At 43.8% G+C, this 54,492-nt stretch carries 50 protein-coding genes, 1 tRNA gene, 1 other RNA gene and 1 riboswitch; of the genes, 37 read left to right on the top strand and 15 right to left on the bottom strand.

Going from position 1 to position 54,492, the window contains the following annotated elements:
- Positions 1 to 330: 330 nt before the first annotated feature.
- The 9 genes from guaB (at position 331) to AC3WJJ_RS25265 (ending at position 8,743) form a co-directional block, all read left to right on the top strand.
- On the top strand, positions 331 to 1,788 hold the full coding sequence (gene guaB, locus AC3WJJ_RS25305; protein ID WP_422659049.1) for an IMP dehydrogenase: 1,458 nt from the start codon (positions 331 to 333) through the stop codon (positions 1,786 to 1,788).
- A gap of 219 nt (positions 1,789 to 2,007) precedes the next feature.
- The gene (locus AC3WJJ_RS25300; protein ID WP_492544877.1) at positions 2,008 to 3,423 is read left to right on the top strand and encodes a D-alanyl-D-alanine carboxypeptidase family protein; all 1,416 of its coding nucleotides are present in this window, start codon (positions 2,008 to 2,010) and stop codon (positions 3,421 to 3,423) included.
- Positions 3,424 to 3,544: 121 nt separating this feature from the next.
- Positions 3,545 to 4,426: a pyridoxal 5'-phosphate synthase lyase subunit PdxS gene (pdxS, locus tag AC3WJJ_RS25295; protein WP_422659051.1), complete on the top strand. Its 882-nt coding sequence runs from the start codon at positions 3,545 to 3,547 to the stop codon at positions 4,424 to 4,426.
- A 15-nt stretch (positions 4,427 to 4,441) separates the two neighbouring features.
- The gene (pdxT, locus tag AC3WJJ_RS25290; protein ID WP_492544874.1) at positions 4,442 to 5,029 is read left to right on the top strand and encodes a pyridoxal 5'-phosphate synthase glutaminase subunit PdxT; all 588 of its coding nucleotides are present in this window, start codon (positions 4,442 to 4,444) and stop codon (positions 5,027 to 5,029) included.
- Between the two features lie 137 nt (positions 5,030 to 5,166).
- On the top strand, positions 5,167 to 6,447 hold the full coding sequence (gene serS, locus AC3WJJ_RS25285; protein WP_492544872.1) for a serine--tRNA ligase: 1,281 nt from the start codon (positions 5,167 to 5,169) through the stop codon (positions 6,445 to 6,447).
- A 66-nt stretch (positions 6,448 to 6,513) separates the two neighbouring features.
- Positions 6,514 to 6,602 (top strand) — tRNA-Ser (locus AC3WJJ_RS25280).
- 144 nt (positions 6,603 to 6,746) lie between these two features.
- A complete protein-coding gene (locus tag AC3WJJ_RS25275; protein ID WP_422659064.1) occupies positions 6,747 to 7,088 on the top strand; it encodes a hypothetical protein in 342 nt (113 codons plus the stop codon).
- A 79-nt stretch (positions 7,089 to 7,167) separates the two neighbouring features.
- On the top strand, positions 7,168 to 7,317 hold the full coding sequence (locus AC3WJJ_RS25270) for a small acid-soluble spore protein P (protein WP_422659065.1): 150 nt from the start codon (positions 7,168 to 7,170) through the stop codon (positions 7,315 to 7,317).
- A gap of 334 nt (positions 7,318 to 7,651) precedes the next feature.
- Positions 7,652 to 8,743 carry a cupin domain-containing protein gene (locus AC3WJJ_RS25265; RefSeq protein WP_492544869.1) on the top strand — a complete coding sequence of 364 codons (1,092 nt, stop codon included), beginning with the start codon at positions 7,652 to 7,654 and terminating at the stop codon, positions 8,741 to 8,743.
- A gap of 94 nt (positions 8,744 to 8,837) precedes the next feature.
- On the opposite strand, the gene tadA is transcribed toward AC3WJJ_RS25265, so the two are convergent.
- Positions 8,838 to 9,329 carry a tRNA adenosine(34) deaminase TadA gene (gene tadA, locus AC3WJJ_RS25260; RefSeq protein WP_492544867.1) on the bottom strand — a complete coding sequence of 164 codons (492 nt, stop codon included), beginning with the start codon at positions 9,327 to 9,329 and terminating at the stop codon, positions 8,838 to 8,840.
- Between the two features lie 362 nt (positions 9,330 to 9,691).
- Here tadA and AC3WJJ_RS25255 point away from each other — a divergent pair, with 362 nt between their 5' ends.
- Together AC3WJJ_RS25255 and rluF are read left to right on the top strand one after the other, a co-directional pair.
- Positions 9,692 to 11,980: an ATP-binding protein gene (locus AC3WJJ_RS25255; RefSeq protein WP_492544865.1), complete on the top strand. Its 2,289-nt coding sequence runs from the start codon at positions 9,692 to 9,694 to the stop codon at positions 11,978 to 11,980.
- 36 nt (positions 11,981 to 12,016) lie between these two features.
- Positions 12,017 to 12,721, top strand: a complete 705-nt coding sequence (gene rluF / locus AC3WJJ_RS25250) for a 23S rRNA pseudouridine(2604) synthase RluF (protein WP_492544863.1) — start codon at positions 12,017 to 12,019, stop codon at positions 12,719 to 12,721.
- Between the two features lie 74 nt (positions 12,722 to 12,795).
- Here the strand turns inward: rluF and motB are convergent, their stop codons facing one another.
- Both motB and motA read right to left on the bottom strand, forming a co-directional pair.
- On the bottom strand, positions 12,796 to 13,623 hold the full coding sequence (gene motB / locus AC3WJJ_RS25245) for a flagellar motor protein MotB (protein WP_492544861.1): 828 nt from the start codon (positions 13,621 to 13,623) through the stop codon (positions 12,796 to 12,798).
- Complete coding sequence (gene motA / locus AC3WJJ_RS25240) at positions 13,607 to 14,407, bottom strand: flagellar motor stator protein MotA (protein WP_492544859.1); 801 nt, start codon at positions 14,405 to 14,407, stop codon at positions 13,607 to 13,609. Before motA ends, motB begins: the two co-directional genes overlap by 17 nt.
- Positions 14,408 to 14,599: 192 nt before the next feature.
- Here motA and AC3WJJ_RS25235 point away from each other — a divergent pair, with 192 nt between their 5' ends.
- Positions 14,600 to 14,893: a hypothetical protein gene (locus tag AC3WJJ_RS25235; protein ID WP_422659072.1), complete on the top strand. Its 294-nt coding sequence runs from the start codon at positions 14,600 to 14,602 to the stop codon at positions 14,891 to 14,893.
- A gap of 89 nt (positions 14,894 to 14,982) precedes the next feature.
- Entirely contained in the window at positions 14,983 to 15,297 is a 315-nt protein-coding gene (locus AC3WJJ_RS25230; protein WP_422659073.1) for a 4a-hydroxytetrahydrobiopterin dehydratase, read from the top strand.
- A 72-nt stretch (positions 15,298 to 15,369) separates the two neighbouring features.
- Here the strand turns inward: AC3WJJ_RS25230 and AC3WJJ_RS25225 are convergent, their stop codons facing one another.
- The 6 genes from AC3WJJ_RS25225 to AC3WJJ_RS25200 form a co-directional block, all read right to left on the bottom strand.
- Complete coding sequence (locus AC3WJJ_RS25225; RefSeq protein WP_422661331.1) at positions 15,370 to 15,726, bottom strand: c-type cytochrome; 357 nt, start codon at positions 15,724 to 15,726, stop codon at positions 15,370 to 15,372.
- 171 nt (positions 15,727 to 15,897) lie between these two features.
- Positions 15,898 to 16,392 (bottom strand): GNAT family N-acetyltransferase, encoded by a 495-nt coding sequence (locus AC3WJJ_RS25220; protein ID WP_492544856.1) that lies wholly within the window; start codon positions 16,390 to 16,392, stop codon positions 15,898 to 15,900.
- Between the two features lie 99 nt (positions 16,393 to 16,491).
- Positions 16,492 to 16,959, bottom strand: coding sequence for a C40 family peptidase (locus AC3WJJ_RS25215; protein WP_492544854.1), 468 nt, complete (start codon positions 16,957 to 16,959; stop codon positions 16,492 to 16,494).
- Between the two features lie 415 nt (positions 16,960 to 17,374).
- Positions 17,375 to 17,848: a C40 family peptidase gene (locus tag AC3WJJ_RS25210; protein ID WP_492544852.1), complete on the bottom strand. Its 474-nt coding sequence runs from the start codon at positions 17,846 to 17,848 to the stop codon at positions 17,375 to 17,377.
- Between the two features lie 2 nt (positions 17,849 to 17,850).
- A riboswitch (cyclic di-AMP (ydaO/yuaA leader) is annotated at positions 17,851 to 17,987 on the bottom strand.
- Positions 17,988 to 18,183: 196 nt separating this feature from the next.
- Positions 18,184 to 19,008 (bottom strand): hypothetical protein, encoded by an 825-nt coding sequence (locus AC3WJJ_RS25205; RefSeq protein WP_492544850.1) that lies wholly within the window; start codon positions 19,006 to 19,008, stop codon positions 18,184 to 18,186.
- An 11-nt stretch (positions 19,009 to 19,019) separates the two neighbouring features.
- Positions 19,020 to 21,008: a M1 family metallopeptidase gene (locus AC3WJJ_RS25200; RefSeq protein ID WP_492544848.1), complete on the bottom strand. Its 1,989-nt coding sequence runs from the start codon at positions 21,006 to 21,008 to the stop codon at positions 19,020 to 19,022.
- A gap of 150 nt (positions 21,009 to 21,158) precedes the next feature.
- Here AC3WJJ_RS25200 and AC3WJJ_RS25195 point away from each other — a divergent pair, with 150 nt between their 5' ends.
- The gene (locus tag AC3WJJ_RS25195) at positions 21,159 to 21,668 is read left to right on the top strand and encodes a YwhD family protein (protein ID WP_492544846.1); all 510 of its coding nucleotides are present in this window, start codon (positions 21,159 to 21,161) and stop codon (positions 21,666 to 21,668) included.
- A gap of 75 nt (positions 21,669 to 21,743) precedes the next feature.
- Here AC3WJJ_RS25195 and AC3WJJ_RS25190 read toward each other — a convergent pair whose 3' ends face one another.
- Positions 21,744 to 22,919, bottom strand: coding sequence for a stalk domain-containing protein (locus AC3WJJ_RS25190; RefSeq protein ID WP_492544844.1), 1,176 nt, complete (start codon positions 22,917 to 22,919; stop codon positions 21,744 to 21,746).
- A gap of 95 nt (positions 22,920 to 23,014) precedes the next feature.
- Here AC3WJJ_RS25190 and AC3WJJ_RS25185 point away from each other — a divergent pair, with 95 nt between their 5' ends.
- Positions 23,015 to 23,761 carry an endonuclease/exonuclease/phosphatase family protein gene (locus AC3WJJ_RS25185; protein WP_492544842.1) on the top strand — a complete coding sequence of 249 codons (747 nt, stop codon included), beginning with the start codon at positions 23,015 to 23,017 and terminating at the stop codon, positions 23,759 to 23,761.
- A gap of 61 nt (positions 23,762 to 23,822) precedes the next feature.
- Here AC3WJJ_RS25185 and AC3WJJ_RS25180 read toward each other — a convergent pair whose 3' ends face one another.
- The 3 genes from AC3WJJ_RS25180 to AC3WJJ_RS25170 form a co-directional block, all read right to left on the bottom strand.
- Entirely contained in the window at positions 23,823 to 26,069 is a 2,247-nt protein-coding gene (locus tag AC3WJJ_RS25180) for a heavy metal translocating P-type ATPase (protein ID WP_492544840.1), read from the bottom strand.
- Positions 26,066 to 26,461: an ArsR/SmtB family transcription factor gene (locus tag AC3WJJ_RS25175; protein WP_492544838.1), complete on the bottom strand. Its 396-nt coding sequence runs from the start codon at positions 26,459 to 26,461 to the stop codon at positions 26,066 to 26,068. The genes AC3WJJ_RS25180 and AC3WJJ_RS25175 overlap by 4 nt, the downstream gene beginning before the upstream one ends.
- 115 nt (positions 26,462 to 26,576) lie before the next feature.
- Positions 26,577 to 27,251: a DNA-3-methyladenine glycosylase gene (locus AC3WJJ_RS25170; protein WP_492544836.1), complete on the bottom strand. Its 675-nt coding sequence runs from the start codon at positions 27,249 to 27,251 to the stop codon at positions 26,577 to 26,579.
- Between the two features lie 261 nt (positions 27,252 to 27,512).
- On the opposite strand from AC3WJJ_RS25170, the gene AC3WJJ_RS25165 reads away from it, so the two are divergent.
- Both AC3WJJ_RS25165 and AC3WJJ_RS25160 read left to right on the top strand, forming a co-directional pair.
- Positions 27,513 to 28,415 (top strand): zinc ribbon domain-containing protein, encoded by a 903-nt coding sequence (locus AC3WJJ_RS25165; RefSeq protein ID WP_492544834.1) that lies wholly within the window; start codon positions 27,513 to 27,515, stop codon positions 28,413 to 28,415.
- Between the two features lie 23 nt (positions 28,416 to 28,438).
- Positions 28,439 to 29,968: a zinc ribbon domain-containing protein gene (locus AC3WJJ_RS25160; protein WP_492544832.1), complete on the top strand. Its 1,530-nt coding sequence runs from the start codon at positions 28,439 to 28,441 to the stop codon at positions 29,966 to 29,968.
- A gap of 88 nt (positions 29,969 to 30,056) precedes the next feature.
- Here AC3WJJ_RS25160 and AC3WJJ_RS25155 read toward each other — a convergent pair whose 3' ends face one another.
- Positions 30,057 to 32,114: a transglycosylase domain-containing protein gene (locus tag AC3WJJ_RS25155; RefSeq protein ID WP_492544830.1), complete on the bottom strand. Its 2,058-nt coding sequence runs from the start codon at positions 32,112 to 32,114 to the stop codon at positions 30,057 to 30,059.
- A 253-nt stretch (positions 32,115 to 32,367) separates the two neighbouring features.
- On the opposite strand from AC3WJJ_RS25155, the gene speE reads away from it, so the two are divergent.
- The 6 genes from speE (at position 32,368) to argS (ending at position 39,340) form a co-directional block, all read left to right on the top strand.
- A complete protein-coding gene (speE, locus tag AC3WJJ_RS25150; RefSeq protein WP_422659145.1) occupies positions 32,368 to 33,195 on the top strand; it encodes a polyamine aminopropyltransferase in 828 nt (275 codons plus the stop codon).
- Between the two features lie 17 nt (positions 33,196 to 33,212).
- Complete coding sequence (gene speB / locus AC3WJJ_RS25145) at positions 33,213 to 34,082, top strand: agmatinase (RefSeq protein ID WP_492544828.1); 870 nt, start codon at positions 33,213 to 33,215, stop codon at positions 34,080 to 34,082.
- Positions 34,083 to 34,542: 460 nt separating this feature from the next.
- The gene (locus AC3WJJ_RS25140; protein ID WP_492544826.1) at positions 34,543 to 36,351 is read left to right on the top strand and encodes a LamG-like jellyroll fold domain-containing protein; all 1,809 of its coding nucleotides are present in this window, start codon (positions 34,543 to 34,545) and stop codon (positions 36,349 to 36,351) included.
- A gap of 186 nt (positions 36,352 to 36,537) precedes the next feature.
- The gene (locus tag AC3WJJ_RS25135; protein WP_492544824.1) at positions 36,538 to 37,062 is read left to right on the top strand and encodes a hypothetical protein; all 525 of its coding nucleotides are present in this window, start codon (positions 36,538 to 36,540) and stop codon (positions 37,060 to 37,062) included.
- Between the two features lie 176 nt (positions 37,063 to 37,238).
- Positions 37,239 to 37,664 (top strand): YwiB family protein, encoded by a 426-nt coding sequence (locus tag AC3WJJ_RS25130; protein WP_492544822.1) that lies wholly within the window; start codon positions 37,239 to 37,241, stop codon positions 37,662 to 37,664.
- On the top strand, positions 37,661 to 39,340 hold the full coding sequence (argS, locus tag AC3WJJ_RS25125) for an arginine--tRNA ligase (protein ID WP_422659150.1): 1,680 nt from the start codon (positions 37,661 to 37,663) through the stop codon (positions 39,338 to 39,340). The genes AC3WJJ_RS25130 and argS overlap by 4 nt, the downstream gene beginning before the upstream one ends.
- Positions 39,341 to 39,507: 167 nt before the next feature.
- Here argS and AC3WJJ_RS25120 read toward each other — a convergent pair whose 3' ends face one another.
- Complete coding sequence (locus tag AC3WJJ_RS25120) at positions 39,508 to 40,656, bottom strand: S8 family peptidase (protein ID WP_492544819.1); 1,149 nt, start codon at positions 40,654 to 40,656, stop codon at positions 39,508 to 39,510.
- Between the two features lie 364 nt (positions 40,657 to 41,020).
- Here AC3WJJ_RS25120 and rpoE point away from each other — a divergent pair, with 364 nt between their 5' ends.
- From rpoE to AC3WJJ_RS25050, 14 genes are all read left to right on the top strand, one after another.
- Positions 41,021 to 41,581 carry a DNA-directed RNA polymerase subunit delta gene (rpoE, locus tag AC3WJJ_RS25115; protein ID WP_492544817.1) on the top strand — a complete coding sequence of 187 codons (561 nt, stop codon included), beginning with the start codon at positions 41,021 to 41,023 and terminating at the stop codon, positions 41,579 to 41,581.
- A gap of 460 nt (positions 41,582 to 42,041) precedes the next feature.
- Positions 42,042 to 43,643 (top strand): CTP synthase, encoded by a 1,602-nt coding sequence (pyrG, locus tag AC3WJJ_RS25110; RefSeq protein WP_492544815.1) that lies wholly within the window; start codon positions 42,042 to 42,044, stop codon positions 43,641 to 43,643.
- A 263-nt stretch (positions 43,644 to 43,906) separates the two neighbouring features.
- Positions 43,907 to 44,290 (top strand): response regulator, encoded by a 384-nt coding sequence (locus AC3WJJ_RS25105; protein ID WP_422659154.1) that lies wholly within the window; start codon positions 43,907 to 43,909, stop codon positions 44,288 to 44,290.
- A 167-nt stretch (positions 44,291 to 44,457) separates the two neighbouring features.
- Positions 44,458 to 45,312, top strand: a complete 855-nt coding sequence (fba, locus tag AC3WJJ_RS25100) for a class II fructose-1,6-bisphosphate aldolase (protein ID WP_492544813.1) — start codon at positions 44,458 to 44,460, stop codon at positions 45,310 to 45,312.
- 266 nt (positions 45,313 to 45,578) lie between these two features.
- Positions 45,579 to 46,838 carry a UDP-N-acetylglucosamine 1-carboxyvinyltransferase gene (murA, locus tag AC3WJJ_RS25095; RefSeq protein ID WP_492544811.1) on the top strand — a complete coding sequence of 420 codons (1,260 nt, stop codon included), beginning with the start codon at positions 45,579 to 45,581 and terminating at the stop codon, positions 46,836 to 46,838.
- Between the two features lie 185 nt (positions 46,839 to 47,023).
- On the top strand, positions 47,024 to 48,349 hold the full coding sequence (rho, locus tag AC3WJJ_RS25090) for a transcription termination factor Rho (protein WP_422659157.1): 1,326 nt from the start codon (positions 47,024 to 47,026) through the stop codon (positions 48,347 to 48,349).
- A 39-nt stretch (positions 48,350 to 48,388) separates the two neighbouring features.
- A complete protein-coding gene (locus AC3WJJ_RS25085; RefSeq protein ID WP_492544808.1) occupies positions 48,389 to 49,666 on the top strand; it encodes a radical SAM family protein in 1,278 nt (425 codons plus the stop codon).
- A gap of 263 nt (positions 49,667 to 49,929) precedes the next feature.
- Positions 49,930 to 50,127: a 50S ribosomal protein L31 gene (gene rpmE / locus AC3WJJ_RS25080; protein ID WP_054957827.1), complete on the top strand. Its 198-nt coding sequence runs from the start codon at positions 49,930 to 49,932 to the stop codon at positions 50,125 to 50,127.
- A gap of 126 nt (positions 50,128 to 50,253) precedes the next feature.
- An RNA gene (gene ffs / locus AC3WJJ_RS25075) (signal recognition particle sRNA large type) lies at positions 50,254 to 50,520 on the top strand.
- A gap of 348 nt (positions 50,521 to 50,868) precedes the next feature.
- The gene (gene dnaX / locus AC3WJJ_RS25070; RefSeq protein WP_492544806.1) at positions 50,869 to 52,596 is read left to right on the top strand and encodes a DNA polymerase III subunit gamma/tau; all 1,728 of its coding nucleotides are present in this window, start codon (positions 50,869 to 50,871) and stop codon (positions 52,594 to 52,596) included.
- Between the two features lie 39 nt (positions 52,597 to 52,635).
- Positions 52,636 to 52,947 carry a YbaB/EbfC family nucleoid-associated protein gene (locus AC3WJJ_RS25065; protein ID WP_492544804.1) on the top strand — a complete coding sequence of 104 codons (312 nt, stop codon included), beginning with the start codon at positions 52,636 to 52,638 and terminating at the stop codon, positions 52,945 to 52,947.
- A 27-nt stretch (positions 52,948 to 52,974) separates the two neighbouring features.
- A complete protein-coding gene (gene recR, locus AC3WJJ_RS25060) occupies positions 52,975 to 53,571 on the top strand; it encodes a recombination mediator RecR (protein ID WP_422659162.1) in 597 nt (198 codons plus the stop codon).
- A gap of 136 nt (positions 53,572 to 53,707) precedes the next feature.
- Positions 53,708 to 53,995 carry a DUF2508 family protein gene (locus tag AC3WJJ_RS25055; protein ID WP_492544801.1) on the top strand — a complete coding sequence of 96 codons (288 nt, stop codon included), beginning with the start codon at positions 53,708 to 53,710 and terminating at the stop codon, positions 53,993 to 53,995.
- A gap of 27 nt (positions 53,996 to 54,022) precedes the next feature.
- Positions 54,023 to 54,286 carry a pro-sigmaK processing inhibitor BofA family protein gene (locus AC3WJJ_RS25050; RefSeq protein ID WP_492544799.1) on the top strand — a complete coding sequence of 88 codons (264 nt, stop codon included), beginning with the start codon at positions 54,023 to 54,025 and terminating at the stop codon, positions 54,284 to 54,286.
- Positions 54,287 to 54,492: the final 206 nt, after the last annotated feature.

Here is a 54,492-nt window from a genome sequence, read left to right as displayed (position 1 = left end):
GTCCCGGGAGAGTAGGACGTCGCCAAGCGAACAACCGGAGAAACCACTATCGAGCAATCGATAGTGGTTTTTTTGTGGATTTATAATGGATGCTTTGGCTTTTTCCGGGGGAAAATATAAAGAGTGTCCATTCACGGGAGACGGATTCTCTTGCACAGAGCCGTTTTAGGCGCTCTGCATAAGGAGCTATTCTTTCCTTGACAGCCCATAGGGGCTTTGCTAAGATGGCAATAATATATTTTTGAAAATAATTATGAAAATGCCGTCCAGTCCAGCTCTGACCGTATTTTGAAGTCCGCCGGAAGACGACAAAAAGGAGGAATAACCCAGGTGTGGGAAGATAAGTTTAGTAAGGAAGGCTTCACTTTTGACGATGTATTGTTGGTTCCTAGAAAATCGGTGGTTCTTCCCAAAGAAGTGGATGTATCAACCAGATTGAGTGAGCATGTGAAACTGAATATTCCATTGATGAGCGCAGGAATGGATACAGTTACAGAGGCTCCTTTGGCAATTGCTATTGCTAGAGAAGGCGGAATCGGCATTATTCATAAAAATATGAGTTTAGAACAGCAAGCTGAGGAAGTGGATCGTGTTAAACGCTCTGAAAGCGGCGTAATTACGAACCCATTCTCATTAAAAGCTGATCATTTAGTATCCGATGCAGAGAATGTAATGTCCAAATTCCGGATCTCAGGCGTTCCGATTGTAGACGATCAGAACAAATTGATTGGTATTTTGACAAACCGTGATCTGCGTTTTGTTCATGATTACAGCATTGCGATCAGAGAAGTAATGACAAGCGAGAACCTGGTAACTGCACCAGTGGGAACTACGCTTGAAGAAGCGGAGACTCTGTTGCAAAAACATAAAATCGAGAAGCTTCCATTAGTAGATGAGAATAATGTCCTAAAAGGGCTTATTACCATTAAAGATATTGAGAAGGCAATTCAATTCCCGAATGCTGCTAAAGATGCCCAAGGTCGTCTGCTAGTCGGAGCAGCTATCGGTATCTCGAAGGATACATTTGATCGTGCTGAAGCGTTGGTAAAAGCAGGGGTTGACCTGATCACTGTCGACTCTGCTCATGGCCATCACATTAACATTATCGAAGCAGTACGTAAATTGCGTGAACTGTATCCAGAGTTGACTATTGTCGCTGGTAACGTAGCTACAGGCGATGCAACTAGAGAACTTATCGAGGCAGGGGCGTCGGTTGTAAAAGTTGGTATCGGTCCAGGATCGATTTGTACAACTCGCGTTATTGCAGGTATCGGTGTACCACAAGTTACGGCAATCTATGATTGCGCTAATGTAGCAAGAGAGTACAACATTCCAATTATCGCAGATGGCGGTATTAAATACTCTGGCGAAATCACTAAGGCAATTGCTGCAGGAGCAAGTGCAGTTATGCTCGGAAGCATGTTTGCTGGAACAGAAGAAAGCCCAGGTGAAGCCGAAATTTACCAAGGACGTCGCTTTAAAGCATACCGCGGTATGGGTTCCCTCGCAGCTATGAAGCAGGGTAGTAAAGACCGTTACTTCCAGGATGATGACAAGAAGCTTGTGCCAGAAGGAATTGAAGGCCGTGTGGCGTATAAAGGGCCTTTGGCAGATACGATTCACCAACTGATCGGTGGATTGCGTTCAGGTATGGGGTATTGCGGTACTGCGAATCTGAAGGAACTTGCTACAGATACACAATTCATCCGTATTTCTGGTGCAGGACTTCGTGAAAGTCATCCGCATGATATTCAGATTACAAAAGAAGCGCCTAACTATTCGCTGTAAGTTAGAATTTTTAACATGAATATCATTACGTCCTTTATATAGTAAGGAGATATTCATCAACCTAAAAAGTTACTATTAGAGAGGCATTCTCTATGATTTAGCCCTCTTGAAAAAGACAAGCCCACTTAAATGTGTCGGGCTTGTCTTTTTTTGATAACCCCCCTGTGATAGAATAGAACAAGCAATCGACTTATTGAGTAATGAGGGGAGCTATTTCATTTGAAATTCAAGTTAGCTAAATCTAAGAAACGTCCAATTGTACAAAGAACGATAGCATCAGTAATGCTTATGAATATATTATGTTTCTCTGCCGTGCCTGCGGTTATGGCATTCGCTGAATCATCAACTGTAGCTACTGCAGATAAACAAGAGGCAACAACAAAAACAACAACGTCAGCGAAAGATAAATCAGCTAAGAAGGATAAGGTCCCAGCGATGGATACGCTAGGATTGCAAGTTAGGTCGGCGGTACTTATGGAACCTACTACGGGGCAAGTGTTACTATCCCTTAATTCCGATAATGCACTACCACCTGCGAGTATGACAAAAATGATGACAGAGTACATCGTTCAGCATGAGATTAAGCAAGGAAACTTGAGCTGGGATACGGTCGTCACTGTAAAAGAAAATGCAGCTAGCAGTGGTGGTTCCAAGATATTTTTAGCGGAAGGCGATCAGCATACGGTAGAGGAGCTATACATAGCTATGGCGGTCGGTTCTGCTAATGATGCTGCTGTAGCATTGGCTGAACAAATTGCTGGCTCTGAGGAAGAATTCGTGAAGATTATGAACGATAACGCGAAGCGAATGGGCATGAAGACGGCTCATTTTATCAATGCAACTGGTTTACCGCGTTCGTTAATGCCAGAGAAGTACAGACCGGCTACGGAAGAAGAAACAGTGATGTCTGCAATGGATACAGCGAAATTAGTTAAATTTATCGTTGAAGAACATCCTGAATTTTCGAAATATACAACGATTCAATCTTATAAGTTCCGTGAGCGTGACAAAGATCCAATCGTAAACTTGAACTGGATGCTCGAAGCTAATAAGGATGTAACCAACTTTCGTTCTTTTGCATATGAAGGTCTGGATGGTATGAAAACAGGCTTTACAGAGGAAGCGCTCAACACCTTCGCTGGTACGGCTAAACGTGATGGTATGCGCCTCATCAGTGTAGTAATGGGAGCAGAGACGAAGGCTTCACGATTCACCGAGACTCGTAAACTATTAGACTATGGATTTAACAACTTTGAAATTAAGAAGGTTGTTGATGCGAATACTGTAGTTGAGGGTGTAGAGACAGTCGATGTTAAGAAAGGTAAAGATACAAAGGTTAAGCTCGTTACGAATAAAGACGTCAGCTTTATGTTGCCAAAGGGCTCGGACGGAAGCAATCTGAAGTTTGAGGCTAAACTGGATAACACAAGCTTGACGGCTCCAGTTAAAAAAGGTACAAAAGTGGGAACGGTAACTTACACCTACGAAATTGAAGGAATGAAGAACGTTCAGAAAGCAACAGTAGACCTTGTAACCTATGAGGACACAGAGAAAGCTGGCTGGTTCAAGCTCTTCTTACGGGCTATTCAGCAGTTTTTCGTGGATTTGTTCGAATCTATTAAGAATCTTTTCTAATATGAGTTAAATCCCGAGTAAATGGGTTGCCTATTTATTTCTTGTACGGTAGAATTACAAGTTAGATTGATAGTTTGTATTATAAATAAGATAATGCGACATTTTCGGGAGGCTAGGGGACATGGAAACGGGAACAGCTACTGTAAAAAGAGGTATGGCGGAAATGCAAAAGGGTGGCGTCATTATGGACGTCATGAACGCGGAGCAGGCAAAAATTGCTGAGGCAGCTGGAGCAACAGCAGTTATGGCACTTGAGCGTGTTCCTTCTGATATCCGTGCGGCTGGTGGGGTTGCTCGTATGGCAGATCCAACAATCGTTGAAGAAGTGATGAAAGTCGTATCTATTCCAGTTATGGCTAAAGCTCGTATTGGCCATTATGTGGAAGCTAAAGTCTTGGAATCGCTTGGTGTGGACTACCTTGATGAGAGCGAAGTTTTGACACCGGCTGATGAAGTATTCCATATTGATAAATGGAACTTCACCGTACCATTCGTATGTGGCGCTAAAGACTTGGGTGAAGCTCTCCGTCGTATCGGTGAAGGTGCATCCATGATCCGTACAAAAGGCGAACCAGGAACAGGTAACATTGTGGAAGCTGTTCGTCATATGCGTTTCATCAACAGTCAGATCCGCAAAGTACAAAACATGTCCAAGGACGAGCTGTTCGCAGAAGCGAAGAACCTAGGCGTATCCTACGACCTCCTGAAAGGTGTTCAAGCAGATGGGAAGCTTCCTGTTGTTAACTTCGCTGCAGGTGGAGTTGCAACTCCAGCAGATGCAGCTCTCATGATGCATTTAGGTGCAGATGGTGTATTTGTGGGTTCTGGTATTTTCAAATCGGACAACCCAGAGAAGTTTGCTCGCGCAATTGTAGAAGCTACCACTCATTATGATGATTATAAATTGATCGCTGAAGTATCCAAAAACTTGGGTGCGCCAATGAAAGGCATCGAAATCTCCAAGCTGTCACCATCCGAGCGTATGTCGGACCGCGGCTGGTAAGAGAGAAGGGTCAGCATGAGAATCGGAGTCCTGGCACTTCAAGGTGCAGTTGCTGAACATATCCGCAGCATTACCGCGGCTGGCGCAGAAGGCATCTCGATTAAACGGGTAGAGCAACTGGAATCAATCGATGGATTGATCATTCCGGGCGGTGAGAGCACGACGATCGGTAAGCTGATGCGTAAGTATGGTTTTATTGATGCGATTCGTGATTTCTCTGCAGGCGGTAAACCTTTATTCGGTACATGTGCGGGTCTTATTGTTCTGGCGAAAGAAATCGCTAGCGGGGAAGAGGCGCATTTGGGTCTGATGGATATCAAGGTTGCACGTAACGCCTTTGGTCGTCAGCGGGAGAGTTTTGAGACCAAGCTTGCTATTAAAGGAATTGAAGAGCCAATTCGCGCTGTATTTATTCGGGCTCCACTGATTCTGGAGGTCGGAAAGGGCGTTGACGTGCTTTCAACCTATAATGAAGAGATTGTGACTGCACGGCAGGGGAACCTGCTTGTTGCATCATATCATCCGGAGCTAACGGATGATTATCGGCTTCATCAGTATTTTGTTGAGATGGTGAAGGAAGCAGCCCTAACGGAAAAACTGTAAATTCACTTTGGAAAAAGCATCTTGACTCTTATTTTAAGGGTCAAGTTTGTTTTTTTCTCGATTTTTCAATAAAATATAAAGAATGAATAACTTTGAACTAGTTACACCGATGGATGTTTTACTTAGGAGGGTTTCCTGTGTTAGACGTAAAAATATTGCGCAGTGAGTATGATCGTGTAGAAGAAGCATTGAAAAATCGCGGAAAATCGCTTGATTTGATCGCGGACTTTCCGAAGCTTGATGCACGTCGTCGTGAGCTGTTGCAGGAGAGCGAAAGTCTGAAGAACCGACGCAACACAGTGTCGGCCGAAGTGGCTAAGCTGAAAAAAAATCGTGAGAATGCTGATGATCTGATCTTGGAGATGCGTGAGGTTTCTGACAAGATTAAAGGCATGGATGAAGAAGTGCGAGAGCTGGAGAGTCAAATATCCGAGCTCACTTTGGCGATTCCGAATATTCCTCACGAAAGTGTACCTATTGGGGCATCGGAAGAAGAAAATGTAGAGCTTCGTCGTTGGTCGGAACCTAGAAAGTTTGATTTTGAACCAAAAGCGCATTGGGATATCGCACAATCTCTCGATATTTTGGATTTTGAAGCTGGTGCGAAGGTAACTGGATCACGGTTTACGTTCTATAAAGGTTTAGGTGCTCGTCTTGAGCGTGCACTGATTAACTTTATGATGGATCTTCACAGTGAGCACGGTTATGAAGAAATGTTGCCTCCTTATATCGTCAACCGGGACAGCCTATATGGTACGGGCCAGCTTCCTAAGTTTGAAGAGGATCTCTTTAAGCTGAGTGACTCTGATTATTATCTGATCCCAACGGCTGAGGTCCCAGTGACGAATTATCATCGTGAAGAAATTTTGAATCCAGAGGATCTTCCGAAGAAATACGTAGCTTATAGCTCATGCTTCCGTTCAGAGGCTGGAGCTGCGGGACGCGATACACGTGGTCTGATTCGTCAGCACCAATTCAATAAGGTTGAAATGGTGAAGATTGTCCACCCTGACTCCTCTTTTGAAGAACTGGAGAAAATGACGATTGATGCAGAGCGTGTTCTTCAACTTTTAGAGCTTCCTTATCGCGTTCTTGTGCTGTGCACAGGCGACATGGGATTTGGCTCGATGAAGACGTACGATCTGGAAGTGTGGCTTCCTGAGAGTGGCGTGTACCGTGAAATTTCATCATGTTCCAACATTGGTGACTTCCAAGCTCGCCGGGCTAATATCCGTTACCGTCCAGAGCCGAAAGCGAAGCCAGAGTTTGTCCACACTTTGAATGGATCGGGTCTAGCTGTAGGTAGAACTGTAGCTGCAATTCTGGAGAATTATCAACAGGCTGACGGCAGTGTGGTCATTCCTGAAGTACTTCGTCCATATATGAGAAATGTAAGTGTAATTGAACAAAAGAAATAACTTGCTAATAATGTTTGTCCTGTGGTACAATAACTAATGCACACGATTGTTATTGTTTTACCACCTGGAGAGGTACCGAAGCGGTCATAACGGGGCGGTCTTGAAAACCGTTAGGGGGCAACTCCACATGGGTTCGAATCCCATCCTCTCCGCCATACATAAACATACAAACCGTTTTCCGATGAGGAAGACGGTTTTTTTGTATATTTTTTATTTTGTTACCAGCGTGCATTGTATTTTTTGTAAAGCATAAAAAGAAACACATCTCCACAATTTATAGACAAGGGGAGGTGTGATACATGAACTCAGAGCTAAATATTGACCAGGAAACATTGGTAAGTGCATGGCAGGAGCGTTTGCCTACGGTACTGAAGCCCGGTGATCATGCTGAAGTAGCAGCTGATATGGCCAATCCTCAAGCCGTTCGAATTCATATTGATGCTGCTGGAAGACAGGATTACTCCTTTGACTTTGAATGCTGCTACGTAGATTCCAGAGAAGTTAAGGTAAAGCTGGTGGACGTTGAACGAGCTGGCGTTGTTATTGATGAGCGCAATGAGAACATTCAGGGAATGGCGGGAGACTATACGCGTCATATTCATGAATGTGCACAAGCACTACAACAAATAACCAACCCGTAATCTCACGAGGCCAACTTTACTGTAAACTGCTCGAATTCAAGGTGATTGTGTTCTATGATGAAATGGAGGGGTGCAAAGTATGAGTAAGCCCAAGTCTATACCCGTACCAGAAGCTCAAGAACCTCAGAGAAAACGAAAAGAAAGCGGAGGCGGAATGCAGGAGCCAATGACCGGCTCGCACCGCGCGAAGACTCAGAAGCAATCAGGACATTTTAACCCTGAGGGATAGGGTTCTATTTGTACAGCGGTTTATTCGAAATGAAAGGCTTCCTGCCGTTAAGCAGGGAGCCTTTTCGCTGTCTATTTATGATACGTTAAAATTAGGGTCATAAATGAATGAAACGTAATTGTTAGATACAGCGTATTAAAAACACAAGACGCACCGGGGCCCTAGCGTTCGCTGATTATTATAACAACTCACTTTTTAGATCTGGAAAGAAAGGAAAATGAAAGGAAAATTTATTTTAGTAAATTTTCCATAAAGTGTTCCTCATTTGGTGGAAATAGTTTATGATTAGAAGGTCTTGTTATTTTTTATGGTCATGAGGGGAGAGTAATTTTAAATGAACAACAAGAAGTTTGCAGTTATCATGCTGTCATTGATGTTGATGTTGACAGTTGTGTTATCAGGCTGTGCAAAGAAGCAAGAACCTAAAGAGGCAATGAGCACTGCTGCGAAGAACGCCATGTCAATGACGTCTTATGAAATGAAGAGCAGCTTCGTTATCGAAGATCTTCAGATGAAAATGGCAGCAACTGAGGGCGATCCTACCGTTGATCAAGCGGTTACTATGTTGAAGAATGCTGAGCTTACATTGACTGGTATTCACCAGGCAGAACCTCAGCAGCAGACTGAAATGCAAATGGGTATTAATCTAAAAGGCGATATGGCAATGACCTTCAATATTGATATGGTCATGACTAAAGAGAAGATCTATGTGAAGATCCCAAGTATTCCAATGCTTCCATTCCCAGAGGATGTAGTAGGTAAGTATTTGGTCTTGGATATGAAAGAACTGGCTGAAGAAGCTGGAGAAACATTCAATCCAGAAACACTTGATGCTGAAAAGTCTCAGAAATTTGCAACAGAAGTTTTAGATGCTCTAATTTCAGAGTATGACCAGACTAAATACTTCAAAGAAGTTGCAACTAAAGATGCTAAGCTTCCAGAAGGTGTAGAAGCGAAGCAAGTCGTACAATTCTTCGTGACTAACGATAGCCTGAAAGAAGCACTGGATATCTTCGTAAACAAAGCAGCTCCGAAAATCGTAGATATTATGGCTAAAGATGAGTACCGCGAAATGCTTGGTTTGACGAAAGAAGATATTGAACAAGCAAAAGAAGAAGTTAAATCCGTTGATCAAGGTGAATTCAAACAAGATCTTGAAGAAATGCAGAAGTACCTAAAGATCAATACGTTTAACATTAATACTGCTATTGATAAAAAGGACTTCCCGGCTTACCAAGATCTCGTTATGAATGTGGACTTCAACGATCCGGACACAAAAGATACGGTGAAACTGGCAATCAAGGGAAGCACACAGTACAGTAAGATCAATGAGAAGCAAACATTCAAAATTGGAATTCCTAAAGATGCTGACGTGATTACAATGGAGCAGTTCCAGGAATCCATGGGTCAAATGGGCGCTTATTAATTAGTAGTTAACTATTTCACAAAAAAAACCCAGCCGTCCTCGGCCGGGTTTTTTTGTTTTTAAAAAATAACAATAGATTTTAGTGAGAGAGATTCTATTTTCCTCGCAAACGCCGAAAGAACTGGGTTAATAGGGTTGCACACTCTTCTTGTAGTATTCCTTCTACCACTTCGGTACGATGGTTAAAACGGGATTCCTGAAGTAGATTCATGAGTGTCCCAGCACAGCCTGCCTTAGGGTCTTGAGTGCCGTATATAAGCTGAGGAACTCTTGATTGGACAATAGCCCCTGCACACATGGGACACGGCTCTAAAGTCACGTATAGACGACAATCGAGAAGACGCCACGCACCAAGGTGACGACTGGCATCCCGGATGGCAACCATTTCGGCATGTGCAGTCCCATCGAAGGTGGTCTCACGTAAATTGTAGCCACGCCCGATTATTTTATTATCATGGACGATGACTGCTCCAATAGGAACTTCTCCAAGCTCTTCAGCTTTGAGGGCCTCAGCAATAGCTTCACGCATCCAATATTCATGATTTTGATTATCCACAGCGTTCGGATCGTTATAATTCAAACTCAAACCATGTTCTCCTCTCATTTGGGACTAAAGTAGTAGTTATACAACGAACATTCATTCGTTTGTTAACATGATGTGGATACTTTTGTGGAAAAACAAAAAGTTATACACAGACTTATGCACATAATCCACAGAAAACATGTGTATTTGTTAGCAAGCTGTGGACATATCTGTGGAAAAAGTACTACTTTTACTTTTTATTTTAGAGAAAGAATTGATCAATATCAATGAAAGCTGCTGTTTGGGTGCTTCCTATCGAAATAAAAGCCGAAATTTCTTTTCAATTAACCTGTAGCACGTTATCATAAAATATGACAGGCTATACCAGTTTATTGTCTATGAAGTGTCGAAAGGTGTAGATGCCTTTGTCTATCAAAACAAAATTATCATTGATCATGTCTATTTCTGTCCTTTTTATTTTACTGCTGAATATTGCGCTTAACTTTTATACGACGCAGGAGAACATAAGGCAGGACAGTGAGACCAAAATGGTCATGGCTGCAACTCAGATTGCGATTACCGTCGAGCAGGCAGAATACAGTTCTAAATATGTGGATGGAATATTTAGTGATCAGTTGCGAGTAGCGGCAATAAATGCTGCTAGGGTGCTCGATCCAGATTACAAGAATATTACGAATGAAGAGCTTGTAAAGCTTAGTGATGAGCTTGGGGTGGACCATATATCTCTACTCATTCAGACGAATGATGATATCGTAGTTGCTCGTTCTACTGAAGCTGAGGAGATAGGTCTGTCTACGAATACTTGGGGGTACTGGTACAGATCCTTTCAGGAGTTGTTCAAGTATTCGGAAGTGCGAACGGTTCAGGAAGGACATAAGGAGAGACATTTCTGGTCCGGTCCGTTTGAGTACTCAACATCTAAACCTGGATTAATTTTTAAATGGGGTTATTATTATGATGGCAAGCGAAATTATATTATTGATCCCTATATTCCCAGCACAAACATTACGGATTTCACTAAAATAACAAGCCCGGATGTTGTTGTAGAGCAGACCATTCAAGCAAACCCTCGTATTTTGGAAGTGACAGGCATTAATCCATCCACATTCGGCAACATTTATATGGAGAAGAACGGAACAGATAATATTCATTTTAAGTTCGGTAATCGACCCGTAAAATTCGGGACGTACAACTATGGTAGTTTGAAAGAAGACCAACAGGCAGTTGAAAAGTCGGTTACTACTGGAGAGAATGTCGTTTTTGTTAGCACGATAAACGGAAAGAAAGTAATGAAAAGTTTCATCCCAATAAAGATTGAAAATAAATCTCCCTACATTATTAGTGTAGTTATGGACTATGAGGCTGTTTCTTCAGTGATGCGTGAACAGATGATCAGCTTAGTAGCTATATCGCTTGTCCTTTTGGAAATCGTCATATTTGGTAGTTATATAGTAGCAGGCTATTTTACAAGGCCAATTCAGGCTATACTGAGAACGGTAAACGATGTAGCTGATGGAAACTTTGAGCCTCGTCTTGAAGTAACAAGCCGTGATGAACTTGGGCAATTATCGGGTCGGGTTAATGCGATGACTCGAAATTTAGGCCATTATACCAATCAGTTGAAGCAAATGGTTGATGAGAACCAATCGGTTAAAGAGTATTTAGAATCCGTTATTAATCAGACAGCGGATGCAATTCATACAACGGATACCGATGGAACCATTACTAGTGTGAATAAGGCATTCGAGCAATTATACGGCTGGAAGAGTCATGAAGTGATAGGGCAGAAGCTTGAAATGATTCCGCTAGAAATTCAGGTTGAGGAAATTGAACGACGTAAACGACTAAAGGCGGGAGAAAGGCTCTCTTCCATCGAAACGGTTCGTAAGCGTAAAGATGGTACGATGATTGAGGTTAGTATCAGCACCTCTCCGATTCTAGACGATATGGGTAACATTACATCAATGGTAAGTGTGTCACGAGATGTGACAGAACGTAATCGGATGGAAGAATTACTAAGGCGATCGGAGAAACTAACGACAGTTGGTCAACTTGCGGCTGGAGTAGCTCATGAGATTCGCAATCCACTTACCACACTTCGGGGATTCTTACAGCTACAACAGCAGACTCATAAAGTAAACCCTGATCATATTGGGCTCATGTTGTCGGAACTCGATCGAATTAACTTGATCGTCAGTGAATTTCTTATTTTGGCCAAGCCTCAGGCTGTACGTTTTCAATATAAGGATTTACGGATCATTATGAATGAGGTCATCTCCTTACTTGATAGTCAGGCGCATTTGTATGGTATCGAGTTTAGACTGCGTGATACGGATGAGAAAGCGATCGTACATTGTGAAGAGAATCAGCTTAAGCAGGTATTTATTAATGTTCTTAAAAATGCGGTAGAAGCTATGCCGGATGGCGGATATGTTACGATTGAGATCGACAAGGTAAAGCCAGAACAGATTGCAGTGAGAATAAATGATAAGGGAAAAGGAATACCAGCCGAACTGATGCCACATGTTGGGGAACCCTTCATCACGAATAAAGAAGCGGGTACGGGACTAGGTTTAATGGTGAGCCAGCGTATTATACAAGGGCATCAGGGGACATTTGAGATCGAAAGTGAAGAGGGCAAGGGCACTACGGTGACCATTCTGCTACCTTCTGCCGAGAATAATCAAGATTAGAACATAAATTTGTGCAGAGATGGAGAGGATGACATCTTGAGAATTAATAAATTCATCAGTGAGACAGGATTCTGTTCCCGCCGGGAAGCAGACAAGCTTGTAGAGAGTGGTCAGGTTACTATTAACGGAGTAAAAGCTGTTTTAGGTAGTCAGGCAGAGGAAGGTGATGACGTTCGTGTAAATGGGCGTCAGCTCGGCGAGAAGAAGAGTCAGCATGTCTACATCGCTCTTAACAAGCCTGTAGGCATCACAAGCACAACGGAGCTCCATGTTAAAGGGAACATTGTTGATTTTGTTGGTCATAAGGAGCGGATCTTTCCGATCGGGCGACTGGATAAAGACTCAGAGGGTCTCATCTTGCTCACGAGCGATGGGGATATTGTTAATAAAATCCTTCGTTCAGAAGGCAGACACGAGAAAGAGTATATTGTTACAGTTGATCGTCCGATAACGGAAGCATTTGTAAGAGGCATGTCGAGTGGTGTCAAAATACTTGGAGAGATGACGCTTCGTTGTACAATTACGCGCATGTCCGAGCGAGTGTTTCGTATCATCTTAACAGAAGGTAAGAATCGGCAGATTCGGCGTATGTGTAGTGCCTTTGGTTATGAGGTTCGAAAGCTGCAACGTATCCGCATTATGAATATCAAATTAGGTAACCAGAAGACTGGGGCTTGGCGTGATCTTACCGATCAAGAGAAACAGGAGCTTGGGAAGCTGCTGAATTACAAGTTGACCTAGTTGAACAAAAATACAAAATTTAAAATATAAACAAACAACCGGCCCTCTGGATGCTTGTCCGAGAACCGGTTGTTTTATTTATTATTCTTCGTTACGCTTGTGTACGTATTACTATCTTGGTATTTGCGAATAATAGATACTTCAACACGTCTGTTTTTAGCTTTACCTGCTGTCGTATTATTAGTAGCTATTGGACGATACTCCCCATATCCGGTTGACATAAACCGTTTGGGGTCAAGTGATGGATTCAATAGAAGAATCTTCATGAATTGGAGTGCCCGATCTGAACTGAGATCCCAGTTTGAAGGGTATTTTAAACTGTTCATGGGCACATTATCCGTATGACCGGATACAATAACGTCATAGTCTGAGAATTTTTGTAGCAAATTGGATATTTCTTTCGCGAGTATTCGGGCTTCAGGCTTCACGATAGCCTCACCTGGGGCGAAGAGAGCATTATCACGAATCGTGATCATTAGCTGGGATTGATTAAGTTTCGTGCTTAATTCCGTCGTTAATCCGTTACTCTTGATATATGTGTCCAGTTGCTTCTTCAGTTTCTCCAGATCTTCTTGTTCTTGCTTCATCAGCTCTTCACGTCTCTTCTCAGCATTACTCTTCTCAGTATTAGGAGCGGGAACGGTGTTATTTGCTTTATTATCACCATCATCAGCAGGATCTTTGCTGGGCTCCGTCTTACTGTAATCAAGTACGCCTGCACCACCGTTCAGAACAACATTAAATGCTTCGCTCATCTCTTGAAATTTCTTGGCATCCGTGGCGCTCATCGCGTAGAGGACAAGAAACAATGCGAGCAATAAGGTAAGTAAATCTGCATATGGAAGGAGCCAAGATTCGTCTGCGTGCTCCTCGTGGGGCTCGTGTCTAGTCTTTTTGCTCACTAGAACCAGCCTCCCTCTCGTTCATTTCAAGGCGTTCAGAAGGGGTTAAGAAGACGGATAATTTCTGGCTGATGGCAATCGTTGAAACACCGGATTGAATGGATAGAAGACCTTCTACCATCATCAGACGAATTTCCAATTCGCGCTTGGATAAACGTTTAAGTTTATTAGCAATAGGGTGACAGATAACATAACCCGTAAAGATACCTAGCAGTGTAGCAATAAAGGCAGCACCTATAGCATGCGCTAGAACAGACATGTCACTCATGTCTGCCAATGCTGCAATCAAACCAATTACAGCTCCTAATACCCCTAAAGAGGGTGCGTACATACCGGCTTGAGAGAAAATAAGTGCACCGGAGCGATGACGTTCTTCTGTGGCATGAATATCTTCCATTAACACATCACTTACAAATTCCTGCTCATTGCCGTCAATGATCATACGCATTCCGTTGCGTAGAAAAGCATCATCGATTTCTTCGACTTTTGACTCAAGTGCTAGCAATCCTTCACGGCGGGTAATGGAAGCATACTCCATGAAGAGAGTAATCAAATCTGTCTTATTCATAAGATTTTGCTTCACGAAGGTCATCTTAACAAGCTTGGGAAACTTTTTGAGTTCCGCTAGTGGAAAACCTATAAATAGTGTAGCTGCGGTTCCGCCGAGTATAATAAGATAAGCAGCGGGATTAACTAAAGCAGTAATGGACGCCCCTTTTAAAATCATTCCGACCAATACTGAAAAAAGACCAAGCACTAGACCAATAATCGTTGAAATTTCCATAATACACCTCATCCATGAGAAATAAATAACGAATCCATTCGTTTTGCCGCCCTTTAGAAAGGGTAGCATTGTGCAAATGAGCGCATTACCCTATTTATCGTCAAGTTAGCCTTTTTTTTTTAGCTGTAATTTCCGGTATAATAAGAGTAAGGAAAACTTAAAGGTATGAAGTAACAGAAAGGAGTGAGATCGGTGGGCGTAAAGCACGGTCGTGATTATGGAGATATCCTTAAAGATTTAACGGAGGCTGTCGGACGAATACCAGATAGCTACGTTTTTTTTGAGATGGATTCTGAGGATTGGGGCAACCTGAATGACTTGGATCGGAATGAAGTTCATGAGGCCTTGGCGGAGGACTTATTTTATGCGCTAGGTACAGAACCCGTTTTATCTGTAGGCAGTGGTGTTGTCATGCATGATCAAGGAAACCATCGGATACATATTCTTATCGGTGAAGAAGAATTGGCATTTGTAGCTCTCATCTAGATGGGGAATGAACCCTAGAGGTAGAGAATAGAATAGATGAATAATTAGTCCCACATGGGTGGGAGAGGTTTTCCGGGGAGGAAGATAGGATGCTGTATACACAGCAGGAAGTTGAAACACATCTTGAACGGCTTGAGGGCTGGGAATTAGAGCAGGGACGATGGATCATACGTAAATATGCTTTCGGTTCTTTTATGAAAGGGATAGCTTTCGTAGATGAAGTAGCAGCCATTTCGGAGGCTTTCGGGCACCATCCCTACATTACAATTGATTATAAAACCGTGACACTGCGTCTGACTTCATGGGATGATGGCGGGATTACCGCAGTGGATATCAAAGAAGCGCAGCAATTTAATGAAGTATATGAAAAAAGCCGTTCTAGTGAAAATACAGAGCAGCAATAAGAACTGGGTATTAAAAAACGCTTGAACAGGGAGAACCCTTATTCAAGCGTTTTTTGCTGTTTATAATAATAATTATTTCTTCTCAGCCAGATAAAGGGCAATATTTGCTATTTCTTCTGGCTTCAATTGTTCTTTAAAGGAAGGCATTGTCTTACGACCCTTAGTAATGACACTAAATATAGCTTCTGCGTCCATATGACCGCCTACTTTATCAAGAGCAGGTCCGGCTCCACCTTGGAGTTGGTCACCATGACAAGTAATACAACTAGCTTTCACGGTTGCTTCAGCTGCGGCAGCGTCTAATGTAACTTCAGGCATGGTTGGCTTGTTTTCTTGAGCAACCTGTTCTTTGCCTGGAAGCGTAAACATTAGCACAAGGGCCAACGTACATGCGACGAAGAACAATCCGCTCATAATCCATTTTTGCATCGTCATATCGTCCCTTCTTATGTATACTACAATAGCTTCTATTATAAACGAACATATAAAGACATCATAGCAGTTGTGACAAAAAAAGCAACAAAACTACGGATTTTAAATGAAAAATTACACAAAATTGTGCTATTTTTCATATTCGCATTCCTGTTGTTAGATGATTCTTTACTTCTCTAGCGGCTTATATACCATACAATGAAATAGAGCATTTCCTTCTTTAGTCATCCGCTCGTAAGTATCTGTGATCTGAAACCCAACTTGCTGATAAGTGCGAATTGCGCGCTTATTCCAAGTCAACACCTCTAAATCAATTTCATTCGAGGGTTGTCTTCGTATAGCTTCATCAACAATACATTTCACGAATCGTTTACCCATTCCAAGGCCACACCAATCAGGGCGCATACCAAGGCCAATTCGCGTGACACCCTCCATCGGGAACAACTGAGCGAAGCCCCACATTCGATCCTGTTCATCCATAATAGATATATATTGCTGACGACGGATATCCGGATCACCAAATTCAATACCAAGACCCTGCATTTGTTCAAAAGGTAGCCAGCCATATATATTATACGGAGTTGGATACGTCCATTCACAAACTTCAGCTGCTTGGTCGATCGTCATTGGAATGGCATATAGCTGTTCTGTCTGGTGATTCATAAGTTGTCTCCTTTTTAATTGAGTAAGGAAGAAAAAACCGCCAAAAGAAAGGAAGCTTCTCTTCGCGGATATGATTTAGTATGTTATAAAAAAATCGAGTTATTCTGCTGCAAGAGTTTCGAAAAAGATGTCATCCAGAATCCGTTTGGCGCCAATATATCGTTCTGCGTAGTAGCTATCACTCAAACGATTGGTAACAACACCTCTGGAAGTAGAGGCATGAGCAAACTTCCCATCCCCGATGTAGATACCTACATGGGATACCCCGCGGCCAGTCGTATTGAAAAATACGAGATCGCCAGGGCGCAAATCTTGGCGGGTTATCGTTGTACCCATCTCGAATTGGGAGCTCGATTGATGCGGGAGCTTTAATCCAATAGTAGAGAATATGTACATTGTGAACCCAGAACAATCGAATCCGCTTGTTGTTGTTCCGCCATAACTATATTTTGTTCCAAGAACCTGGTCAATTTCTTGATCTAGCTTGCTGTCTGCAAAAGCACTGTTGATCCCAGAAGTAAGTAGGAGAGTGAAGCCGATAACGGATACGCCTAATTTCTTTAGCATATAAAGACTCCTTCCATGCCTGCGAGGTTAGCTTAAGGGTTCGGTTGAAGGCTATTCGGAACAATGTTCTATGTATAAAAGCCCTTACAATAATGACGGAGTTATTACACTGATATTCTATCAGAGGGCTTGTCCTGTTGGCAATTGTTTCTTGCTGTCTTTTCGAGTAGTTTAAATGGTTATATGTGTCGAAGAAAAAAGACAAATAAAGATTCAAATTTACCTGAAACATGTTTAATCATCTGCAATAAGGGTAAATCACAAGTAAGACAGGATACCTAGGAAAATAATTAAAAATTATTTTATAAAAAGGTGAACTTTTTGCAAGGTCCATACGTTATATAAGTATAAAGAAAAAGCCACGAAGGAGATTTTAAAAATCTCATCCGGGCTTAGGTAACGGCTTATATGATAATTAATTATAATTGACAGCGACGGCTTTGTACTTACTCGAGCTCATGACACGTTTAGCACCTATGTAACGTTTTCCGAAGTAACTGGAATTGAGTGCAGTAATGGTAACACCTTTGGAAGTTGAGGAATGTGCAAATTTACCACCGCCTACATAAATCCCTACATGGGATACGCCTCTGCCGGAGGTATTAAAGAATACAAGATCACCAGCTTTTAGATTGCTCTTTGCTACGGCAGTCCCTACTTTATACTGGGATGTGGATGCACGAGGCAATGTAAGTCCGATTTTCTTGAATACATAACTTGTAAATCCAGAGCAATCGAATCCTTTAGTCGTTGTTCCACCCATTTTATAAGAGACACCAATGACTGGTTTGATTGCGTTATTAAGCTTGGAATCAGCGAAAGCGCTTCCGGCACTTAATGTAAGAGCGAGTGTAAGTCCGATCGATATGGCTGTTAACTTTTTTTTCAAGAGAAAGCTCCTTCCAATGCCTGCGAGGTTAGCTTAAGGGTTCGGCTGAAGGTTAGCCTATGATCACTCTGTTGCGAGATCAATGCACCCAAGACGGATCCCCCGCTTCCCATGTAAGGGAATTCGGCTTCTTAATGGTATAAAAAATCTAGTTCGAATATTCGACTGTTTATCCATATGAAAAAGTTACAATAAAGATGACAAAGTTGTTACTATCACATTCGTTATTTTAGCAGAGTATTAACAATTTGGCAAACGAGGAAATTATATTTTTATACGAAAAATCCCAATCCTTTGAGAAGGATTGGGATTTTTTTTTGGAACGAAAGTATTTTTTAACGTTGCTGTTCATGTGTAAGCCATAGCTGGTACTGTGTTGTGATACCCCAGAGCTGGAATAGACTACTTATAAAATAGCTAGCTTGGTGAATGATCAGCCCCATTAGTCCAGCCCATAGGAATGATAATCCACTGAGTAATAGAAGCAGGACCATTGCCGTTCCACCAATTATTACTGAGATCAGAGTAACCTTTCCGATATGGCGCAAGCAGATCCATAAAGCTGATATCATGCTGGTCCCACCTGTTTTTCCGAACTGCATGTAAAGCAGGCACATCCGAAGCAGATACGCGTAAATTAACCAACCAAGGATGTAAGGGGCTAGATGGAGCAAGGCAGAAGGCTCTCGAATAGCCGCGAATAGAGAAGGAAGCATTTTGGGTACCAGCCAATAAGCAGGCATAAAGGTCAATAGGGTCTCGACTATGTAAAACAGGGTTACTGGTTTCCATAATTGTCTCATTCCTTTAAAGAGGAACAATCCTCGCTCTCCCTTTGCCTCCTGATGAAGATTGTAGAGTATACCTGCTTGAATGAGTGGAGTTAGCACCATCCGAATCATTAGCATAAATATAAGTATCCAGGCATAGGTGTGAACGTCATTACTCTGTAATAAGGCCATTTCTCCCTCATAGAAATACAGCAGCTTACTAAGCTCACTTGGAGCGGGATCAGGAAATCGCATCAGAAGTGGAACAACGGCTGATTTTACGATCCGGTAAAGAAAATATCCCCACAAAAGCTTGTATAAAAACAACAGAATAATAACATAGAACTGATCTTTTACACTGGTCCAGCCTTTGCCTGTATAGCTTTTCATGTTCTCCCCCCTTACCATGACAGGCTGCCGAACAGTGCCTCTACCAGCTTATTAATGCTTAGGTTCCAGCGCGTGAGCACTTTCGGATCCATTCCCGCCTTCATATAGTTATTAATATGTTTGTTCTCAAGCACGATTGTAAATTTAGGATCAACCATGGCCCACAGTAATGGAGAGCGATGCTCAATTTTGTACTGCGTTGTTCCGTTCTTTCCATCCCATGTTTTTTCTACAGTCCTTCCATCTTCGAAGGCGAATGTAATCGGGATGTTCGTAACCGTACCACCCTTATTTACGACGGTGACAATAGATTCATATGCAGGCTCCTCGCGTGAACCGGTATTTTTGGTCTCAATTTGTTCAATCGCGACATCGGCCATCTTGTTCCCGTATACGTATTGGTCAAAATAGGACTGCCACGGTTGTTTTGTGAGCTCCTCTACTACCTGTTGAAAATCTTGAGTCGTTGGATGTTTGAAACGGAATTTTTTCGCATAGGCCATCATGATTTTGTCCATGGTCTGCGTACCGACTAAACGTTCAATATCTTGCAGCACCAGCTTGCCGCGTGTGTAAACATTAAGTGCATATTTCTGGTGAGAGCCGTATTTCCAGGATTCTTGTTGTAATGGCTCTGGTGAGGAGATGGCTGCAGCTTGGGCTGCCGTGTTAGAAGTTACCCCATATTCCTGTTCCATGACTCGCTCCTCAGCATATGAGGTGAAGCCTTCGTCAAGCCATGCTTCTTCAAACTCGTTGCTTGCAATCATACCGTAGAAATATTGGTGTCCAATCTCATGAATGATGGTGCGTTCCAGATCGTACCCGGGCGAATCGTTTTTGGCTCCGAAAGCCGTTACAAGTGTCGGATATTCCATTCCTCCTGCACCATTTCCCGCTTCTGGCGGTACAACAATGGATAAGGTCGAGTAAGGATAAGTACCATACCACTTACCGTAAGAGGATAGGGCTGCCTTAGCGGCGTCAAAATATCGATCTTTCAGGTCTTTATGTACCGGATCGAGGTATAGCTTTATTCGTACACCCGGTATGCCTGGAGCAGAGAATGCTTCTTCAGCGACGATAAAGTTTGGTGAAGCCGACCAAGCAAAATCATGTACATCATCGGCATAGAATTGATAGACCTTTTCACCATTCGCTTTTGTAGCTGGCTTGGTTGGGAAACCAGTGGCGGCAACAATATAGTTATCCGGTACGCGAATGCGGACGCTGTAAATGCCGAAATCAGAATAAAACTCTGAATTCCCGTGGTATTGATGGAGATTCCAGCCTTCCTCCTTACGCCCACGTGTTCCTGTAGGTTCATACACACTGATCTTTGGAAACCATTGCCCTGCCATTACAAAATCATCTGCCGTACCCATACGTGCAAAGATTTTAGGCATTTCCACCTCGAATTCCATGATCAATGTATAGCTCTCACCGCCTTTAACAGGGCGTGGAAGGCGTACTTTCACGAGACTCTGATCTTTGACGTTCCCATCGTCAGGCTGCACATATTGAAGACGGTGGAGCAAAGACAGCCCCTCCTCCGTCTTAATTCCCGTAATCTTCATTGAACCAAATCCATCATTAGGCATCTGGTCCGTGCGAAGTCTACCGCCGGATTCTTTCATAAATGTTGTGTCTTTAGAGGCGAATGCGTTGGGATAAAGATGAAAATATAGCTCGGTTACTGCTTTTTTACCGGGGTGAGTCCAGGTTAGTGTTTGTTTCCCTTTGAGTTTGTTCTCCTCAGGCTCGTACCTGACATCCATGTGATATTCAACAAGCCTGTTGCTCAGTGCAGGAGCAGGGACATCGTACTGAGCTTTAGGTGGAGAGAGTGGAGCCTTTTCAGCGACTGCAGGCTTGCCCGATTCCGGGGCGAGAATAGGCGTTGAAACACGGGTACCCTGCAGAAATAACAGCATTGATCCTCCAAGAAGACCGAGGGCAAGCAGGGATGAAAGAAAGACTTTAGCGCGTGATGGGACCATATCGAACAACCTCCCGTTGACAAGCATCTACAGCATGTATATGTTTGCTTTTGGGTGATTATTAGTTAAAATAAAATATATTGGACTGGTTATCTGAATCAGCGAGGCGGAAGGTCTCTTCCGTTCTTATATATAGGGAGGTTTGCCATAATGGAGAATCAGGAGCAAAACGGAAAGAAGCAGATTGCCCTCAACATTATAAGCAGCAAGAGCAAACATAAAGGGTTCGGTGCAGGCTCGATTGATCTGAATAGTGTATCACCAGTCATTATTGACGGTGGAGAAGCAAAGATTGAAATCGGTGCAATGCACGCGAAGAGTAAAGTGGAACGTGGCATTAAATTTTCTACGAACCGTGAGGATGTACCTAATGGACGTCAGGTCTGGATCGTATGGGTAGCTGTAGATCGTACGCCGGAAGGACAACATTACGGCGGTATGACTGCGTGTGAAATGTGGATCGATCAGGAAGCGAAGCGGGGCTGGAAGATCCTTGCGGATCATGTTAATAAACTCGATGCAGCTCTGAAACGTAAGATCATTGTCGATGGATTAGGTGATGTGGAGAAAAAGGCTTTGAAAGATCTACTCATCTCTAAGAACGAGGAATGGTGGAACGCTTCTTCTGATGAATTTAAGCAGGCGTTAGAAACAGAATAAATAAGGATAGAAGCCCGGATGCGTTAAGCTGCACCCGGGCTTCTTTGTTTCTTGAAGCGTATGGAATGTAATATGTTAGAAGGGCAGGGTGTACGAATACGTCTTATTACTACTTAATAAAGGATGATTGAACGTAAAAGTTAGCTTTTTGTTTTTATATCCTTTGTAAGTCAATGCATCCCCAACATAACCCACTTCATTCGGAGGATATTCAGCTATTAACTTTATTGCTTGTTCATCTAGTAGATCCGGGTAGATGAGGGCAGACTTGTTCCGTGTTGGATGGACTATGAATAAAGTTGATTCTATATAAGGGCGTACCAACAAAAAATCATTCTCAATTGCTTCAACAACGAAATCATCTTTAACGCCGGTTAGGGCTTCAAGATTATAAGTCTTTACAACCTTGCCTGTTGGATGGACCAGTTGTAGCGTGCTACCATTCATGATCGCAACATTTCCTTTAAAGCCGTTCACATTTGATTTTGTGTTCATACCTGCAAAATTGGAGAAGTTAGTAACGCCTTGCTTCACGATTTTACGGTCGTTAATGAGGACACGAATGCGAGTCTCGTGGATATGCGGTTCACCATGCCAATTGGTCGCATCTATAACGAAGGTAGATGGATTAATTTTACGAGGCTGAATACGGATCCAATCGATATTCTCGATTTCAACCTTTCCAGCACTTTTCGGGATACTTCCAGCTTGCCCCATTAATAATGTTCCATTATCACGGTTTAACCAGAACAGCATGCCTTCAAAAGAGTTGGAAACATACTGTTGATTTACTTGGAGTGATATGGAGGACTTTCCTTCCCACTTCAGCTTTATTCTAAAGCTTTTAGCGAGAAGCGAGGAAGGAACATAAGTGACACCTTGTTTTACGATAGGTGATCCATCCAAGGCAAAAGTAGTTCCTTCTGCATTTACAGCTTTGGACTGCTTCGGAGCAATTCGAACAGACTCCGAAGGACTATTGATATAAACGTATTTCTTATTAGGAGTTCGTGTGATGTGTAGATCTACATATTCTGATAATTCTGTAATCGGGACATATAGAACTCCGTTTTTCTTGAATGGGGAATTTTTTAATTCTATCTTTGAAGTTACAATAGGTGTTTCTTTTTGAGATTGGGCCGCAAAGACGGATGGATTCAAGTCTGGTAAAAGACCGGATATAGGCGTTAAACTTAGCGTTAGAGCAAGTGCTGTAGCCCCGACGATTTTGTATGATTTATTTACAATCATCTTCTACACCTCCATAAATGATATCTATTAGACGGATATAATTGGAAAATGTTTCGGGGGATTTCATGGTTTAACAACTGAAGGGAGAGATGTTCATGGAAGAGAAAAACAGTTTAGGGGTCATAAGTACAACGGTCATGTCTTATAACATTCAGCACGGAGTCGGTATGGATGGCCATTTGAACCTTCAAAGAATTGCCGCTGTTATTCTTGATTCAGGCGTGGATATTGTAGGGCTTCAAGAAGTGGATCGATTCTTTAGTGATCGGAGCGACTATAAAGATCAGGCGAAAGAGATAGCTAGCTTAACTGGATATCACTACGTATACGGAGCGAACTTGGATTTTGGACAGGTGGGAGGATTAGCTGAGAATAGTCAGTATGGGAATGCGATTGTAAGTAAGTACCCTATCCTTCATTCCGATAACATCTTACTTAGTAGCTTTGGAGAAGAGCAGCGGGGGATGTTGCATGCTGTGGTAGATCTGGATGGCATTCATGTGAATGTCTACAATACACATCTTGGGTTGGATGCGCGAAGTAGATTAGCGCAGGCGGAGGAAATTATAGATCTTGTTTCTCGTTCCAATCAACCCAGCGTATTAATGGGAGATTTTAATACGGAACCCGATAGTCCTGAGTTTCAACGATTGTTAGAAAGTGGCCTATTCGTGAACAGTTTTCAAGACATGGAGAATGTCTACACATTCCCATCTACATCTCCAACAGAACTGATCGATTATATATTGATTTCCCCTGGTATAAAGCATCAAAATCAGCATGTAGTCCAAACCGAGGCTTCGGATCATTTGCCGATTGTAGTCGATTTAGTATTCAAATGATAACATGAAAAATCCCCTTCTCTTATAAACGGAAGAGAAGAGGATTAGTTTTTTTATCTAACTATTTAGATGAAGCTGGAGATTTATCTTTGCCAAGCAGGATGGTTAATCCCAAGAGTGTCACGAGAATTGTCGCGCCCATATCGGAAATAATTGCGATCCATAGGGTGAGCAGACCCGGAATGGTCAATAGCAGAGCAATGGCTTTCAGCGATAGCGAGATCGCGATATTCCAACGGATGATGCGGTTTACCTTTCTCGCCGTACGGATCGCATTTGGCAGTTTACCCAAGTGATCCTGCATAAGTACGACATCTGCCGTCTCAATGGCACTGTCTGTTCCTTTACCCATGGCAATCCCGAGATCGGCTGCGGCAAGTGCAGGAGCATCATTGATGCCGTCTCCCACCATACCTGTCTTTTGCTTGCTAGCCAGTTCTTTTATCTTCGATACTTTCTCTTCAGGCAGGAGACTTGCGAAAAAGCTCGTTACACCCGATTGCTTAGCGATAGATTGAGCCGACTGTTCGTGGTCACCGGTTAGCATAACCGTATTTGTAATGCCAGCTTGATGCAATTGTCGAATGACCTCAGGCGTTTCCGGACGGATCTCGTCAGCCAAACCGAACAGGCCAAGCACAGAATGCTTATCGGCTGCGACTATAATGGTATATCCCTGTTCCTTCAGAAGCCGAATATCATTACGAACGGTAGTCATCACGGATTCCTGTTCACCTTCTACATGACGAAGAACCTCTTCACTACCAACCCAATAAAGGTTACCGTCAACTTCTGCACGGACACCTTCACCTGGTAATACGGTGGATTGCAGTGGCTCCGCAAAAGTCTTATTCGGTTTCTTGTCAGCTAAGTGTTTCATGACTGCTTTTGCCAGTGGGTGTAAGGATGACTGTTCCACAGATCCGGTAATCGCATAAAATTTATCTTTGTTATACACGGTTTCGGCATATACAGCAGGCTCACCACGTGTCAACGTACCCGTCTTATCAAAGGCAATAGCTTGAAGTCGTCCAAGCTGCTCCATGTGAACACCGCCCTTGACCAAAATTCCGTTGCGGGCTGCCCTTGTCATACCGCTGACGAGTGCAATTGGAGAGGACAGTACGAGCGAGCAGGGACAACCGACAATGAGAATGGAGAGACCTTGGTACACCCATGTCATCCACGGCTGACCGAATAGCAGCGGCGGAATGATGGTGACGAATAGAGCGATAATCATAATGGCTGGTGTATAGTATTTTGCGAATTTATCGATAAACAATTCCGTTGGTGTTTTGCTATCCTGCGCTTCTTGGACTAAATGCATAATTTTAGCCAAGGAAGAATCCTCGTAGGCTTTGGTTATTTCAACATTCAATAGGCCGTCAGTGCTGACGCTACCTCCGAATACCGTATCCCCTTCGCGCTTTGTAACGGGAACCGACTCACCGGTAATTGCAGCTTCGTTGACAGCCCCGGTACCTTGCGAAATGATGCCATCAGAAGGAATCTTCTCTCCTGGGCGGACACGAACAATGTCACCAGGGGAAAGACTTGAAATCGGTACACGCACAGCTTCGCCATCTCGAAGCAGCTCTGCCTCTTTAGGTGCGGCCGCCAGCAAAGCTTCCATCGACTTACGGGCACGGTTCATGCCGTAGCCCTCAAGCATTTCGTTCAGACCGAATAATATGGCTACTAGCGTCGCTTCGCGCCATTCGCCGATGATCACGGCACCAACAAGTGCAACCGTCATCAGCGTATCCATATTAAACTTGAACTTTGTTAAATTCCGAAGTCCCCGTAGAAAAGTGGTATATCCGCTCATAATCATAGCTGCAGCATACAAAGTGATAACAACAGGTGCTGGTACTTGGTCGGTAAGAACAAATGTTAGGAGATAAAAGACAGCTGAAATGGATAGCAGCCATTTCATCTTCTTACCTTCACTATGGCTATGATCATGTCCATGACTGTGGCCTTCACCATGGTCGTGACTATGGGCATGGTTGCTGTGATCGTGAGAATGCCCAGGCTGGCCAGCAGTTGAGTCTGTTAGATTAACAATGCGGGCACCGTCGCTTTTTAATATTCCCTCTACACGCTTTAAATCCACATTAGGGGAGAGGGTTAGCTTTCCACTGTTATAGCTCAGTTTGGCATTCTTGCCATGTTCAAGCTTCTGGATCTCTTCTTGCATTTCGCGAGTACAGTTAGGACAGGAAAGCCCTTGTACCCGGTACTCTGTGAGATCATCGCTACTATTGTTATTATTACGGCGTGTTGCAGAATCGTTATAAGTGCTCATGCTTCCACCTTCTCCTTCTGATGTTCCAGTGTCATATGAAGCAGGGTACGAATATGATCGTCTTTTAAGGAATAAAAAACATTTTTGCCTTCTTTGCGTGATTTAGCGATCGATTTATTCTTTAAAGTCCTGAGATGGTGAGATGCAGTCGCTGTTGAGCTCCCAAGCACTTCGGCTACATCACATACACAAAGTTCACCACCTCGATCGAGCATGTAAGCCACTTTAACGCGTGTAGGATCGGAGAGAGCTTTGAAAATTTCAGTCATTCCGATAATGTCATCTTCGGATATCGCTTGTTTCAGCTGTGATACCTTCTCAGCCGTTGGACAAAAGGCTTCGCATATATCTTGGTTTTCAACAATCGATAGTGATTCTTTATTTACCGTCACATGTATAACCTCCTCACGGTATCCATAACTCGATCTTATTTACGGATTATTATATTCAAACGCAGGTTTGATTGTTAATTCAAATATACGCCAAATCCGCTTAATATTCAAACGTTTATTTGATTGTTAATGCTTTTTTATCTACGACAGAAACATATGGATTGCCCTCAATATAAAAACGCCAAGGCTTACTTGCGTACTCCTCTGCATAGGGAATGTTGATGCGAGGTGCTTGGACAATGGGGAGATTCGATGAATTTTCACCAAGTTCAAGGTATAGAGGTCCATCCAAATGGTTCAACTGACAACCGTTCAGGCTCTTATCAATACGAAGTGCGCGACATAGTTTACCGGGACCGTTGCTTAGATTAGCAGGCTTTCCGCCAGGTATTTTACCACGATATAATTGCATGAGTTCTGCATCTCGGCTAGTTAAAGGCTCTACGGCTCTAATTAGTATTGCTTGCGGATCGTTCTCATAACTTGTGACGACATTGACGCAGTGATACATACCATAGATGAGATATACATAACATGTTCCGCCAGCTTGAAACATCGTTTCTGTACGAGCTGTTCGTCTGGCGCCATAGGCGTGAGAGCCTTTGTCTTCTTTGCCCCCGTAACTTTCTGTCTCTACAATTTTGCACCGAATCTCCCCGTCCTCTGTGCACCGAACCAATGTCTGTCCGAGAAGCCTTGGGGCTGATTCGAGAGCTGTACCGGTGTAGATAGAAGGAGGCAGTGGTTGGCCGTACGGATACGGATAAACCTGTTCTTTTTTATCTAACATTGTGGTGAGCACCTTTCTTAACTCTTAGTCACGTTCTATGTAGAAGCCTTATATATAGTATAAACAAATCCAGTCATACCTCTTCGCGATACAAGCAAACAGACACAAGAAAATACTTCCATTAGCATACTGCCGCATTTATACTATTACCAAATATAGTGCTAGGCTCACATACTGTGGGAATTAACATATTTATTGTGAAGCACATGAATCAGGTACATAGGTAATTGATCGGAGTGCGACTAACAGGGAGGAAAGATGATGCGTTGTGAGATTTGCGGGCACGAGAACGAACATGGAAAGTTTTGCGAGAAATGTGGAGCCAGGTTTGACACCCAACTAGAGGAGCCTGTTAAAATCCAGACGGTTGACCATCAGGAGGTGACAGGTGATCTTTCTAATTCATCATTTTCTGGTGTCAAAAGGACCGTGAATCAGGAAACGGCAGCTGGTAGCCCACCGCATCTGCATGTATTTACAACACAGCCGCCACCGAAGGCTGCATCTAACGGGACAGTAGGAGGAGAGAGTGCTCAGCCCAATCCGTATTTGGAGAGCGCTAAACAGAATTCTAAGGTCTATTTCGATTATTTTGTGAAAGGGCTGAAAAGTCCGCTTGCAGTGACCCACAAAACAGGAGGTGAGCAATTACTAAATGGCATCATATCGATGGTCATTTTTGCAATCCTGTTTCCGCTCATGATTTATTTGTCTGTTGGGTCAGAAGCCCGGAATTTCTTCAGTAGTAGTCCATTTGTTGATTTTGCATTAAAACCTGCATTTTGGCTGGCCGTCTTTATGCTTCTGATTGCGGTTTATACATTCGGAGCTGTAAAGATATCCACGAATCCGAAGGCCGATCTGAAAGAAATTATTGCCCGTTTTGGGACAATGCTCATTCCTTTTATCGTTATTTCTCTCATTGCCTTTCTTTTTATCCTAATGGGAAGCTCGATTGGAGGAGCATTCTTGAGTATCTCGCTCGTAGGTGGAATCTTTACGATTCCAGCTCTTATTACGATGAGTTACAAGCGTGAAGGGCCTGGGGGACTTGATACGCTGTATGCTATTCTGCTGATTTATGCAGCTATATTCCTGACGATGCTGATCATTGGTGACTCAATCGGGTCCATGTTTAGATCGGGTAATATGTTTGGCTTTTAAAAAAATGAAGGGAAACATGCGACATGAGAGTTTGCACTGAATGCGGTATACAAGTATCTGAGCAGGCGCAGTTTTGCAAAGAATGCGGGGCGTCCTTAGCGGATGCGCAGGCAGAAAGTGCTGCATCCATTTCTGTCGTATCATCCCCGGCATTTAACGGTTCTACAGCTGCTCGTGTAAGTATGAACCGGAAACAGAAAGTTTTTTTATTACTAGGTATGCTGTTGCTCGTTGTTCTGTTTGGAGGTTACAAAGCGGGACAATATTACACTTCAGAGGATCGGCTTATCGGGCGGTTTGAACAGGCACTGGACTCCCAAGACCCTAAGGCCATTGCAAAGTTTTTAACTTCTAAGGATAAGAACTTGGTCATTGATGAGAGATCGATTACTGGATTTGTAAGATACTTAGATCAGAACCCAGATGAGAAGCAGGGGATTCTCAATACGTTGAGAGAACAGGTGATTCTAGGGGAACAAGCAGCAAAGGATAACAGTCTGGATCAACTGCTCCCAGGGTTTGGATTAAGTGGAGTGGTTAATCTTGAAAAGAGTGGTAAGACGCTATTTTATGATACATACTCGCTTACAATGGACGCTGTATATATTTCTGTCGAAACAAACTTTGCGGGTACTGTTTTGTCTGTGAATGGTCAACAAGTTTCTGTAGCTGATAAACCAAACTTTGCGGCTAAGCTAGGTCCGTATGTACCCGGGTTATATCAGGTCGAGGCCAGATTCAAGAATGAGTTTATTGATCTAAAGAACACGGAGGATCTGGAACTTTTGGATGCCAAAACTTCCTATGCTGCATTCTTGGGGCTAGAGGGTGAGACGGTAAGGTGGGATAGCCGCTTTTCTGAACAGCCGGAACTGAACGGCCGATTGTACATTAATGGTAAGAAGGTTGAAGTCAATCCCTTTGATAACCCTGAGTTCGGACCGGTTACAACCGATGGATCGATGACACTGGCTGTGGAGGCAGACTTCCCTTTCGGGACGGTAAGAAGTTCGGAGGTTATCATCGATAAAAAATTTATTGTTCTTGATTTTACCAGGCAGGACAATATCCAGAAGTCGATTAAAGATACTTTGGTGAAGCATGCAAAAGAGAACTTAGCTGCTTTTGCTTCTGGAGATATGGACAAGCTTACATTATCAACGGATAAGTATATAAATGTACTCCAAAGTATCGTTTCTCAGTTTAAGGAGAGTGGTTATGCCTACAAGTCCAAGTACATAGGTACTGTGTTTGATATGGGATCGATGGATCTTGATTTCCGAAGTGGCGTATGGCAGATGACAGTGGTCACTCAGCCTTTGATCGAAGCCGCTACTTTTGTAGAAGGAGAATCACCGCCCTTAGAAATGCAGGAGGCATTTAGTTTGACTGGCCTTGTATATGATGAGGATCAGAAGATCTGGAGAGTTGATTTCATCTCCAATACGTGGGGCTTCAAGACCAATGAACTAGAGGAGTATAAGGAAGAGAACCCTGTAACATTCGAGTCGACTTGGAAGGAGATCGCAAAACTGGACTCCAAGGCGATATAATGCAGCTGGACAAAATGTGATTAATTGAATAAGCCCTGCATGGATAAGTCTCCAAGTGCAGGGCTTATATGTGTAAGGGATCTAGAAGCTATTCGGTCCACCAACGCTTGAAATCAGACCACCAGGAGCGTTCCTCTTGCTTAACCGTATCGGCAGCGGGTGGCGCTGTTTTTTGCTTACCTCCATGTGCATCACAGTATTCCGTTGGCTCCGTTCCCTTGACGAAAACTTCGAGTGACTTCTCCGGACAGTCCGCGTCAGCCAATTTACCAGTCTTTGAATCAATATAGGTACTAACAACATTCTCGGGAATAGGAAAAATTTTTGGCGGCACGTTTTCCAATGCTTTTTCCGTATACTCTGCAAAAATCGGCGCAGCCCGCCGCCCTTCTAATGAAGTTATCTCTCTTCCCTTGTCATACCCTACCCATACGGCTGTAGATAACTCAGGGGTATAGCCAACTAGCCAAGCATCGGTATCCGTTGTTCCAGTCTTACCGGCGACGGGGCGCTTCAGCAGCGCAGACACTCGTCTTCCTGTACCCCCTGTATCAAATACCCCCTCCATCATTCGGGTCATGACATAAGCAGCTGCTGGCTCGACGATCTGCTCGCCTTTAACCTCAGGGGCAGTATAAAGATTTCGTCCTGCTGCATCGGTAATGCGAAGTACAGCTACCGGGGGCATGCGCTGGCCGTTACTTGCAAGTACAGCGAAGGCAGATGCCATCTCAAGAGGACTGATTGGTGAGGTCCCAAGAGCGAGGGATGGAACGGGATCAAGAGAACTCGTTATCCCCATTTTTTTGGCCATATTCGTTACTTGGTCCGGCCCAATCTGCATAATCGTATTAACGGCATAAATATTATCTGATGCGGCAATGGCTTGACGCATATTGATCTCACCAAGGTATTTGTCACCAAAGTTATTCGGCTGATACGTCTTGCGGTTGTTATCATAATGGAATAGCGTTGGTTCGCTGTTGAACATTGTAATTCCCGTCATTTGATGAGAGGCAATAGCTGTCAGGTACATAATTGGTTTAAATGTGGAGCCAGGCTGTCTTGTTTTAGCAAGGGCGTGGTTATATTGGTTTGTCCGATAATTTTTGCCCCCAACCATCGCTTTGATATGACCATTTCGCGGATCTATAGAGACAAGTGCCGTTTCGAGCTCGCTTTTACTGTCCATTTCTTTAGCCACCGCTTCCTCCGCTGCCTTTTGAGCCTGTGGATCCAGAGTGGTGTAGATGTTTAGTCCGCCTTTTTCCAATTGTGCTTCAGTAATATCAAGCTTACTGGATATAAGTCCACGTACATAATCTCGAAAAAAAGAAGCAATGACCTTATCTTGCTGACGGTCCTTAGGCAGTATGGTTAGCTTAATGGCAGCCGCTTTGTCGGCTTCAGCTTGTGTGATTTCACCGGTTTCCACCATTGAATTAAGCACGATTTTCTGTCTATTCACTGCATGATCGAGATGGTTGTAGGGGGAATAATAGGTAGGTCCTTTCGGAATTCCTGCCAGTAGGGAACTTTCGGCTAGGTTAAGCTCTTTAGCTGATTTTCCAAAATACATTTGTGATGCCGATTCAATACCATGGGCACCATGTCCGTAATAAATTTCATTTAAATACATTTCTAATATTTCAGCTTTACTATATTTCATCTCGATTTGAGCTGTGAATTTGGCTTCTTTTAGTTTTCGGGTGAACGTCTTCTCATGGGATAAATACAAATTTCGGGCCAGCTGCTGGGTTAGTGTACTTGCACCTTGCTTGCTGTCCATGTGCTGCAAATTAACGAGAACAGCTCTGGCCATTCCTTTAAGGTCAAATCCGGGATGATCGTAAAATTTCCGGTCCTCGACCGCTAATGTAGCCTTCACCAGCATCGGAGAGATATCCGCTAGTGTGACTTTCTCAGATGTACTTCCTGTAGGTGAGAAGGTGGCGATTACTTCGCCGTGATTATCCAGCAGCCTTGACGAGCGCTCGGTTTCTGCCATAGGCAGAGGTGTAATGTACAAATAAACAAGCAGGATGCTGCCCGCAATGACGGAAAGTCCAAGGAATCCGAATAGAACAATGGCGAGTCGAACCCATCTTTTTTTACGTTTATGCGGCTTATGATCGTGCCCCGCCATATGAATGCTCCTCTCGATCGTAATGTTATTATTATGGTGCTGGATGTGAAAGGATATTCATAGATTTGGCAGGGGATTTTGCTATTATGTGTGCCTGCTAGATAATTTGGTTGCAATTTGGGCTTGATTTAATATAATACAATTTGTTTGGTACAATAGAAAAAGATGTGAAACTCGGCATCTGCCCGAATAAAGTTTTACGGATTGGATCTGGACGGCTGAACATTATTCTAGCGGAAAGAAGGTAGAGACGATGGAATTATGGTACACGGAGAAACAAACGCCGACTTTCGGCATTACGGCGAAAATACGGGAAACGTTTGTACATGAGAAGACGGAGTTTCAACAACTGGATATGATCGATACCGAAGAATTTGGACGCATGCTCGTCCTGGACGGAATGGTCATGACTACGATTAAAGACGAATTCGTCTATCATGAGATGGTCGCTCACCCCGCACTGAACACGCATCCAAATCCGAAGAAAGTGCTCGTTGTGGGCGGTGGAGACGGCGGTGTGATTCGTGAAGTCATCAAGCATCCTGGAGTGGAGAAGGCCGTTCTCGTTGAAATCGATGGCAAAGTTATTGAATATTCGAAACAGTACCTGCCTGAGATTGCTGGTAAACTGGATGATCCGAAGGTAGAAGTGCTGGTTAACGATGGATATATGCATATTATTGAACACAAGAATGAGTATGATGTTATTATGGTAGACTCCACCGAGCCTGTAGGCCCGGCTGCTCCTTTGTTTGAGCGCGGCTTCTATCAAGGCATTTTCGAAGCGTTGAAAGAGGACGGAATTTTCGTTGCACAGACAGATAATCCTTGGTTCAAAGCGGACTTGATCCAGCAGGTGAACAAGGACGTGAAGGAGATTTTCCCGATCGTACGTGTATATGGTGCGAACATTCCGACTTACCCAAGTGGTCTTTGGACTTTCACAATGGGTAGCAAAAAATATGATCCACTTGAAGTGGATGAGTCGACAATCGATGAAATGGATACGAAATACTATTCACCTCGCTTGCACAAAGCAGCTTTCGTATTGCCTAAATTCGTAGAAGACTTAGTGAAGTAAGGAGGAGCGATTAACGAATGAAACTGGATCAAGCTTATTCCGGCAACGTATTTATTTGTAGCTCCGACGATTACAAAAATTCCAAAGCCGTTATTTACGGAATGCCGATGGACTTTACAGTAAGCTTCCGTCCCGGCTCCCGTTTTGGACCTTCCCGGATTCGTCAAGCATCCGTAGGGCTTGAAGAGTACAGCCCTTACCTAGACAAGAGCATTGACGATATGACTTACTTCGATGCTGGTGATCTAATGTTGCCATTTGGTAACGCAGGCCGCAGCCTAGAAGTCATCGGAGAGTATGTAGGCAAGCTTTTGGATGATGATAAATTCCCAATCGGTCTTGGTGGCGAACATTTGGTTACTTGGCCGATTATCCAGAAGATGCACGAGAAATACCCAGATCTTTTACTGATTCATATTGATGCGCATGCTGACCTGCGTGAACATTATGAGGGAGAGCCTTTGTCTCACTCTACGCCGGTACGTAAAGCTGCTGAAATTATGGGTGGAAAGAACATTTATCAGTTCGGTATTCGTTCCGGCTCCCGTGAAGAGTTCCAGTTCGGAAAGCAGAACATTAACTTCTATCCATTCGAGGTAGCTGCTCCGCTTAAAGAGGCACTTCCTAAGATGGGCAATCGTCCGGTTTACGTAACGATTGATATCGATGTACTGGATCCTTCAGCTGCACCAGGTACGGGTACGGCTGAAGCCGGTGGTATTACATCGAAGGAGTTGTTAGAGGCTGTACATCTGATTGCAAACTCTGACGTGAACGTTGTTGGCTGTGATCTGGTGGAAGTGGCTCCTGTTTATGATCCGACCGAGCAGACACAAATCGTGGCAGCGAAGCTGATTCGTGAGATGTTGTTGGGGTTTGTAAAATAAAATGATTTCGACCCTCCCAAACCCTCCCTTGCCAGGGAGGGCCCCATAGGGCTCCGCCCTCTGGACTCCCGAAATTTTGGCGGTTGGCGTTCAGTTGGTGGAGAGAAGTATGGGAGTGCGTAGAATCGGTCATTCCTCGGCTTCCCGTTGGGATCGCCTTCGGTGACCTTCATGCGGAGAGGTTGCCTTACCAGCTATCGCTTGGTTCGGCTAATCTTTAAGATCGTACACGGCTCATCTCCCTGCTTCGCTGGGCGCTGAGCGTGAAACCTTTTAAAACCGTTAGCAACCTTAAAAAAACAAGCATCCCTTCTCTAAGCCTTTGGCTATCGGGGGATGCTTGTTTTTTGTTGCGCCCATCTGAAAACACAGTTAATGCAAACCTTCATTTCCCTTGATGTTCCGGTGACAATCCAATAATAAGATTATTCATATCATAATTTTTGGAGGGACAGCTAGAATGAAACAGCCTTTTAGAAAAGCGCTCGTGATCTTGATGTCAGCAATGATGATTACAGGAGTTCTGATAAGCGCTAGCCCAGCAACAGCACAATCCAATGCTTCAGAGGAGAGTAGCTTCAAAGTCGCTATTTTGCCAGACACACAGAAGTATGCGCGTTACAAGAACGAAATCTTCCTATCCCAAACGACGTGGCTCAAAGATAATGCTGAAGAAGAGAACATTAAATTCACCTCACAACTGGGTGATCTAGTCGATCGGGTTGATGAGGATTATGAGTGGAAGAATGCCGATGCAGCGATGAAGATTCTTGATCAAGCAAAGCTTCCTTACGGGTTCCTAGCTGGAAACCATGATGTTTTGAAGCCAAGTCAGTACGATAATGAACGTGATTTGTCCAAAGAACCGTTCCTGCAATACTTCTCAACGAATCGAATGAAATCTATCCCAGGCTTCGGTGGCAGCTCGGAGAATGGATTTAATTCTTATTACATATTTGAAGGAGCAGGTAAGAAGTACATCGCCATGTTCTTAGATTGGAGAGCGTCCGAAGAATCCTTGAAATGGGCTCAGCGTGTGATCGACAAGCATCCTACTTACCCCGTAATGCTATTTACACATCAGCTTCTTAATATCTCGGGAGATAAGAAAGAAGCAATCATGACAGATCACGGTCAGTACTTGTGGGATACGCTGATCAAGAAGAATGATCAGATTTTCCTTACTGTTAACGGGCATCATCATGGTTATGCGCATAAGGTAATGCAGAATGACTATGGACAAGATGTTGTGATGATGGTTGTAGATTATCAGAGTGCTTTTCACGGTGGTAATGGCCTTATGCGTACACTTGAACTGGATATGGCCAAGAACCGTATCCATGCTGAGTCATTTTCTCCGTGGGTGAAGGGGATGTCTGAGGAAGAGAGAACAATTTTTGATGAGGAAAAACTCGTCGACGACTTTAATGATTTTACGGTATCCATGGATTTTGAAGAACGCTTCTCTGGATTTCAACCGGTAAGTGAAATACAAAAAGAAATTCCAAATGTAAGTGGAACACAGGCTCACTGGCGCTTTGAAAATTCCGCAGCTTCCGATCTTCAAGCAGTTTCAAGTAGTGAAGCGAAGGTAGTACGTGATTTATCCAACCAAGGTAATGATTTGTACCGTAAGGATGAGGGCTCAGCCCGACCAAATGATATGGTGTGGACCAAAGGGAATGCTCAAAATCCGAAAAGCCGCTCAGGCATTCGCTTTATCGGCGATAAAACACAGGACAAAGGATCTTATTTGCAGACATCCGATAATGCACCGATCAACAAGAATACATTTGAGAACGGATATACTGTAGAAGCCATTATTAAGCTTAGCCCTGACTTCCAGAGTGAGAAGCACTCCTGGATGGGGATTTTGGGAAGACTTGGGACAGGTAAGGACGCGGGTAAATTAAATGGAGATCAAGATGCACCATTAGCAACGATGTCTGTTTCTAGTCTGCGTGAAATTCAGTGGGCAGCGTTTCCGGTAAATTATAACAGCGAGCATACCAATTGGTCATGGGAATTAGACGACAACTGGCACCATATTGCGATTGTAAATGATCGGGTTACAACGACCATGTATATCGATGGTGTTGAGGTGCTACGTAACCCTGATATTAGAGCTTATGGCCTTGCATCTGTAGATAAGCCATGGATCGTAGGTGCGAGCCAGTACGAGAATAAGCTTGATGGAGTATTTAATGGCTGGATCAGTGAGATTCGTCTGGTCGATCGCGCTTTAGATAAGAAGGATTTTCTGAAATAGGGGGTTATTTGGGATAGTCACAGACTCAAGTAAGATAAACGAAGAGCCTGAATACTAGCTTGGTCCATTAGGGATCAAGCTTTTTTTCTTCAATTGAGGAACTGAGTAATCATCTTCTTCGTAAACCGGCTTTGATCTGTAATTTTATGGTATGTTATGGATATTGAATATGTTGGAGGGAGCGGATTGGCTTGGAGAAGAATCGTACCCATCATGTGTTTGTTGATTCTGTTACTAGTATTCATGCTTAGTCGTTCAAATATCTCTCGAAATCTTCCGATGTCAGAGGACGAGAAGACTGCTGCTAATTATGTTCAGTCGCGTGGTTATACCATTGAGGAGCATCAAGGAGAAGTATCTACCTACATATTAGAAAAGTCTCGTCTGAATTCCTCGGGCGCATCTACTTCTGGCAATTTACCGTACATCAAAACATGGAGCTTACAGGAGAACGAACCTGCTAATTATTTTGGTAAAGAAATATCTTCGTATACTTTTATCGTTTCCGGTCACCCTTTGGATAAACAGTACAACACCCATACAAGAGTATCGATTATGATGGTCGATGGTAAAGTTGTTGGAGGCACCTCCTCACCAGATGTAGACGCAGATGGGGGACCATATGATCTGGACGGCCGAACTCTCGAAGAAGTAACCGGTATATCCTTGGTACAATGGAGAGAGCAATGGGATCAGAAATATAATAACTAAATGAAGTACCTGTCACGGACTCATTATTTTCATGTAAAATAAGATTTACAACATATTTTCTATCCATATATGGTTCTGTATAAGCAATTCTATAGAAATTTGCAGAAATCCTCATTTGAATTGCCGTGCCATACTGGATATAGTAATACAATAGGTAAGGAAAAGAGGAACGTATCATGTCAGACCGAAAACAAGCGACCATCCGTCTTCAAAGCCTTCATGAAGGAGAGAATACGGTGCAGCAACTTCCCGCCGAGGTTATTGCCAAGGGAAGTGCGTTGTATGTTCGCTATGAAGAACCAAAGATGGGGCCGTATCAAGGAGAGACCCGCACGACCGTGAAGTTGACCCATGATGATTTAAAGATTATCCGTCATGGCGAGGTGCAGTCGGAGCAGGCTTTCAAGCTGGGGCAAAAACTGCCAGGCTTTTATCGTTCCCCTTTCACCTCATTTAATTTGTCTACGCACACCAAAAGCCTGAGTATCGATCTCAGCGGCATGACCGGAAGCGCTTCGTGGGCGTATGATCTATATGTGTTCGATGAGTTTTCGGGACACTTTTCCATCAGTTTGACTATTCAGGAGGCCCATGAATCATGACATTAAATCCACTCGATCACATTAACCAGCTCGTTGCTGAAGCGGTAGCAGATGCTGCTGTCGCGGCAGGGCTTGTGTCCCGCGAAGAGCTCCCAGCGATTACGTTAGAGGTGCCTAAGGACAAATCGCACGGTGACCTTGCTACGAATGCTGCAATGCAATTAACCCGGATTGCGAAGAAGAATCCGCGCCAGATCGCGGAATCCATTCTAGAACATCTAGACACCGGTAAAGCTTCGATTGAAAAAGCAGAGATTGCTGGTCCTGGCTTTATTAACTTTACGCTGAACAAGAGCTACCTCTACCCAGTAGTTGAACTCATTCAGCAAGAAGGTGAGAACTACGGACGTGTAAATACAGGTCAAGGGCAACGTATCCAGATGGAGTTTGTTAGTGCCAACCCTACCGGTAGCTTACATTTAGGACATGCCCGTGGTGCAGCTGTCGGCGATGCTCTCTGTAATGTGCTTGATTTTGCAGGTTATGATGTTACACGTGAGTACTATATTAATGACGCTGGTAATCAGGTAGTGAACCTGTGCAAGTCGATTGAAGCACGTTATATGCAAGAGCTAGGTCAAGATGTTGAGATGCCAGAAGACGGGTATCATGGCGAAGACATTAAGGGATTTGCTAAAGAGCTAGTTGCAGAGAAAGGCGACTCTCTACTCTCCATGTCTCCTGAAGAGCGGACCGCATTTTTCCGTGAGTATGGACTAGAGAAGGAACTTGGCAAAATCAAGCGCGATTTAGGTCGTTTCCGGGTTCATTTTGACGAATGGTTTAGCGAAACCTCTCTGTATGAGAACGGACTTGTTGTAAAATCGCTTGAAGAGTTAAAGGCTAAAGGTGAAGCATATGACCAGGACGGCGCAACTTGGCTGCGTACAACGGACTATGGTGATGACAAGGACCGTGTACTTGTGAAGAATGACGGCACTTACACCTACCTGACACCGGATATTGCATACCACCGCAATAAGTATGAGCGCGGTTACGACCGTATGATCAACATCTGGGGTGCAGACCACCATGGTTATATCCCACGGATGAAAGCAGCTATGGAAGCTTTGGGTAACGACCCAGCGAAACTGACTGTGTTGATCGCTCAGATGGTAAGCCTGTTCCAGGATGGCGAGAAAGTGAAAATGTCCAAGCGTACCGGTAAAGCCGTTACCATGGAAGATCTGATGGACGAAGTAGGCGTGGATGCGATCCGTTACTTCTTCACGATGCGGAGTATGGATTCTCATCTTGATTTTGATATGGATTTGGCGGTTTCCACGTCTAACGAAAATCCAGTATTCTATGTACAATATGCTCATGCGCGGATTTGCAGTGTATTCCGTCAAGCAGAAGAGCAAGGTATTGAGCTATTGCCTCTAGATAAGGTGAACTTGGGTCTTCTTACGGCTGAGCATGAGTATGACATTTTGCGCAAAATTGGCGAGCTCCCTCAGGAAGTGTCGCTTGCTGCAGAGAACTATGCGCCACATCGTTTGATCCGCTATGTTTATGAACTGGCATCCTTGTTCCATAGCTACTACAGAGCAGAGCGTGTTATTACAGAAGATGCGGAGCAGACTCAAGCTAGATTTGCGCTTCTTGGGGCAATTCGTACCGTTATCGCCAATGTACTTGGTCTTGTAGGTGTATCTGCACCAGACCGGATGTAGTCATAGCCCTAGTGAATTGTCGGGTCACAGACCCTTCAAATTCCTGAGTATAACCCTAACAGCCGCTACCCCATAATGGGGCAGCGGCTGTTTATCTATGACAAGAAACGTCATGATCTGACCAAATGTGGAAAGTTTAATCTTTTGTAGAGTAGCTCAATCTAGGATTACAGCTTCAACCCTTCTCTTACAAACTTTAGTGTGTGTATCTCGCCACCATCGGTCAAAGATCGACCTTTACGAAGGCCGACAGGGACGGAGGTTCGCCGTAATAGAGCTTTGATTGTTGCTGGTTTGATATCAGGTTTCTGGGCAAGTAGCAAAGCGATCGTGCCGCTGACATGGGAGGTGGCCATGGAGGTGCCGCTCATCTCATGATATTTACCATGTAACCAGGCAGATACAATTTTGTCTCCTGGAGCATAGATATCTACATACTGTCCTCGATTACTGAAGGATGGAATCTTACGGTTTCGGTCTGTTGCACCTACGGAAATCGTTTGTGGGTAACGAGCGGGATAATCCACAGAGCGGCGTTTACCATCATTCCCTGAAGAAGCTACAATAATCACACCAGATTGATGGGCCTTGGTGACGACCTCTAGCAATGTGCGGCTACGAGTTTGCATACCGAAGCTCATATTGATTATGTCGACACCTGTTCGAACACACCAGTCAATCCCCATGACAATATCCGACACAAACGCAGAACCGTTGTAGTCGAATGCCTTTACTGGATAAACTGTTGACCTAGGTGCCACACCGATCATCCCATGGGTGCTATTAGCGGCTGCGATGGTACCTGAAATATGTGTACCGTGGCCGTTGTCATCATACGGGAGGTTTCCGCGATTGATCAGATTGATCCCTCTGGTCACTGAATTTTGAAGATCAGGGTGACTGAAATCTACCCCGGTATCAATAACCCCGATTTTGATACGGTGCCCGGTAGAGAGTGACCAGGCTTGAGGTGCTTTGATCTGTTTGACTCCCCAAGGCACTCCGGGTCCAGCTTCAACGTTACCTTGGACGGCATGGATGTGAACTTGGCTGTCTTCCTCTATTGTTATATCTTGTTTGAATTCAGCCTCTATCCGAGTTGTATGGGAGGAGGGTGCGATAATGGAGTGAGTTAGAGGAGAGTAACTTACATGCTGCCAATGGGAGGCGGATTCGGACAATTGTTTCCACTCTTGAACACACTCAATATAGAGCTTCGGATCATGAAATGTAAGGATCCTTCTTTCTTTATCCCAAGTGTGTTTTTGAGGGGCCGTCTCCATTAGAAGTGATTGCATGATCCGGGTGTAGTTCATGCCTGGCAATCCCCCTTCAAAGAACCGTTGCTGCAGTATTGTATGAATGCAGAAGGTTGCCCGAATGGGATGTTGCCCTTTTTCACGGAAATAGGCCTTGTTCGGCGTGTCAAATGGTTACGGCGAACATAATATAAACGGAGAGAACATAGGGGTTCTTTCATCTATCCCGTGAGGAGTCGATCCTTGGGGCGGATACAGTCAGAAGACGGGGAGAACCTCCCCGTCTTTTTCTCATGTTTCTAGGGAAATGATAAAAACTTGATTTTTGACTCTAAATAGGTTTTACTTAGTTTTGATAATGGATATGTTGAGATAATGATGATATGCAAGGTGAAGATTGCGTGAGAGGAAGTGTACGTCAGTGAGTAATCCGCTCAATTTAAAAATCGATCCAGACAAGATTCAGGAAATCCCAATGGTGGACCTGGCTTTTATGGTACTCAAAGCGGCTAATACGCCGTATTATTACCGTGACCTGATGAAAGAGGTAGCCAAGCTTCGTGGCTTTACGGAACAAGAAATTAACGAGACGATTGCCCAGTTATATACCGAGATCAATATAGACGGACGTTTTGCGTGCGTTGGTACTAACTTGTGGGGATTGAAGCGTTGGTATCCGCTTGAGCGTTCTGATGATCCGGTTGCGAATGCGAAGCGTCCGCGCATCATTAATGATGAGGACGATGACGATGATGATTTTGCAGAGGAAGAAGAAACGTATAGTGCGGACGATGCAGATGAAGATTATGATAGTGTCGATGAGGATTCGGACGATGATATCTATTCCGATGACGACGATGCTGATGAAGAGGTAGACGAAGAAGTCGTACTTGACGATGATGATTTGGAAGATGAGGATTCCGATGACGAGGACGATGAGAACTTAGAAGAAGACGTCGACCAAGAAGATCTGGACCGATAAATAATAGGTTTGTCACGCTGTAGAATTTCACCCAAGCATTGGGTTGGTTTGTGATGGGTTCTTCTCTTGACAAGGGGACAAGGCACAGAGTAAACTATTGCTTGGGCTTATGATTTGAGGACAAATATGTTTAATTATAAAAGTGCCCCGTTTCTTTTCGGGGTCACTTTTTTTGTTTTTAGGGAATTGTTGTAACTAATAACGCAGCATTATTTCCGGATATCAAGGATCCCCGCGGGTTTATGGCGCCTGAACGTAACTAGTTGCGCTATTAGCTGACAGGCCGGCGTGATTCACCGGAAAAGCTTGTCATATGTCAATCGGTAGGCTCGCTTCTGAAATATGAAGCGGGCACCGTTCGTTTTTATCACGGTTTAATGATGAATCAGATGTAAAAGGGTTACCATAAACATCATATGTCGCCTGATTTTTTTTGAATTTATTTAGGAGGGTTTTTACTGTGACAAAGTATATTTTCGTAACAGGTGGGGTTGTGTCTTCCTTGGGCAAAGGGATTACTGCGGCTTCACTCGGCAGATTGCTGAAGAACAGAGGGCTGAAAGTAACGATCCAGAAGTTTGATCCTTACATTAATATAGACCCGGGAACAATGAGTCCTTATCAACACGGTGAAGTGTTTGTAACAGATGACGGTGCAGAGACTGACTTGGATCTGGGACACTATGAGCGTTTTATTGATATTAATCTGTCGAAGAACAGCAACGTCACGACTGGTAAAGTATACTCTTCCGTTATTAGCAAAGAGCGTCGTGGTGAGTACTTGGGCGGTACCGTACAAGTTATTCCACACATTACAAATGAAATCAAAGAGCGTGTATTCCGTGCTGGTCGTGAGGCCGGATCTGATGTAGTTATTACGGAAATCGGTGGTACTGTAGGGGACATCGAAAGTCTTCCGTTCCTTGAAGCTATTCGCCAAATCAAGAGTGAGGTTGGCCGTGATAATGTGATGTACATTCACGTAACGCTAATTCCTTATATCAAAGCAGCTGGTGAAGTGAAGACGAAGCCGACCCAGCACAGCGTAAAAGAGCTACGTAGCATCGGTATTCAGCCAAACGTTATCGTATGTCGTACAGAATATGAGCTTTCCACCGAAATGAAAGCTAAGATTGCTTTGTTCTGTGACATTGATCCGAATGCAGTAGTAGAGTGCCGTGATGCCTCTTCCCTGTACGAAGTTCCTTTGAACTTGCGTGAAGAAGGACTCGATGAGATTGTAGTTAATCACTTGAAACTTGATACCCCAGAGCCAGACATGACAGAATGGGAAGCACTTGTTAACCGTGTATCCAAGCTGGAGAAGACTGTTGAAATTGCGATCGTTGGTAAATACGTTGCGCTTCACGATGCTTACCTCAGTGTAGTGGAATCCTTGTCTCATGCCGGATTTGATGCTAACGCAGAAGTGAAGATTCGCTGGGTTGATGCTGAAGAGATTACAGATAGCAATGTTGATCAAATGCTAGGTAATATCGGTGGTATTCTTGTGCCTGGTGGCTTCGGTGATCGTGGTATTGAAGGTAAAATTACAGCAATTCGTTATGCTCGTGAGCAAAATATTCCGTTCTTCGGTATTTGCCTCGGAATGCAGGTTTCCGTTATTGAATATGCTCGCTCGATGGTAGGTCTGGACGGCGCGAACAGTTCGGAGATCAACCCAGCTACTGAATATCCAGTCATTGACCTTCTTCCAGAACAGAAGGACATTGAGGATCTGGGTGGTACTATGCGTCTTGGGTTGTACCCTTGTAAGCTTCAACCGGGCTCCTTGGCTATGGCTTGTTATGACGATGAACTGGTATACGAGAGACACCGTCATCGGTATGAGTTTAACAATCAATACCGTGAAGAGATTGAAAAGGCAGGCTTGCGCATTTCCGGTACATCTCCAGATGGAAGATTGGTTGAAATCGTTGAGCTACCTGGACACCCTTGGTTCTTGGCTGTTCAGTTCCACCCAGAATTCACTTCTCGTCCGAACCGTCCACAGCCGTTGTTCCGCGAGTTCGTCAAAGCTTCGATTCAGCACCGCTCTTAATGTAGAGTGATGTGACAATAAATTTAAAGCCTTCCCCTTCTGGGGAAGGCTTTTTTTGATATTGTTCACATTTTAAAGCTTCATGTAACATCAGAGATTCTATTCTTTATTAGTGGATACTAATAAAAAATGCGTATTTTGGTAGTTATTAAGGAAGGATTTTGCTGTTAACGGGCGAATACAAGTAATGTTCAGTTAAAGTACACATAGGAACGATGACTCCGTTTGATATATAACGCTGATCAATGATGGGAGGTTGTGAAATGGACAATCATAAGGTGTTAATTGTAGATGACCAGAATGGGATTCGAATTTTGCTCATGGAGGTTTTTAGTAGCGAAGGCTATGAGACGTTTCAGGCTGCTAACGGCAAGATTGCATTGGACATTGTAAAGAAGAATGAGCCAGATCTGGTGCTGCTTGATATGAAGATACCGGGCATGGATGGTCTTGAGATCTTGAAGCACATTAAACAGATGAATCCGGACATTAAAGTGATTATGATGACGGCTTATGGCGAACTGGATATGATTAAGGAAGCTACAGATCTCGGGGCACTAATGCATTTTACTAAGCCTTTTGATATCGATGAAATGAGACTGGCTGTCAACATGCAACTCAAGAATAAAACGAATACATGCAGCTAAGTAAAGAATTCTGCATTCAAGCAGAATTCTTTTTTTTGCCGGTGTGAGAAACGAAGTAGCTTTTTCCTAATTGCTTGTTTAGTATTTATTATGCGATGTGGTATAATACTATCGTATTAGAACGTCGGCTATATACTTAGACATAAACGACTATAGGAGGATGGACCATGCCATTAGTATCTATGAAGGACATGTTGAACAAAGCTCTTGAAGGAAAGTATGCAGTAGGTCAATACAACATCAATAACCTTGAGTGGACGCATGCGATTCTTGAAGCGGCAGAACAAGAGAAGTCGCCAGTAATTCTTGGTGTATCTGAGGGTGCAGCACGTTACATGGGCGGTTTTAATACGGTTGTTAAAATGGTACAAGGCCTTATTGAAGACCTGAAAATCACTGTACCAGTAGCTATTCACCTCGACCATGGTTCAAGCGTTGAGAAATGTAAGGAAGCTATCGATGCAGGCTTTACTTCTGTTATGATCGACGATTCCCACAGCCCAATCGACACAAACATTGAAACGACTAAGCAAGTTGTTGAGTATGCACATGCTAAAGGCGTTTCTGTTGAAGCTGAAGTTGGAATGGTTGGCGGTCAAGAAGATGACGTTGTTGGTGATGTTATGTATGCGAAGCTTGAAGATTGCGTACGTATCGTTAACGAGACTGGCATCGACACACTTGCTCCTGCGCTTGGTTCTGTTCATGGACCATACAAAGGCGAGCCTAACCTCGGCTTCAAAGAAATGGAAGAAATCTGTAATGCTGTTAGCCTTCCACTCGTTCTTCATGGTGGTACAGGTATCCCAACACATGACATTAAGAAAGCCATTTCCCTTGGTACTTCCAAGATTAACGTGAATACTGAGAACCAGATTGAGTTCTCTAAAGTTGTTCGTGAAGTATTGGCTGAGAAGCCTGAAGCTTACGATCCACGTGTATTCTTGAAGCCAGGTCGTGAAGCAATTAAACAAACAGTTATCGGTAAAATGCGTGAGTTCGGTTCCAGTAACCAAGCTTAATATTTTTGCTATGCGCCTTATTGGTGCTGCAAATTAACATTGATTCAACATAAATGCGGACAGCCCTCTAGAGGGCTGTCCACTTCCATAGTTTTGGAATAGAGGACACACACCGCTAAGCCGGTGTTTTTCCATTTTTAAATGAAGGAACGAAAGATCAACTTTTTCTTATGAATTCATAATGACTTTACGCTTGTGATACACCCAAAATGCTGCCAGTAAGAATATTTTTGGCTGCGAAGTGATGTAGGGGGACCCTTAAGCTTATGGAAAAATTGATGATTAGCGGTGGACGTCAACTGCAGGGTACCGTGACAATCAGTGGTGCCAAAAACAGTGCAATTGCATTAATACCCGCAGCAATATTAGCGGAAACGGAAGTTGTATTAGATAATTTGCCGCTATTAAGTGATGTGGCTGTGTATGCAGAAATACTGGAAGAGCTAGGCGGGAAAGTTTCATGGGAAGGTTCTCAGATGAGAATTGATCCTTCCGAAATTAAATCTATTCCAATGCCTAATGGATCTGTCAAGAAATTACGTGCTTCCTATTATATGATGGGTGCTATGCTCGGAAGATTTAAAGAAGCTGTGATTGGATTACCGGGTGGATGTAACTTTGAACCACGTCCCATTGACCAACATATTAAGGGTTTTGAAGCGCTTGGAGCTACCGTGACCAATGAACATGGCGCGATTCACCTGCATGCGAAAGAACTGCGGGGAGCGAAGATATATCTTGATGTGAGCAGTGTAGGGGCGACAATTAACATTATGCTGGCGGCTGCCAAGGCCAAAGGCTCTACAATTATAGAAAATGCGGCGAAAGAGCCTGAAATCATAGATGTTGCTACTTTGTTAAATTCCATGGGTGCAGTCATTAAGGGCGCAGGTACGGAAACGATTCGTATCGAAGGTGTTACCTCAATGCATGGCTGTCGCCATTCTATTATTCCTGACCGGATTCAGGCTGGAACTTATATGATCGCTGCTGCGGCTACCCGCGGTGATGTTGTCATTGATAATGTAATTCCGAAACACCTAGAAGCTCTTACGGCCAAGCTCATTGAGATGGGTGTAGGAATTGAAGAGCTAGATGAGAGTATCCGGGTTATCGGTAAAGAGCGTTACGAGCATGTTGATGTAAAGGCGCTGATCTATCCTGGGTTTGCGACCGATCTTCAATCACCGATGACGAGTTTGCTTACACAGGCGGAAGGCGTTAGTGTACTTAGTGACTTTGTATATAGTAATCGATTCAAGCATGTACCTGAATTGGTACGCATGGGTGCCAAAATTCGTGTTGAGGGTCGATCAGCCATTATTGAAGGTGGCAAGCTAAATGCAGCTAAAGTAAAAGCTACTGATCTTCGTGCAGGTGCAGCGCTAGTTATAGCTGGATTGACCGTCTCAGAGGGTGTTACCGAAGTTAGCGGTGTGGAATTCATTGACCGCGGTTATGATCATTTAGTGACCAATCTACGGCTTCTAGGCGCTGATGTCTGGCGCGAAACGGTAGAAGAATAGAATAGGATATCCATCAGAGGGAGAGAGCCGAACTTTTTTGTGAGTAGTTTAAATAAAGTTCCTTAATTTGCATATCTCCCTTTGAATTGGGTAATCCTATCCTAGTAAAGCAATCATAGATTTATAGACTTAAAATGGCTGTGAAAGCCTTACTCAGAATTAAAAATTGAATAGGTGGTTATTGAATGGATTTACAAATTTCCGATTTGGAAGGTATGAAGCTAACAGATCTGTATAAATTGGCTAAAAAGTATCAGATACCTTACTACGGTCAGTTGAAGAAGAAGGAGCTTATTTTTGCTATTCTTCGCGCTCAAGCTGAACAAAGCGGCCTGATGTTTATGGAAGGTGTGCTTGAAGTTTTATCAGAAGGATACGGCTTTTTAAGGCCGATCAACTATCTTCCTAGTACCGAGGATATTTATATTTCTGCATCCCAGATTCGTAAATTCGATCTGAGAACAGGAGACTTAGTATCCGGTAAATGTAGAACGCCAAAAGAGAATGAACGTTATTTTGGTCTATTGCAAGTCAATGCCGTCAATGGTGAGAACCCTGCTGTTGCAGCGGAACGTTTGCACTTTCCGGCGCTGACTCCTCTTTATCCGCAAGATAAACTAGTGTTAGAAACATCCCCTAATCAGTTGTCTACTCGTATTATGGATCTTCTTGCTCCTGTGGGTTTAGGACAACGCGGTTTGATCGTAGCTCCGCCGAAAGCGGGGAAGACGCTCCTCCTAAAAGAAATTGCCAACAGTATCTCAACAAATCATCCCGAAATTGAACTATTTGTTCTACTCATCGACGAACGTCCGGAAGAAGTAACGGATATGCAGCGCTCTGTAAAGGGTGAGGTGGTTGCATCTACATTTGATGAGTTGCCTGAGAACCATATTAAGGTTGCTGAACTGGTTCTGGAACGCGCGCTTCGATTGGTAGAGCATAAGAAGGATGTTGTTATATTGCTGGACAGCATTACACGATTGGCACGTGCATATAACCTAGTTATTCCTCCTTCCGGTAGAACACTTAGTGGTGGTATCGACCCGGCAGCATTCCACCGTCCTAAGCGTTTTTTTGGAGCAGCGCGTAACGTGGAAGAAGGCGGAAGTCTGACGATTTTAGCAACCGCACTGGTTGATACGGGTTCACGTATGGACGATATCATTTACGAAGAGTTCAAGGGAACTGGCAATATGGAATTACATCTGGATCGTAGATTTGCAGAACGTCGTATCTTCCCAGCGATTGATATTCGTCGTTCAGGAACTCGCCGCGAAGAAGTGCTTCTTAATAAAGAAGAGCTTGATACCATTTGGGCTATCCGTAAAAATATGAATGACTCCGCTGATTTTGTAGAAGGTTTCCTCAAAAAAATGCGCGATAGCAAGACAAATGCTGAATTCCTCGCATCATTTGATGTCAATGGAAGCAATAACACATCGACACCGAGCCAACCTGCAAGACGCACCTCGCGTTCTTCTTCGACGGCTCCGGCGACACAAGCCTGAGTACCAGGTTAAGAATCAAGCTTAGAATAGGAGAACGACATGTATTTGGTTTATGCAGATGAGCAAGGAAATGTATATGATCATTCTGAACTGTACGGGCTTGCCCGCAGTGGTGATATGATTGTTGAGATATTAGAAGATGAATTGATCCCTCTACCGGAAGGCGCTACTCTTGTGGGATTGCCGAACACCCGGGCGATCGGAATGGATCCGGAAACGGGCGAAATGAAGGCACTACCAGGGAATGAGACGGCTGTCGGTGCTCTTTTGCCCCAAGGATATACACGTCTTTGTCTTCCTGGGTATGTAAAAACAGATAAAGAGTACAAACTACCGCTGTTTGGATACTCTGCTGTTGTGTGGAAGGACGGAGCCTTTTATACTGCTGCGCGTTTAACGGATGATCCTGAGAAATGGAATCCAGTCAATTGCGACCTGACTGAACTCGAGTTGGGTGTGAAGAAACTGACTGAGAAATATCCAGAGAACCGGCTGTATGAACACCTTTCTAACTGTGCGTTGGGTTATGAATGCTTGACGGCATCCAATACGTTCTTGAATCGTTGGGAAGGTGCTGTACCGGTATCTTATTCTTGTAATGCAGGCTGTTTTGGATGTATTTCAGAGCAACCGGATGATAGTGGGTTTGTAGCTCCTCAGACTCGGATGAACTTCCGTCCTCGCACGGATGAGTTGGTACAGATTATGCTTGAGCATCTGAAGACTCCTGAATCGATTATTAGTTTTGGACAGGGCTGTGAAGGAGAACCCTCCACACAAGCGAAGATTATAATTGAGGCTATGCGCGAAGTTCGATCGATTACCGACATGGGGTACATTAATATCAATACTAACGCGGGTCTAACGGATCATATTCGGGGAATCGTGGATGCTGGTCTTGATTTGATGCGCGTAAGTACCATTAGTGCGCTCGACGATCATTATAATGCGTACTACAAGCCGCGTGGATATAATCTGGCTAACGTGGAGAAATCACTTCGGTATGCGACCGATCAAGGGGTTTATACATCCATTAACTATCTGATCTTCCCAGGTGTAACAGATCGTGAAGAAGAGCTAGAGGCAATGATAGAGTTCGCACGTCGTACGGGGCTTCGTCTGATTCAGCTTCGGAATTTGAATATTGATCCTGAAAGTTATTTCGACCTTATTCCACCAGCCCGAGGGGAAATTCTTGGCATGAAACAAGCCATTGAGATTATGCAAGAAGAGCTGCCAGATGTAGTTATTGGCTCTTATACGCATGTACCACCTGCAGGGATGGCTCGTCCGAAGAAAAAGCCGACCGTTTTATAAATAAATAGTAGTATGTGAAGAATAACTAAGAACTTATTAAGGAATCTTAGGGTTAAGCTTAATACTAAGTTGTGATGTGCTGATTAGTGCGATATCATATAGAGCTTCGTAAAGAACTTCGGTGAGGTTAGGAGCATTCTGCGCTTCAGTCGTTGTTTTCAGCTGGGCTATTGCACAAATAAAATGCACATGATATACTTTTTTTATGTGTCCAATTACTCTGAGTCCGCATGAGGCTCAGGGCGGAAAGAGGTGAAAGTCTAATGAGACAAGATATTCAACCGAAATATCACGTTACTACGGTAACTTGCGCTTGCGGTAACACGTTCGAAACAGGTTCTGTAAAGCCAGACCTTCGCGTGGAGATCTGCTCCAACTGCCATCCATTCTTCACAGGTAAACAGAAGTTCCTGGATGCTGGCGGTCGTGTTGATAGATTTAAAAAGAAATACGGTATCTAATAATCAGACCCTTCGCCTTGTGCGAAGGGTTTTTGATTTATATTTTATAAATAAAATCGTTTTGCTTGATCGCCAACTTCTTCCGCTGGTTGCAATTTGGACATGCATACGATATACTTAATTTTACCGTGCTAGACGGGGAGGTAGCGGTGCCCTGTAACTCGCAATCCGCTGTAGCGAGGTTGAATTCCTATTAGAGGTGTTGTCGATGTGAGGCTGGTCCCTGCGCTCGATGTTGACGGTTGGGTCTTCCGCAATGAGCACTTGTGAACCTGGTCAGGTCCGGAAGGAAGCAGCCATAAGCAAGTTCGCTTTTGTGCCGGAAGGTAGCCTAGCCCGAGTTGTTGCTCAGGATTGCCGCTCGGATCGCAATTATCAATAATAGGTGCACGGTAACATATACCGAACACTCAAGCATCTCTGTCGACCGACAGGGGTGCTTTTTTAATGAATTAAGCCATGTGCAAGTCAAACCTTGTGCTTGGCTTAATTTTTTCTTACACGTTTACCTCGAGAATTATTATCTTATTATTTTCACAGCAAACGTTTTGCTGGGCTGGGGAAATTAGTATAGAATGTAGTATAATGAGTAAGTCGTTAATTGACGTAGTTGTATTGATTAAAAACCGCTTTTTTGTACAAAGTTTTATATTGTGATATGAGTAAGCAAATACTTTCTTATATCCTAAACTATGCGGCCTGAAAGCCGTGGAAGTGGAAGTTGAAAGAGGGTAAAGCAGAGTGGAACATATTGCGTTATATCGTGCCTGGAGACCCCAGTCGTTCCGCGACATGGTGGGTCAGCAGCATATTATCCAGACCCTGCAGAACGCGATACGCGAGCAGCGAGTCTCCCATGCCTACCTGTTCAGTGGTCCCCGGGGTACAGGTAAGACAAGTGCCGCTAAGATTTTAGCCAAAGCCGTGAACTGCGAAAATGGTCCGACAGATGAACCCTGCAACGAATGTGAGGCGTGTCGCCGGATTACATCCGGTGCGGTTATGGACGTTCAGGAGATTGACGCAGCATCGAACCGTGGTGTTGAGGAAATCCGGGACCTGCGGGAAAAGGTTAAATATGCGCCTACTGAGGTTCGTCGCAAGGTTTACATTATTGATGAAGTACACATGCTCACAACGGAGGCCTTCAACGCGCTGTTGAAGACGTTAGAGGAGCCACCAGCGCATGTCATGTTTATATTGGCAACAACCGAGCCGCATAAACTACCGGCTACCATCATCTCACGCTGTCAGCGATTCGATTTCAGACGTGTATCTCTAGAGGAACAGAGTGAACGCCTAGAACGAATATGTTCAGAAGAAGGAATTAGCGCTGAACATGAAGCCTTGCAGTATATCGCTCGGCTATCAGATGGCGGAATGCGTGATGCACTCAGTATTTTAGATCAGATCGCATCCTTTACCGGAGGCAAGGTGTCCTATCAACAGGTTATGGATATGACCGGAGGCATCCCCTCGGAGCAGTTTAGTCGTCTGGCAGCAGCTTTAAAGCAGGGTGATGCAGGACTTGTGCTGCAGATGGTAGAACAATTTATGCAGGAAGGCAAGAGTGCCGACAAATGCATGGAGAACCTTTTGTATTATTTCCGAGATCTACTCATGATCAAAATGGTTCCTAATGCTGACAAGTTGACGGAGCGTGTATTAAATTCTGCTGATTTCACAGAGATGGCTGAGGCCTTCTCCAGGGAAGATCTTTTTAAGATGATTGATACCCTGAACCGCTATCAAAGCGAGATGAAATACGCTTCCCAACCCCAGACATTGTTTGAGGTAGCCTTACTTAAATTGTGTGGAATACCACAAGGTAACGGCGGAGTGACATCATATGGTGCAGTTGCAGGTGCCGCGGATGAGGGAGAATTGACCCGACTTAAGCAGCAAGTGGCTACACTAGAGAAAAAACTCGAGCGTATAATGCAAAAGGGTGTACCTGCAGCAGATGGACGAGATACTTCCAAACCAGCACCTCGTGCCCCTGCGCCAAAAATGGCCTCAACGGCCAAAAAACCGCAGCATATGGAACAGTATGTAGCGGCGAGAACAGGAGAAGCATTCCAGAACGTGCAGCGTCAATGGGCTCAGATCCTTCAGAATGTGAAGGAAGAGAAGGTTACAGTGCACGCTTGGTTTATGGATGGGGAACCTGTTTCCGTCTGGGAAGATAACGTCCTTGTTGCATTTAAGAATAATATTCACCGAGAAACGACTGAGAAGCCTGCTAATAAACAGGTGATCGAGGGAGTGCTAGAGTCTCAGCTTGGTAGTCCGTATCATCTGGTCACGATGATGCTGCGTGATTGGAGTGACGCCGTTGAAGGCGCCGGTAAGCCACCCGCAGAGGAATTAAAGCTGGAGCATGAAGAGGCCGATGCCGGTGGAGAGAAGCCATGGATTGATGAGGCAATCCAATTGTTTGGAGAAGACCTCGTTGTCATAAAAGATTAGCACGTATTTCCGTGCATTCCACAAAGGAGAGATGAACCCATGAATAATATGAACCAAATGATGAAGCAAGTTAAAAAGATGCAGGAGCAAATGCTGAAAGCTCAAGAAGAACTCGCAACCAAATCAGTAGAAGGTACTTCTGGTGGTGGTGTAGTTACTGTACAAGTTAGTGGTCATAAGCAAGTTATGTCCATCAACATCAAGCCTGAAGCTGTAGATCCGGATGATGTTGAAATGCTACAGGATCTCGTTATGACAGCAGTGAATGATGCGCTTGCCAAAGCTGAAGAACTTGCTAACTCCGATATGGGTAAATTTACGGGCGGTATGAAAATTCCGGGCTTGTTCTAATATATAGGCAGAAGGAGTAGTTTGCATTTGTACTATCCCGAACCGATCGCGAAGCTGATCGATGCATTTACAAGGTTGCCGGGTGTGGGGCCAAAAACGGCTGCCCGCCTGGCTTTTCATGTCCTTAATATGAAAGAAGACGATGTTATTGATTTTGCCAAAGCACTAGTAAGTGTCAAACGCAATCTTCATTTTTGTTCAATCTGTTGTAACATCACCGATACAGATCCTTGCCGAGTTTGTCAGGATAAGACCCGTGATCCATCCGTTATATGTGTAGTACAGGATGCTAAGGATCTAGTGGCGATGGAGCGTACCAAGGAATTTGATGGGTACTACCATGTGCTGCATGGAGCAATCTCTCCAATGGAGGGGATTGGACCTGAAGAGATTAGGCTAAAGGAGCTGTTGACAAGACTCAGCGATGAAAGGGTAAAAGAGCTGATTTTGGCAACGAACCCGAACATTGAGGGGGAAGCGACAGCGATGTACATTTCGCGGCTGGTTCGCCCGTTCGAGATTAAGGTGACACGTATTGCCCATGGCTTGCCGGTAGGCGGGGATTTGGAGTATGCGGATGAAGTGACGCTATCTAAGGCGCTTGAAGGCCGAAGAGAGCTTTGAGCTTTTATTAATATTGATAATATTTATGAAGGGGCCTATGAGGGCTCCTTTTTTTTGTAGTTCTAAGTTTGTCCCTCTATCGATATGTATGGTACAGGCGATTATTTTTCTATACATATATGGGAGGTAGATGAATGTGTTGTGGTGGAACAGATCTTCGAAATCTAATCAAGAGAAAATAATTACAGCTGATGAACAAGACAAGTTGTGGAGTGTCTTTATGGATGTGCGTAAGTCTCAGATGGAGTGGGAGAGAGCGCATATGATGTTTCAAGAGGCGATGGGACAAGATCAGATCGATTACGCTATCTATATGCTAGAAGCAGCAGAACGCAAGTATCAGATAAATCTAAAGCAAGCCAAAGAGCTAAATATGAATGGTATTCATATGCACAAAGAGGAACTCAAGCGAGAAAATGGTTGATAAGAAATCATATTAGAGGTGATCCAAGTGAAATTGTTAGTAGCAGGAGTTCTATGTATCTCGTTGTTACTCTTAATTATTGTTGTTTTTAAAAAGAAGTTGGGATTTGGATGGTTAACGGTATTTGGGTCCCATCTGGCTTTATCAGCAATTGCTATTTATGTGTTTAATTTCTCAGGATTATTTACCGAAACCTACATCCCTCTAAACCCGATGACCATAGGGACCGTTATGGTACTTGGCTTACCTGGGGTGGCATTATTGCTGGGTCTAAAAATAAGTTTGATTTAATAGTTGACGCTGAATAACTATGTATGGTATATTAAATCTCGCCCGTTTGATTGGGCAAAAGAGAAACACAAGGTTGAGAAACTTAATCGAAAAAAGATTAAAAAACTTCTTGACTAACAGATACACAGTATGATATATTATAAAAGTCGCCGCTGACAATGAGATGCGGACGACAAACGAAGAATTGACCTTTGAAAACTGAACAA

The organism is Paenibacillus sp. FW507-14B1B, from assembly GCF_058781425.1.
Note: the sequence above shows the minus strand (reverse complement) of the source record. Positions and strands in the feature narration are given on the sequence as shown.

Bases quoted from the DNA above. Each gene is read 5' to 3' on its own strand.
- pdxS (WP_422659051.1), top strand. From the start codon at position 3,545: ATGGAAACGGGAACAGCTACTGTAAAAAGAGGTATGGCGGAAATGCAA.
- pdxT (WP_492544874.1), top strand. From the start codon at position 4,442: ATGAGAATCGGAGTCCTGGCACTTCAAGGTGCAGTTGCTGAACATATC.
- AC3WJJ_RS25275 (WP_422659064.1), top strand. From the start codon at position 6,747: ATGAACTCAGAGCTAAATATTGACCAGGAAACATTGGTAAGTGCATGG.
- AC3WJJ_RS25270 (WP_422659065.1), top strand. From the start codon at position 7,168: ATGAGTAAGCCCAAGTCTATACCCGTACCAGAAGCTCAAGAACCTCAG.
- AC3WJJ_RS25265 (WP_492544869.1), top strand. From the start codon at position 7,652: ATGAACAACAAGAAGTTTGCAGTTATCATGCTGTCATTGATGTTGATG.
- motA (WP_492544859.1), bottom strand. From the start codon at position 14,407: ATGGAAATTTCAACGATTATTGGTCTAGTGCTTGGTCTTTTTTCAGTA.
- AC3WJJ_RS25230 (WP_422659073.1), top strand. From the start codon at position 14,983: ATGCTGTATACACAGCAGGAAGTTGAAACACATCTTGAACGGCTTGAG.
- AC3WJJ_RS25225 (WP_422661331.1), bottom strand. From the start codon at position 15,726: ATGCAAAAATGGATTATGAGCGGATTGTTCTTCGTCGCATGTACGTTG.
- AC3WJJ_RS25220 (WP_492544856.1), bottom strand. From the start codon at position 16,392: ATGAATCACCAGACAGAACAGCTATATGCCATTCCAATGACGATCGAC.
- AC3WJJ_RS25215 (WP_492544854.1), bottom strand. From the start codon at position 16,959: ATGCTAAAGAAATTAGGCGTATCCGTTATCGGCTTCACTCTCCTACTT.
- AC3WJJ_RS25205 (WP_492544850.1), bottom strand. From the start codon at position 19,008: ATGAAAAGCTATACAGGCAAAGGCTGGACCAGTGTAAAAGATCAGTTC.
- AC3WJJ_RS25200 (WP_492544848.1), bottom strand. From the start codon at position 21,008: ATGGTCCCATCACGCGCTAAAGTCTTTCTTTCATCCCTGCTTGCCCTC.
- AC3WJJ_RS25195 (WP_492544846.1), top strand. From the start codon at position 21,159: ATGGAGAATCAGGAGCAAAACGGAAAGAAGCAGATTGCCCTCAACATT.
- AC3WJJ_RS25190 (WP_492544844.1), bottom strand. From the start codon at position 22,919: ATGATTGTAAATAAATCATACAAAATCGTCGGGGCTACAGCACTTGCT.
- AC3WJJ_RS25185 (WP_492544842.1), top strand. From the start codon at position 23,015: ATGGAAGAGAAAAACAGTTTAGGGGTCATAAGTACAACGGTCATGTCT.
- AC3WJJ_RS25180 (WP_492544840.1), bottom strand. From the start codon at position 26,069: ATGAGCACTTATAACGATTCTGCAACACGCCGTAATAATAACAATAGT.
- AC3WJJ_RS25170 (WP_492544836.1), bottom strand. From the start codon at position 27,251: ATGTTAGATAAAAAAGAACAGGTTTATCCGTATCCGTACGGCCAACCA.
- AC3WJJ_RS25165 (WP_492544834.1), top strand. From the start codon at position 27,513: ATGCGTTGTGAGATTTGCGGGCACGAGAACGAACATGGAAAGTTTTGC.
- AC3WJJ_RS25160 (WP_492544832.1), top strand. From the start codon at position 28,439: ATGAGAGTTTGCACTGAATGCGGTATACAAGTATCTGAGCAGGCGCAG.
- AC3WJJ_RS25155 (WP_492544830.1), bottom strand. From the start codon at position 32,114: ATGGCGGGGCACGATCATAAGCCGCATAAACGTAAAAAAAGATGGGTT.
- speE (WP_422659145.1), top strand. From the start codon at position 32,368: ATGGAATTATGGTACACGGAGAAACAAACGCCGACTTTCGGCATTACG.
- speB (WP_492544828.1), top strand. From the start codon at position 33,213: ATGAAACTGGATCAAGCTTATTCCGGCAACGTATTTATTTGTAGCTCC.
- AC3WJJ_RS25140 (WP_492544826.1), top strand. From the start codon at position 34,543: ATGAAACAGCCTTTTAGAAAAGCGCTCGTGATCTTGATGTCAGCAATG.
- AC3WJJ_RS25130 (WP_492544822.1), top strand. From the start codon at position 37,239: ATGTCAGACCGAAAACAAGCGACCATCCGTCTTCAAAGCCTTCATGAA.
- argS (WP_422659150.1), top strand. From the start codon at position 37,661: ATGACATTAAATCCACTCGATCACATTAACCAGCTCGTTGCTGAAGCG.
- AC3WJJ_RS25120 (WP_492544819.1), bottom strand. From the start codon at position 40,656: ATGAACTACACCCGGATCATGCAATCACTTCTAATGGAGACGGCCCCT.
- AC3WJJ_RS25105 (WP_422659154.1), top strand. From the start codon at position 43,907: ATGGACAATCATAAGGTGTTAATTGTAGATGACCAGAATGGGATTCGA.
- fba (WP_492544813.1), top strand. From the start codon at position 44,458: ATGCCATTAGTATCTATGAAGGACATGTTGAACAAAGCTCTTGAAGGA.
- murA (WP_492544811.1), top strand. From the start codon at position 45,579: ATGGAAAAATTGATGATTAGCGGTGGACGTCAACTGCAGGGTACCGTG.
- rho (WP_422659157.1), top strand. From the start codon at position 47,024: ATGGATTTACAAATTTCCGATTTGGAAGGTATGAAGCTAACAGATCTG.
- AC3WJJ_RS25085 (WP_492544808.1), top strand. From the start codon at position 48,389: ATGTATTTGGTTTATGCAGATGAGCAAGGAAATGTATATGATCATTCT.
- rpmE (WP_054957827.1), top strand. From the start codon at position 49,930: ATGAGACAAGATATTCAACCGAAATATCACGTTACTACGGTAACTTGC.
- AC3WJJ_RS25065 (WP_492544804.1), top strand. From the start codon at position 52,636: ATGAATAATATGAACCAAATGATGAAGCAAGTTAAAAAGATGCAGGAG.